Annotated in this window: 50 protein-coding genes and 2 riboswitches (1 of these 52 only partly in view); of the genes, 34 read left to right on the top strand and 16 right to left on the bottom strand. The window is 42.9% G+C overall.

Annotation, left to right across the window (positions count from 1 at the left end; translation table 11 throughout):
- Window positions 1-65: 65 nt before the first annotated feature.
- On the bottom strand, window positions 66-278 hold the full coding sequence (locus LRR81_RS18320) for an aspartyl-phosphate phosphatase Spo0E family protein (protein ID WP_231790846.1): 213 nt from the start codon (window positions 276-278) through the stop codon (window positions 66-68).
- A gap of 232 nt (window positions 279-510) precedes the next feature.
- On the opposite strand from LRR81_RS18320, the gene LRR81_RS18315 reads away from it, so the two are divergent.
- Window positions 511-2,202, top strand: a complete 1,692-nt coding sequence (locus LRR81_RS18315; RefSeq protein ID WP_231790845.1) for a methyl-accepting chemotaxis protein — start codon at window positions 511-513, stop codon at window positions 2,200-2,202.
- 28 nt (window positions 2,203-2,230) lie between these two features.
- Here the strand turns inward: LRR81_RS18315 and LRR81_RS18310 are convergent, their stop codons facing one another.
- Window positions 2,231-2,569, bottom strand: coding sequence for a MerR family transcriptional regulator (locus LRR81_RS18310; RefSeq protein WP_231790844.1), 339 nt, complete (start codon window positions 2,567-2,569; stop codon window positions 2,231-2,233).
- Between the two features lie 508 nt (window positions 2,570-3,077).
- Window positions 3,078-3,302, bottom strand: a complete 225-nt coding sequence (locus LRR81_RS18305) for a hypothetical protein (RefSeq protein WP_231790843.1) — start codon at window positions 3,300-3,302, stop codon at window positions 3,078-3,080.
- A gap of 200 nt (window positions 3,303-3,502) precedes the next feature.
- On the opposite strand from LRR81_RS18305, the gene LRR81_RS18300 reads away from it, so the two are divergent.
- The 5 genes from LRR81_RS18300 (at window position 3,503) to LRR81_RS18280 (ending at window position 9,866) form a co-directional block, all read left to right on the top strand.
- On the top strand, window positions 3,503-3,682 hold the full coding sequence (locus LRR81_RS18300) for a Fur-regulated basic protein FbpA (protein WP_231790842.1): 180 nt from the start codon (window positions 3,503-3,505) through the stop codon (window positions 3,680-3,682).
- A gap of 209 nt (window positions 3,683-3,891) precedes the next feature.
- Window positions 3,892-4,353, top strand: coding sequence for a MarR family winged helix-turn-helix transcriptional regulator (locus tag LRR81_RS18295; RefSeq protein WP_231790841.1), 462 nt, complete (start codon window positions 3,892-3,894; stop codon window positions 4,351-4,353).
- Window positions 4,354-4,583: 230 nt separating this feature from the next.
- Window positions 4,584-5,342 (top strand): LytR/AlgR family response regulator transcription factor, encoded by a 759-nt coding sequence (locus tag LRR81_RS18290; RefSeq protein ID WP_231790840.1) that lies wholly within the window; start codon window positions 4,584-4,586, stop codon window positions 5,340-5,342.
- 34 nt (window positions 5,343-5,376) lie between these two features.
- Window positions 5,377-7,995, top strand: coding sequence for an MHYT domain-containing protein (locus tag LRR81_RS18285; RefSeq protein ID WP_231790853.1), 2,619 nt, complete (start codon window positions 5,377-5,379; stop codon window positions 7,993-7,995).
- A gap of 164 nt (window positions 7,996-8,159) precedes the next feature.
- Entirely contained in the window at window positions 8,160-9,866 is a 1,707-nt protein-coding gene (locus tag LRR81_RS18280; RefSeq protein WP_231790839.1) for a GGDEF domain-containing phosphodiesterase, read from the top strand.
- 251 nt (window positions 9,867-10,117) lie between these two features.
- On the opposite strand, the gene LRR81_RS18275 is transcribed toward LRR81_RS18280, so the two are convergent.
- Both LRR81_RS18275 and LRR81_RS18270 read right to left on the bottom strand, forming a co-directional pair.
- A complete protein-coding gene (locus tag LRR81_RS18275; RefSeq protein WP_231790838.1) occupies window positions 10,118-10,906 on the bottom strand; it encodes an SDR family oxidoreductase in 789 nt (262 codons plus the stop codon).
- 126 nt (window positions 10,907-11,032) lie between these two features.
- Window positions 11,033-12,865, bottom strand: a complete 1,833-nt coding sequence (locus LRR81_RS18270) for a DNA ligase D (protein ID WP_231790837.1) — start codon at window positions 12,863-12,865, stop codon at window positions 11,033-11,035.
- A gap of 43 nt (window positions 12,866-12,908) precedes the next feature.
- Here LRR81_RS18270 and LRR81_RS18265 point away from each other — a divergent pair, with 43 nt between their 5' ends.
- Window positions 12,909-13,448, top strand: a complete 540-nt coding sequence (locus LRR81_RS18265; protein WP_231790836.1) for a D-glycero-alpha-D-manno-heptose-1,7-bisphosphate 7-phosphatase — start codon at window positions 12,909-12,911, stop codon at window positions 13,446-13,448.
- 4 nt (window positions 13,449-13,452) lie between these two features.
- Here LRR81_RS18265 and ku read toward each other — a convergent pair whose 3' ends face one another.
- Window positions 13,453-14,331 (bottom strand): non-homologous end joining protein Ku, encoded by an 879-nt coding sequence (gene ku / locus LRR81_RS18260; protein WP_231790835.1) that lies wholly within the window; start codon window positions 14,329-14,331, stop codon window positions 13,453-13,455.
- 154 nt (window positions 14,332-14,485) lie between these two features.
- Between ku and LRR81_RS18255 the strand changes: the two genes are divergently transcribed.
- Window positions 14,486-15,577 carry an SDR family oxidoreductase gene (locus tag LRR81_RS18255; protein WP_231790834.1) on the top strand — a complete coding sequence of 364 codons (1,092 nt, stop codon included), beginning with the start codon at window positions 14,486-14,488 and terminating at the stop codon, window positions 15,575-15,577.
- Window positions 15,564-17,144 (top strand): aldehyde dehydrogenase family protein, encoded by a 1,581-nt coding sequence (locus LRR81_RS18250; RefSeq protein ID WP_231790833.1) that lies wholly within the window; start codon window positions 15,564-15,566, stop codon window positions 17,142-17,144. The genes LRR81_RS18255 and LRR81_RS18250 overlap by 14 nt, the downstream gene beginning before the upstream one ends.
- Before the next feature lie 158 nt (window positions 17,145-17,302).
- On the opposite strand, the gene LRR81_RS18245 is transcribed toward LRR81_RS18250, so the two are convergent.
- Window positions 17,303-18,079 (bottom strand): undecaprenyl-diphosphate phosphatase, encoded by a 777-nt coding sequence (locus tag LRR81_RS18245; protein WP_408631623.1) that lies wholly within the window; start codon window positions 18,077-18,079, stop codon window positions 17,303-17,305.
- 330 nt (window positions 18,080-18,409) lie between these two features.
- Here LRR81_RS18245 and LRR81_RS18240 point away from each other — a divergent pair, with 330 nt between their 5' ends.
- The 3 genes from LRR81_RS18240 to LRR81_RS18230 all read left to right on the top strand — a co-directional run bounded on the left by LRR81_RS18240 (window position 18,410) and on the right by LRR81_RS18230 (window position 21,616).
- Window positions 18,410-19,183, top strand: a complete 774-nt coding sequence (locus LRR81_RS18240; protein WP_231790831.1) for a TerC family protein — start codon at window positions 18,410-18,412, stop codon at window positions 19,181-19,183.
- 499 nt (window positions 19,184-19,682) lie between these two features.
- Window positions 19,683-20,432, top strand: a complete 750-nt coding sequence (gene sigI / locus LRR81_RS18235) for an RNA polymerase sigma factor SigI (RefSeq protein ID WP_231790830.1) — start codon at window positions 19,683-19,685, stop codon at window positions 20,430-20,432.
- 2 nt (window positions 20,433-20,434) lie between these two features.
- A complete protein-coding gene (locus LRR81_RS18230) occupies window positions 20,435-21,616 on the top strand; it encodes an anti-sigma factor domain-containing protein (protein ID WP_231790829.1) in 1,182 nt (393 codons plus the stop codon).
- 84 nt (window positions 21,617-21,700) lie between these two features.
- On the opposite strand, the gene LRR81_RS18225 is transcribed toward LRR81_RS18230, so the two are convergent.
- The gene (locus tag LRR81_RS18225; RefSeq protein WP_231790828.1) at window positions 21,701-21,889 is read right to left on the bottom strand and encodes an alpha/beta-type small acid-soluble spore protein; all 189 of its coding nucleotides are present in this window, start codon (window positions 21,887-21,889) and stop codon (window positions 21,701-21,703) included.
- 180 nt (window positions 21,890-22,069) lie between these two features.
- Entirely contained in the window at window positions 22,070-22,741 is a 672-nt protein-coding gene (locus tag LRR81_RS18220) for a DUF1836 domain-containing protein (protein ID WP_231790827.1), read from the bottom strand.
- Between the two features lie 158 nt (window positions 22,742-22,899).
- On the opposite strand from LRR81_RS18220, the gene LRR81_RS18215 reads away from it, so the two are divergent.
- From LRR81_RS18215 to LRR81_RS18205, 3 genes are all read left to right on the top strand, one after another.
- A complete protein-coding gene (locus LRR81_RS18215) occupies window positions 22,900-23,040 on the top strand; it encodes a hypothetical protein (RefSeq protein WP_231790826.1) in 141 nt (46 codons plus the stop codon).
- A gap of 86 nt (window positions 23,041-23,126) precedes the next feature.
- Window positions 23,127-23,279, top strand: coding sequence for a hypothetical protein (locus tag LRR81_RS18210; RefSeq protein WP_231790825.1), 153 nt, complete (start codon window positions 23,127-23,129; stop codon window positions 23,277-23,279).
- 14 nt (window positions 23,280-23,293) lie between these two features.
- Complete coding sequence (locus LRR81_RS18205; RefSeq protein ID WP_408631622.1) at window positions 23,294-23,467, top strand: hypothetical protein; 174 nt, start codon at window positions 23,294-23,296, stop codon at window positions 23,465-23,467.
- Window positions 23,468-23,485: 18 nt separating this feature from the next.
- Here the strand turns inward: LRR81_RS18205 and LRR81_RS18200 are convergent, their stop codons facing one another.
- Window positions 23,486-25,252: a B12-binding domain-containing radical SAM protein gene (locus LRR81_RS18200; RefSeq protein WP_231790824.1), complete on the bottom strand. Its 1,767-nt coding sequence runs from the start codon at window positions 25,250-25,252 to the stop codon at window positions 23,486-23,488.
- 134 nt (window positions 25,253-25,386) lie between these two features.
- Window positions 25,387-26,388 carry an acyltransferase family protein gene (locus tag LRR81_RS18195; protein WP_231790823.1) on the bottom strand — a complete coding sequence of 334 codons (1,002 nt, stop codon included), beginning with the start codon at window positions 26,386-26,388 and terminating at the stop codon, window positions 25,387-25,389.
- A 412-nt stretch (window positions 26,389-26,800) separates the two neighbouring features.
- Here LRR81_RS18195 and LRR81_RS18190 point away from each other — a divergent pair, with 412 nt between their 5' ends.
- The 5 genes from LRR81_RS18190 (at window position 26,801) to LRR81_RS21310 (ending at window position 31,441) form a co-directional block, all read left to right on the top strand.
- A complete protein-coding gene (locus LRR81_RS18190; RefSeq protein WP_231790822.1) occupies window positions 26,801-29,011 on the top strand; it encodes a PAS domain S-box protein in 2,211 nt (736 codons plus the stop codon).
- Window positions 29,012-29,416: 405 nt separating this feature from the next.
- Window positions 29,417-30,025, top strand: coding sequence for a DedA family protein (locus LRR81_RS18185; RefSeq protein ID WP_231790821.1), 609 nt, complete (start codon window positions 29,417-29,419; stop codon window positions 30,023-30,025).
- Window positions 30,026-30,050: 25 nt separating this feature from the next.
- Window positions 30,051-30,839 carry a type II toxin-antitoxin system SpoIISA family toxin gene (locus tag LRR81_RS18180; RefSeq protein WP_231790820.1) on the top strand — a complete coding sequence of 263 codons (789 nt, stop codon included), beginning with the start codon at window positions 30,051-30,053 and terminating at the stop codon, window positions 30,837-30,839.
- 56 nt (window positions 30,840-30,895) lie between these two features.
- The gene (locus LRR81_RS18175; protein ID WP_231790819.1) at window positions 30,896-31,102 is read left to right on the top strand and encodes a hypothetical protein; all 207 of its coding nucleotides are present in this window, start codon (window positions 30,896-30,898) and stop codon (window positions 31,100-31,102) included.
- A 204-nt stretch (window positions 31,103-31,306) separates the two neighbouring features.
- Window positions 31,307-31,441: a hypothetical protein gene (locus tag LRR81_RS21310; protein ID WP_269448728.1), complete on the top strand. Its 135-nt coding sequence runs from the start codon at window positions 31,307-31,309 to the stop codon at window positions 31,439-31,441.
- 30 nt (window positions 31,442-31,471) lie between these two features.
- On the opposite strand, the gene mtnA is transcribed toward LRR81_RS21310, so the two are convergent.
- The 3 genes from mtnA to LRR81_RS18160 form a co-directional block, all read right to left on the bottom strand.
- Complete coding sequence (gene mtnA, locus LRR81_RS18170) at window positions 31,472-32,518, bottom strand: S-methyl-5-thioribose-1-phosphate isomerase (protein WP_231790818.1); 1,047 nt, start codon at window positions 32,516-32,518, stop codon at window positions 31,472-31,474.
- 23 nt (window positions 32,519-32,541) lie between these two features.
- On the bottom strand, window positions 32,542-33,741 hold the full coding sequence (gene mtnK, locus LRR81_RS18165; protein ID WP_231790817.1) for an S-methyl-5-thioribose kinase: 1,200 nt from the start codon (window positions 33,739-33,741) through the stop codon (window positions 32,542-32,544).
- An 89-nt stretch (window positions 33,742-33,830) separates the two neighbouring features.
- Window positions 33,831-33,997, bottom strand: a riboswitch (SAM riboswitch).
- 110 nt (window positions 33,998-34,107) lie between these two features.
- Entirely contained in the window at window positions 34,108-34,971 is an 864-nt protein-coding gene (locus tag LRR81_RS18160) for a carbon-nitrogen family hydrolase (RefSeq protein WP_331716357.1), read from the bottom strand.
- Window positions 34,972-35,006: 35 nt separating this feature from the next.
- Between LRR81_RS18160 and LRR81_RS18155 the strand changes: the two genes are divergently transcribed.
- From LRR81_RS18155 to cbpA, 6 genes are all read left to right on the top strand, one after another.
- Window positions 35,007-36,182: a pyridoxal phosphate-dependent aminotransferase gene (locus LRR81_RS18155; RefSeq protein ID WP_231790816.1), complete on the top strand. Its 1,176-nt coding sequence runs from the start codon at window positions 35,007-35,009 to the stop codon at window positions 36,180-36,182.
- 250 nt (window positions 36,183-36,432) lie between these two features.
- Window positions 36,433-36,536, top strand: a riboswitch (SAM riboswitch).
- 114 nt (window positions 36,537-36,650) lie between these two features.
- Window positions 36,651-37,889, top strand: coding sequence for a 2,3-diketo-5-methylthiopentyl-1-phosphate enolase (gene mtnW / locus LRR81_RS18150; protein ID WP_231790815.1), 1,239 nt, complete (start codon window positions 36,651-36,653; stop codon window positions 37,887-37,889).
- Complete coding sequence (locus tag LRR81_RS18145) at window positions 37,859-38,542, top strand: 2-hydroxy-3-keto-5-methylthiopentenyl-1-phosphate phosphatase (protein ID WP_231790814.1); 684 nt, start codon at window positions 37,859-37,861, stop codon at window positions 38,540-38,542. The genes mtnW and LRR81_RS18145 overlap by 31 nt, the downstream gene beginning before the upstream one ends.
- Window positions 38,539-39,171 (top strand): methylthioribulose 1-phosphate dehydratase, encoded by a 633-nt coding sequence (locus tag LRR81_RS18140; protein WP_231790813.1) that lies wholly within the window; start codon window positions 38,539-38,541, stop codon window positions 39,169-39,171. Before LRR81_RS18145 ends, LRR81_RS18140 begins: the two co-directional genes overlap by 4 nt.
- A gap of 39 nt (window positions 39,172-39,210) precedes the next feature.
- Window positions 39,211-39,747 (top strand): 1,2-dihydroxy-3-keto-5-methylthiopentene dioxygenase, encoded by a 537-nt coding sequence (locus LRR81_RS18135; RefSeq protein WP_231790812.1) that lies wholly within the window; start codon window positions 39,211-39,213, stop codon window positions 39,745-39,747.
- A gap of 760 nt (window positions 39,748-40,507) precedes the next feature.
- The gene (cbpA, locus tag LRR81_RS18130; RefSeq protein WP_231790811.1) at window positions 40,508-41,158 is read left to right on the top strand and encodes a cyclic di-AMP binding protein CbpA; all 651 of its coding nucleotides are present in this window, start codon (window positions 40,508-40,510) and stop codon (window positions 41,156-41,158) included.
- 22 nt (window positions 41,159-41,180) lie between these two features.
- Here the strand turns inward: cbpA and LRR81_RS18125 are convergent, their stop codons facing one another.
- Window positions 41,181-41,585, bottom strand: coding sequence for a YkvA family protein (locus LRR81_RS18125; protein ID WP_231790810.1), 405 nt, complete (start codon window positions 41,583-41,585; stop codon window positions 41,181-41,183).
- Window positions 41,586-42,007: 422 nt separating this feature from the next.
- Here LRR81_RS18125 and LRR81_RS18120 point away from each other — a divergent pair, with 422 nt between their 5' ends.
- The 8 genes from LRR81_RS18120 (at window position 42,008) to LRR81_RS18085 (ending at window position 49,128) form a co-directional block, all read left to right on the top strand.
- On the top strand, window positions 42,008-42,268 hold the full coding sequence (locus LRR81_RS18120) for an aspartyl-phosphate phosphatase Spo0E family protein (protein ID WP_231790809.1): 261 nt from the start codon (window positions 42,008-42,010) through the stop codon (window positions 42,266-42,268).
- A 174-nt stretch (window positions 42,269-42,442) separates the two neighbouring features.
- Window positions 42,443-43,390 carry an aldo/keto reductase family protein gene (locus LRR81_RS18115; RefSeq protein WP_231790808.1) on the top strand — a complete coding sequence of 316 codons (948 nt, stop codon included), beginning with the start codon at window positions 42,443-42,445 and terminating at the stop codon, window positions 43,388-43,390.
- Window positions 43,391-43,511: 121 nt separating this feature from the next.
- On the top strand, window positions 43,512-43,949 hold the full coding sequence (locus tag LRR81_RS18110; RefSeq protein WP_231790807.1) for a MarR family winged helix-turn-helix transcriptional regulator: 438 nt from the start codon (window positions 43,512-43,514) through the stop codon (window positions 43,947-43,949).
- A gap of 630 nt (window positions 43,950-44,579) precedes the next feature.
- A complete protein-coding gene (locus tag LRR81_RS18105) occupies window positions 44,580-46,157 on the top strand; it encodes a M4 family metallopeptidase (RefSeq protein WP_408631625.1) in 1,578 nt (525 codons plus the stop codon).
- Between the two features lie 120 nt (window positions 46,158-46,277).
- Window positions 46,278-46,718, top strand: a complete 441-nt coding sequence (locus LRR81_RS18100) for a ferritin-like domain-containing protein (protein ID WP_231790805.1) — start codon at window positions 46,278-46,280, stop codon at window positions 46,716-46,718.
- Between the two features lie 165 nt (window positions 46,719-46,883).
- The gene (locus LRR81_RS18095; RefSeq protein ID WP_231790804.1) at window positions 46,884-47,402 is read left to right on the top strand and encodes a DUF1648 domain-containing protein; all 519 of its coding nucleotides are present in this window, start codon (window positions 46,884-46,886) and stop codon (window positions 47,400-47,402) included.
- Window positions 47,403-47,425: 23 nt separating this feature from the next.
- Complete coding sequence (locus tag LRR81_RS18090) at window positions 47,426-47,977, top strand: YdcF family protein (protein WP_231790850.1); 552 nt, start codon at window positions 47,426-47,428, stop codon at window positions 47,975-47,977.
- A 119-nt stretch (window positions 47,978-48,096) separates the two neighbouring features.
- Window positions 48,097-49,128 (top strand): STAS domain-containing protein, encoded by a 1,032-nt coding sequence (locus LRR81_RS18085; RefSeq protein ID WP_231790803.1) that lies wholly within the window; start codon window positions 48,097-48,099, stop codon window positions 49,126-49,128.
- Window positions 49,129-49,183: 55 nt separating this feature from the next.
- On the opposite strand, the gene motB is transcribed toward LRR81_RS18085, so the two are convergent.
- Window positions 49,184-49,343, bottom strand: partial view of a flagellar motor protein MotB gene (gene motB, locus LRR81_RS18080; RefSeq protein WP_231790802.1) — the 3' portion only. 587 nt of this gene lie beyond the right edge of the window; 160 of the gene's 747 nt are visible here — the last part of the coding sequence; its start codon lies beyond the right edge, outside the window — the gene reads right to left on this strand; its stop codon occupies window positions 49,184-49,186.

Genomic DNA, 49,343 nt, shown 5'->3' with positions numbered 1-49,343 from the left:
AAAAGCTGTCCGCTTTGCGGACAGCTTTTTATATTGAAAAGTGCAGGGCTGCACATCCGTTCATTTTAATAGAGATCCGCTTCTTTGCTGAAGACGGAAGCATAATGGGAATGATTGCTTTCTGCGGTTCCGGCAGTTTGAAGATCCATTTTGATATTGAGCAGTCGATCGAGGTATTGGCTAACTTCAACAGTTTCCCTGGCGGTAAATCCATATTTATCTGCTACATCTACCATTCGGCTGCGGTATTTTTCAATAACTATTTCCAGCAAGTTCAATTAGAGCCCCTCCTCTGCCTAATGTCTAATGTCTAATTCTGTTAATTATTATATCGTATTCTAGCAGCGATTTGTTAATAACTTGAAGATAACTTTCAAAAATTCTTAGATAAAACACGACATAAGTTCAGCTCTTCCGACAATAAATAACAAAATTATGTGAATTTTTGTTCCCTTTCAAAAATTAAGGTAGTAAAATGGTAATAGAAAAAGAGTAAGAGGGGGCAGAAAAATGTTTCGAAAGTCATCCGGAATAAGGAGAAAATTGCTGATTTGCTTTACTATTCTCATAGGACTCAGTATTTTGATGGCCGGCATCAATTTTTCAAGCATAAAAATGATGCAGAAAGATACAAATGCGATTGTGGGCGATGAACTGCAGTCTCTCATCCTGGAGGAAAAGCTGTCATACAACCTTTCCAGTCAGGTCTCAGCTATTCAGGGATATTTCTTATACAATATGTCCTCCTATAAAGACCGGTATTTGCAGCTTGTGAAAGATGGCAAAGAGATGGAGAAAGAGCTGCTGAACATTTCAGCAAACCCAAAAGCGAAAAAAGTGATGGATCAAACAGCCCGGTGGCAGGAGCTGATTAATAAAAAGATCATCCCTTCATATGAGTCAGGGTACAAAGTGTCCGCATCTGAAATGCTTGCTGATGAAGGCGAAAAGCAATCCAATGCGCTGATTAAAAGCTATGAAAACATATCAAAAAGCAGAGAGCAGGAAATATCTAAAAAAGGGCAGAGCATTATAGCCGGAAGCACAGTCATCCTTTTGGCGAGCATGGTCTTGGCTATTCTCATTGTAGCAGCGGGAATCATTATGGCGATAAGGGTTTCAAGATCAATTACCGTTCCTGTGCTAAGTTTATTAAAAAGGCTGAAGCTGATAACAGAAGGCAATTTAGGCTTAGAGCCTCTTCCAGTCAAATCAAACGATGAGCTTGGAGTGCTGACTGTATCTGTGAACAGCATGAACGACAAACTGCATGCGCTTGTAACAAGCATAAATGAAGCAGCGGCTTCTATAGGGAAGCAAAGTGAACAGCTGCAAAATTCCGCTGATTATGTGAGAGAAGGCAGCGAACAAATTGCTTCTACAATGCAGGAACTGACTTCCGGTGCTGAAAGCCAGGCGCATTCTGCTGCAGACTTGACAGAAGGCATGAGCGAATTTATCACAACCGTTTCGGATGCGGCCAAAAGCAGCCAGCTTGTTGCATCCTCCACAGACAGCGTGCTAATTCAATCTACTGAAGGAAGCAGGCTGATGGATGAATCGATCGCTGATATGGACAGCATATACATACTGATGGCAGAGACCGTTGAAAAGGTAAAGGATCTGGACAAGCAATCAGGACAGATATCAAAGCTTGTTGAAGTGATTCAAAATGTGGCAGATCAGACAAACCTGCTGTCCCTCAATGCTGCTATTGAAGCAGCAAGAGCAGGAGAGCATGGGAAAGGCTTTTCTGTAGTTGCGGAAGAAGTGAGAAAACTTGCTGAACAGGTATCCCATTCTGTAGAGGATATCTCAAAGATTGTGGCAGGAGTAAGAAAAGAAACGAAAGGGGTTTCTGACAATCTGCAGGGCGGCTATGAACAGGTTGTTAAAGGAAAGGAATCCATTCATGCCACAGGCAAAACGTTCCGGTCCATTCAAAAAGCCTTGAACGCGGCAGCAGATCAGGTTTTGAGGATTAAAGAGGAACTGACTCTTGTATCAGAAAAAGGCACGAAAATGAATGTCAGCATTTCTGATATTGCCTCCGTTTCTGAGGAAGCAGCAGCTGGCATACAGCAAACTGCCGCTGCCTCAGAACAGGCGAACCATGCGACAGAAGAGGTCAGACAGAATGCTTTGCATTTATCAAGCCTATCTGCTGCTCTAAACCAATCGGTCAACCAATTTAAGCTTTAAAGTAAAAAACCTCCTTGATGGAGGCTTTTTACTTATGGGATTCAGGCTGCACCCTGAAGTGGGCATTCAGCTGGCCCTGAAGCATTTTTTTGCGAATGTCCTTGCTCATCGCTTCTTTGTTTTCTTTCTTCTTAAAATCTTTAAGAATTTCACTTGTTTGAACGCCTTCTTCCCGCATATCTGCAATTTCCATCAGCCGTTCTATGTCTGTAAATGAATATTTCCTTGTCCCCTTATCCGTTCTTTCCGGATAAATCAGCTGGCGCTCTTCATAATATCGGATCTGCCTGACGGAAAGTCCGGTTATTTCACTGACAGTTCCAATAGAAATGACTTTTTTATCCCGATAGGAATGATTCTCCTGCATACCGATCCCCCTTCGGCACTCACCTTTTCTAACAGTATAGCGCATGCCTTTAAGAAAATAAGAGATCATGTAAGAAAATCTAACGCAGAAAAGCGGAAGCCGCTCGTTCAGCCCCGACAAGCGCTGGAGGAAAATCCCGAAAAGTCCGCACTTTGACTTTTTGGGATTTTTCGAAGCGACTCGAGGGGCTAGCGGCTGGAGCTGGATCAAGAAAAGCGGAAGCCGCTCGTTCAGCCCCGACAAGCGCTGGAGGAAAATCCCGAAAAGTCCGGTCTTAGACTTTTTGGGATTTTTCGAAGCGACTCGAGGGGCTAGCGGCTGGAGCTGGATCAAGAAAAGCGGAAGCCGCTCGAACAGCCCCGACAAGCGCTGGAGCAAAAATCCAGAAAGTCCGGTTTTGACTTTGTGGATTTTTGTGAAGCGACTCAGATCGGGCTAGCGGCTGGAGCTGGACAAAGTAGAAAAGCGCAAGCCGCTCGATCAGCCCCGACAGCTGCTTGTACATTTCTTAATTTCTGATATTTTCCGAAAAGACGGAATGCCAGTTTCTGAGGTCTTCCTGATGAAACATAATCGTTACGTCCTCAAACCGCTGATTGCGCGGATGAAAGACTGAAAGCTCCAGGAGTTCATTGCTGTCCGACAGCATGTATAATTGGCCGTTTTCCGGCTCAGACAAATTTAAAAAGTAAAAATTATTTTCGCCATATCCAATGACTTGATGCGTATCCACTTGTTTTCCTGCTTTCCGATTTTTCTAAAGTGTGTCCGGGAAAGCAGAATTTTAAACAGAGCAGCAAAAGTGGGAGACATTACACCATTTGTCACACATTTTAATAACAGCTTAGGAAAACTTTACATTGCGTTAATCATCCGCTAACAATTATTGGGTATTGTAGTAGTAATGAAATAGAGATGGAGTGGTTATACGCAATGAGCAATATGCTAAAAAATGCTCTTGAAGAGCAAAGAACTTACTATTTCCAGAAACTTCTCGCCATTGGGGTATACAATAATGCAGTGCTGAATAAAATGACGGTTACGGAATTAAAAAACGAATATAATTACTTTTATCATAATATTTGGAACGAAAAGAAGAAAAAAACGAAATAACCGAAATAACCGCAAAAGACTGCTTCCTGAGCAGTCTTTTCTTTTAGCACCTTAGCAGCAGAAGGAGAAGTCAAACTTAGGAGCTTGTCCCTGTATTGGACGGTAATGAAAACTCATGCTTTTAAACTTGGCCTTTAGGTAGTAAAATAAGTATGTTAAATATTAGAATTTTAAGAAAGTTTTTAAGAAAGTTTAAGAGGGCGATGGATATGAGGTTTTCTTACACGGAAGAAGAAATGGAACGAGCAATGACCCTTTTCAAAGTTTTTGCGAAAGCGTTTAAAAGCATTTCTGAGCATTCGATTCGCGACAGTAAAGAGCATGGCTTTAACCCGACTGAATTCGCTGTACTGGAACTGCTGTATACAAAAGGAGCGCAAAAGCTTCAGCAAATCGGATCAAGACTTCTGCTGGTCAGCGGCAATGTCACATATGTCATTGATAAGCTTGAAAAGAACGAGTATATCGAGAGACAGCAGGATCCGAAAGACAAACGGTCTATTTATGCTCACTTAACAGAAAAAGGGCGAAGCTATTTGGATGAAATCTATCCCATTCACGCCATCCGGATGACAAGGGCTTTTTCCGGCCTGTCTGCTGAAGAACAGGAGCAGATGATGAATCTTCTGAAAAAAGCAGGCCTTCACAGTCAGCATCTTTTATTTCGCTGACCGTTCAAGCGTCTCAGTTTCTGAATCCCTGCAGCCGGGGATTTTTTTTTGCCATAACGCAGCCAGCTGAAAGAAATGGAAAGTGTTTAAAAAAGGTGAGAGTCTGAAAAAAGGCTGGTACAATAAGAGAGAGCAGCTCTGCCACATAGAAAAGATGTTTTTCATTTGCCTGCGGGCAAAGAATGAAGCACCTATAATCCAGCATGATTGCAGAAAGGGCGTTGGTTCCAATGAACGAAATAAGTATTGTAATAGTGGATGATAATAACGATTCCATAGAGATTCTGCAATATTTTATCAGCCAGCTCCAGGATTTTAAAATTCTTGCCGTCTGCTCAAACGGAGAAGAATTGATCGAGTCAGTAATGAGGGAGAAACCGGATCTTATTCTGGCAGATATCAACATGCCAAAGAAAAACGGCATACAGGCGATTGAAGAATGCAGGCAATTTCAGCCCCAGCTGAACTTTATTTTTATAACAGGCTATGATGATTATGCCGTGGATGCTTTTAACCTCAGCGCAGTGGATTACATAGTAAAGCCGGTTGAAAAAAGCAGGCTGTATTTGGCCCTTGAAAAGGCAAAGTCAGTGATAAGACGAAAAGGGTCCTATCCTGCTGAACAGATTTCAGCAGTTACTGAAGAAGCAAAAGAAAAACGGCTTCCCATTAAATTTAACGGCTCTTTATTCTATATCCCTCTAAAGGATATTATTTATATTGAGAAATCCATAAAGAAGTCTCTCATACATACGAGTGAAAGAACTTATGAGTCCTACGAAAATATCAGCGACCTGGTTAATATGCTTGATGAGTCCTTTTACCAGACGCATCGCTCCTATATAGTCAATTTGTCGAAAATCTCCCATATTACTCCGAGAAATGAGACATATCTTGCCTATTTTTTTAATTTTCATTCTCATGCGCATGTATCCAAGCTTAAAATCAATGAGCTGCAGGAAAAGATGGAAAAGTATATTGCAAATTAAGCTTGATTGATAAAGAAGGGTGAGGCACGTGTTAATGAAAGGTGATTATATCGAGGTTCTTGTCATTTTCTCTATTATTATTGCTATCTTCGGTTCTTATACAGCAATGGATTTAGCAGAAAAGGCCATAAAGGAATCCAAATACAAGCTGTTTTGGAGCTCTGCGGCAGGCCTTTCTCTCGGCATAGGCATTTGGACGATGCATTTCATCGGGATGATCGGCTATCAGGTCCCCTTTACCATCCAATTTGATCCGGGCAAAACTTTTTTGTCTTTAGTGATTGCAGTAGCGGCCTCTTTAATTGGCTTTGTTTTTATGACGGCAAAGAAAGTCAGCTTTTATTGGGATATGGTCTCAGGTATTATCGTCGGGGCTGGAATAAGCGGCATGCACTATTTAGGCATGTCTGCTATGAAGATGCCTGTTCATATGGCGTATAATATGCCCCTTGTGTTCTTGTCCATTTTGATTGCCATCGGCTGTGCTTTTTTGGCTGCTTATATGATGAGAAGACGGCGGAACAATGAGCAGCTGTCCATATTTTCTAAGCTGATCAGCTCTGTTATTCTCGGACTTGGCATATCCGGCATGCACTACACTGGGATGGCGGCCATGACGTATGAGGCGCATATGCATGAGATGAGCGGAGCAGGAAGCGGTTCTCAGGACCAGTACACGATTCTTGCTGTAGCGGTGGGAATGATGACACTGTTTATTTTTATGATCTTTCTCGGCGGCAATGCCAAGAGCAGGATGGCTGAGCATGACAAAATGCAGCGCAAGGAACGCCGCTATCAGTATTTGCTTGAGAACACGCCGAATCTCGTTGTTTTTGTTAATGAGGAAGGCAGTGTAATAAGGAAAAACCATGTCTGGAATAACCTTATCGGAGATAGTTTCCCCGCAGACAGCACCTTTCCAGAATTGTTCAATTTGGAAAGGTTCCCTGAAATTCCGCGGCTGTTAAAGCAGTCTTTGAACGGAGAAGCTGTCAGCTACGAAGCATCCATTACCGGTGAAGACGGCACAGAGCACTTTTTTATTTTTGATCATCTCCCGCACCTTGAACAGGATGATTTTTCAGGTGTTTACATTTTCGGCAAAGAAATTACTGAAAAGCGGCAGGCAGAGCTGGAAGTGGCAGCAGTGCAGGCCGATTTAAAAGAGACGCTCCGCCTTCAGCAGGGGCTCACCGTGAAATTTACGAAACAGGGCGGAGAATATATCATTTCCCTTTGTGAGGGCAGTCTTCTGGATCGCATCGGAGTATCGGGCGATATGATCGGCAAGCCTGTTTCTGCCGTGCTGCCGGAAGAAAAGATTGACAGCATAACTGCCTGCTATGATGAAGCATGGACAGGGCATTTTTTGCAATATGAAGGAAAAATCAAGGATGTTGCCTACTACATGTCTCTTCAGCCGGTATTTAAAAACGGCCAAGTCAGTGAAGTAATCGGTTCTGCGGTAAATATTTCAGATCTCTATGAAGCGCAGGAGAAGCTGAAGAAAAGTGAAAGTCTTTACCGCTCTGTTTTGTCTACTATGTCAGAAGGGCTTGCCGTCCATAATTCAAAAGGGGAAATATTAACCGTAAACGAAAAGTTTGCTGCTTTCTTCAAACGCAGTGCGGAAGAAATGATCGGGCAGAATTTTTTTCAGCTCGAGTGCCGGCTGTATGATGAAAAAGGTGAGCCGAGGTCTTATCATAAATTCCCCTCTTATACTACTGCAAGAACAGGTGAAGCCATTCATGGCTATGTGATGGCTGTGGAACATCCAAACCATCCTGTATTCTGGATTACGGTGAACGCAGAACCGCTGATCAAGGATGATGCCCTTGTCGGCTGTGTTGTTACCATCAACGATATGACAACTCAAAAACTTCAGGAAATTGAACTGATGAAATATAACGCTACAATGATTTCTGCTAAAGAAGAAGCAGAAAGAGCAAACAAGGAAAAGTCCCTGTTTCTTTCAAAAATCAGCCATGAGCTGAGAACGCCGCTGAACAGTATTATGGGTTTTTCCCATATGCTGCTCGACAGCAGTGAAGCACTCCCTGATAAAAACAAAGAATGGCTTGATAAAATTCATAAAGCAGGGCAGCATTTGCTCTACTTAATCAATGACATTACAGATCTTACAAAAATAGAAGCTGGAGAAATACCGCTGACAAAAGAGCATCTGCCCGTTTATTCGCTTCTGAATGAAACACTTACAATGATGAGGCCGATTGCAGAGGATGCCTCACTGTCTTTGTTTTCCTCGCTAAACTACGTAAAGGAAAAGTCTATTTATGTAGATAAGGCAAGATTTAATCAAATTGTTTTTAATCTCTTATCAAATGCCTTTAAATACAATAAGGAAAACGGGACAGTGATCGTTTTCTCCTATGCCGAAGAAAATTGGATTCATATCGATATTATGGATACAGGAATCGGGATGCCGCCTGATAGTCTGGATAAGATATTCGAGCCCTTTGTACGCTTGGATTCAAGCTTTCAGGAAGGCACAGGCATCGGCCTGTCTCTTGTAAAGCAATATACAGAGCTGATGGGAGGAAGATGCAGCGTATCAAGCAAGGAAGGCGAAGGCACAACCTTCAGAGTCTCCTTTCCCGCTGCTGCAGAGTGCAAGCAGAGAATTGTTTGAATATCAAAAAGATGAAACAGGCAGCTGTTTCATCTTTTTTTGCGTTTTTTTCTTAAAATGCCGCTCCTAATCAATGCAAGACGATTAAACACTTTCCCGTATATAGCCGATAAGTATAATAGGAATCTGCAGCCGCAAGAACGTGTTTTAAGGAGGTGCAAAGGTTGGGAGCATATGATGCAGACAAACGAGTGAGCCATCTCAACAATTGGGATAAAACATTTCAGCAATTATACAGCCGGTATCCCGACGCCATCCTGCTGCTTGATTCTGCAGGGAAAATCATACATAGCAACTCCGCAGCTGAGAGGCTTTTAAAAAAAGAACTGCTTGGCCAAAGCTGTGAGCAGCTCTTTCATTTGCAGGATCAGGAACTTGTTTTACAGTCTTTTGGTGATGCGGCAAAAAACGGTGCACAGCAATCAATCGAGGTTGGAATTCCAATAAATGATGGTGGATTCCGGCATTGCCGGGTCATGTTTTTGAAAGGTGATCAAGAAAAGTCTTCTGCCTGCCACTTTTTAGCTATCCGTGATGTAACAGAGTTCAAAAAAGCACAGGATCAAATTAAGCATATAGCTTACTACGATGAACTGACAGGCCTGCCAAACTACCGGGCGGTTCATCAAAAACTGAATGAATTGACCGAAGAGCCTAATGAAGAACCTGCGGCAGTGATAAAGGTGAACATTGACCGTTTTAAATATTTCAATGAAGTATATGGAAAAACAATCGGGGACAGGCTTTTGGAGGAAATTTCAAAAGAACTGCTAAAACTGGTTCCTTCTCAATACTTTATCGGACGCTTTCATAATGATGAATTTGTGGTGATTGTGCACAGTGTAAAAGACAGAGAGTCCTTCTACAGTGTTGCTGATGAGATGGCTAAGCAGTTTAAGCGGAAGTACAGCATCCAGGGCCAGTATTACCAGGCAAATATCAGCATTGGAGCGGCATTTTACCCAGAGCATGGAAAAGATCCGGACTCTTTGCTGAAAAACAGCGAAATTGCCTTAAAAGCCGGCAAGGAAGACAATGGCCTGAAGGAGTATAGTGAAGAGAAGAGCTATACCTTTCAAAGGCGCTATTATGTGCAGAAGGAATTGTATCTGGCGATGCAAAAAGGCGAGCTGGAGCTTTACTACCAGCCGCAGATTGATACTTGCTGCAGAGCAATCATAGGGGTTGAGGTGCTTCTGAGGTGGCAGCATTCTGAGCTTGGTTTTATCTCACCGGCTGAATTTATTCCAATCGCTGAAGAAACTGGTCTTATTATTGAAATTGGAAAATGGAGCATGGAAGGGGCTTGTGCTCAGCTGAAAAAATGGCATGAAGCCATCAATAATAATTTGAGAATGAGCATCAACCTGTCAGTCAAGCAGTTCTATCAGCCTGATCTTGTTGACATGGTGACAAATATTCTTGAGCGCTATAATATCCCGCCTGAATGCTTTGAATTGGAATTTACCGAAAGCCTGTCCATGCACAATAGTGAAAACTTTATCCGGACGGTAGAACATTTAAAGGACATCAACATTCACCTTAGCGTTGATGACTTTGGCACAGGGTACAGCTCCCTTAGTTATTTAACACAGCTGCCGCTTGATAAAATTAAGATTGACCGCAGCTTTGTAAAAAAAATGATGAACTCCAAACAAGATGAAATTGTGATTAAAACCATTATCGCGCTTGCTCAGAATCTGGGCATGCAGATTATTGCAGAGGGCGTTGAAGAAAAAAAGCAGGCTGAATTTCTGGAAAAGCATGGCTGCTATCAAATGCAGGGATACCTTTTCAGCAAGCCGGTCCCAGCGGGTGAAATGGAACAGCTGTTTATGGAAAACCAGGAAGGAATACGCCCTTTTAAATGAAAAATGGAAAGCCGCTCCTGAAAAGGAGCGGCTTTCTGCATGTATTTAAATCGATTTGTTTTCTATAGTTGTTATGTGTCCAGCTATAAGTAATTGCCGGGGCTGAACGAGCGGCTTGCGCTTTTCGTTGTCCAGCTCCAGCGCCTAGCCACTCGAGTCACTTCACAAAAATCCAAAAAGTCAAACCCGGACTTTCTGGATTTTTGCTCCAGCGCTTGTCGGGGCTGAACGAGCGGCTTCCGCTTTTCTTGTTACCTCAAAAGGGATTCTGCTCCATCTACATAAATTTCAGTGCCTGTTACATGGCTTGATTCATCTGATGCCAAAAAGTAAACAAGGTTTGCCACTTGTTCAGGTGTGCCTGGTCCATCCTCAAGCGGAAGGTCTCCGCCTTCAGGATATTCCACTTTAATCTCCACTTCATCAAGGCTTTCATCCCGCTCTGTGTTGCTTTCAATGTTCGTTTCAATAAATCCTGGGCAGATGGCATTCACGCGAATTTTAAACTGTGCCAGTTCAAGCGCCGCCATTTTCATAAAGGCTGTTTGTCCAGCCTTAGAAGTGGCGTAGGCAGACATGCCGATGTTAGAAAACGTTCTGTTGCCATTAATGGAGCTTGTGATAATGATGCTGCCCCCGTTTTTCTTTAGGAAAGGAATGCTGTGTTTGACGGCAAGGAAGGTTCCTTTTAAATTAGTTGTAATTGTTTTATCCCAATCATCAGGGTCAAGCTCTTCGATCGCTGAAAAGACCCCGTTAATACCAGCGTTGCTGAAAACAACATCAATTTTGCCCCATTTGCTGCCGACTTCCTTGATGTTCTTTTCAACCGCCTGTTCATCAGCCATGTCTACCTTTGTGACCATAGCTTTTCCGCCGGCCTGCTCAATCTCAGCCTTTGTTTTAGAGGCATTCTCTTCATCAAGGTCAAAAATCCACACTTTCATTCCCTCTTTGGCAAATAGAAGAGCTGAGGCTTTGCCGATGCCTGATCCGCCTCCTGTTACAATGGCGACCTTTCCTTTGCTGCTGGCTGTCATATCCTATTCCTCCCGAATTCTTTTTTACAGTATCTGATACCCAAATAGGAGAGGAAAGTATCAATTTTAAATAAAAAAGTTGATACTGGACGGCAAATGCCTTTTTCAGCTTCTGCAGAAGACCATTTAAACTTCCTCCTGAATGCTATCCAGGATCTTGCGGAAAAGGCTGTCCTGCTTCACATCAAAATAATCTGCGAAAGGGCACGTGCCACCTGACAGGCGCTGTCTCATCTGGTTAATCGTGATCTGTTCAGGATAAGCTTCCGATTCGATTTCATCCCACCAAAGCGGGGCTGCTGCAGGAGCATTTTCTCTTCCTCTCAAAGAATAAGGGCAAATGATGGTTTTGCCTTCTCCATGCTGAATGTAATCAACATAAAGCTTTTTGCCCCGGTTTTTCTTCAAGCGCTCAATAGTAAAAGATTCAGGATATTTTTGAATTAAATATGCTGCCACAAAAGAGGTGAAAACTCTTGTTTCTTCATAAGTGAATTCCCCTTCTGTCAAAGGCAGATAGATTTGAATGCCCTTCCCGCCTGAAAGCTTAGGAAAGGCTCTCAGCCCGAAGCTTTCCGTAATCCTATGTATTTCACGGGCTGCTTTAATAGCGAGCGGAAACTCATTCCTTGAGGGAGGATCAAGATCAAATACAACTTCAGCTGGGCTATTGGTATAGATGGTCTGAAAAGGGATGTGAAATTCGATCGCCGTTTGATTGCCGAGCCAGACAAGTGTTGAAAGATCATTGCAGACAATATAGTTAATTCCGTCCGCTTCATGGGATGTGACAAAATCAGGAGCATAGTCAGGAACATTTTTTTGGTAAAAAAGTTCCCCCATAATACCGTGCGGATAGCGGATTACTGTTAAAGCGCGGCTGCGGAGAAAAGGAAGCAGAAATGGCGCCGCTTCAATCAAGTAGGAAATATACTGAGATTTAGTGACAAGCGGGGATTCCCATAAAGGCTTTAGAGGGTGTGTAATCACCGCTTCCTTATGAAGGGGGGCAAGAGCCAGCTGAAATGCTTCCCACGTCCCCTCCAGTTCTTCAGGCTGAAAGCAAAAGCGGACAAAAGAAGGCTCTCTTAGCTGTCCGCTAAAAAATGAGAGAAACTGAAGCTCAGCTAAAACCCCTTCTTTAGCTTGATAAAAGGAACCGGTTTTCTGTATAGTATTTTCTTTAATGACCGCTATAAGTGTTTCTTTTTCCTCTGAACTGAAGCCGTGGGAGAAAACGCCGACAGGAAAAAGGTGGCCTTCTTTTCGGACGGCTGCCTGAAAGTAGCTGTTTTTTTCATCATAGCCTTTAATATAAAAGATGGCATGCTTATAGTTTTTATATTTCAGCCAGCGTTTTGTTCTGCTGCCTTCTTCCCATTTGCTTGTGAGATGCTTGGCAACAATTCCTTCGCCGTCAGCAAGCCGGATACTTTCAAAAAGGGTGTCTGCATCAGGAGTATTTGAAACATACTGGATAAGCAAGGGAGAAGAAGGATCTGGAGCAAGCGGCCACCCGAGCTTCTGAAACAGCTGGCTGAGGGCGTGCTTTCGCTCCTGATATTCCGCTGCAAGCTTCCGTTCCCCTTTCAGCATAAGCAAGTCAAATGCGCAAAAATGACAGGGAGCTTTCTCAGAGGCAATGGTTATCGAGGCTTTTGTTTTCAACCTGCCGCGGGACTGCATCTTTTCAAAATCAGATTTGTAAGGAGAGGAAAGGCTGCAAAGCTCTCCGTCAAGCTGGAGCGGGAGAAATGGGGCAAGCTTCGCTTTTTGGCTAACAAGCCACTGTTTTATTTCCGGGAAAGAGGCAAACAAGTCTTTGCCGTTTCTGCTTGTCAGCAGCATCTCGTCTTCTGAAAGAGTTAAAATGGCTCTGAAGCCGTCAAACTTTGTTTCATATATCCACTGCTCTCCTTTTGGAAGAGTGCTTGTCAGAACTGGCAGCATCGGTTTCATGTTGGAACCTCTCATTTACTGAAATAAAAAAGGAGGACAATTCATGTCAGAAGAATCATCCAAAGCGGTATTTCTTGACCGTGACGGGGTCATTAATGAAGTCATGTCAGCGCGGGTCAGGCATGTGAATTCCCCAGAGAATTTTTACTTTCTGCCTGGAGCTAAAGAAGGCATCAAAATGCTTCATGAGGCCGGATTTTTAATCTTTGTTGTAACAAACCAGGGAGGTGTCGGCCTCGGATATTTGAAAAAGAAAGTTCTTGACTCCATCCATCGGAAAATGGAAAAAGAAATTGAAAAAGCAGGCGGGAAATTAACAGAGATAAAAGCCTGCTGCCATTCTCCGCATGCAGGCTGCAGCTGCAGAAAACCGGAGCCGCAGCTCATTCATGAGCTGCTGGATAAGTACAGGCTGGATCCAAAGAAATGCTTTATGGCCGGAGACAGAGAAACAGATATTGAAGCAGGTCAAAAAGCAGGCACACGGACAATTCTTATCGGCAGCGGAGAGACGAAGGCTGAAAGAAACTTTCCCTCCCTGCTAAAGGCAGCCGAATGGATTTTGCAGGAAACATCCCTTTAAAAGGCTAAGCTTTTTTCCGTGATGTTTTGCGCTTCTTTCCTTCCTCTTTTTCGCCTGCTGTTTTTTTGTCTGCCTTTGGTTCGGTCTTTTGCTTTTCTTCTTCTTTCGTTTTTGCCGAACGGTTAATGCTTGCCTGCAGGGCGCCCATAAGGTCTACGACATTTTCCCTGTTTGCAATTTCTTCAGGTGTTTTGCCTTCATTTTTCGTTATTTTTTGCTGAATGAGGGCTTTAACATCTTCTCTGTAATCATCTTGATATCTTGACGGATCAAACTTTGCGGTGAGCTGGTCGATCAGCATGATCGCCGTATCCAGCTCCTTTTTCTGCACTTCGGTGTTTTCGGGAACGCTCGGAACTTCTTTGGCACTCCTCACTTCATCAGGGTAATGAATGGTTTCCATAACGAGACAGTTTTCATAAACTCTCACGATGGCCATTTGCTGCTTTGATCTGATCGTAATTTCAGCAATGCCGATTTTTCCGGATGTTTTTAATGCTTCCCTCAGGAGGGCATAAGCTTTGGCCCCATTTTCTCCAGGCTCCAAAAAATAAGCTCTGTTAAAATAGATCGGATCGATTTCTTCAAGGCTCACAAAATCGACGATTTCAACGGCCTTATCCTCATGTTCCTTTTTAAGATCCTTTAATTCTTCATCGCTCAAGATAACAAATTTTCCTTTTACATATTCATAGCCCTTTACGATATCCTCCTGTTTGACTTCTTCATCACAGTTTGGACATTTTTTTTCATACTGAATAGGAGTATGGCATTTTCCATGAAGGTTTCTCAGCTTAATATCTTTATCCTCCGTTGCAGCGTATAGCTTGATCGGAATATTGACCAGACCGAAGCTTAACGATCCTTTCCACATTGTATGCATCATTCCACCAACTTTCGTGATTCGAGAATAGAGGAAGTTTGAAACTTTTGACGAACTTCCTTATTTAAACAAGATTTTTCTACTAAATAGTCTGTGCCAGTTGAAAAGATTCATTATTGGAAAGATCAGGAGATAGCTCTGAGGAGGCTTTAAAATGGCTGGGGAAAAAACGTATTTTATTACAGGTTTTCCAGGCTTTATCGCAGGTGAGCTGATTAAAGAAGCGGTAAAGCGCGATTTATTCCAGCATGTTTACGTGCTGGTGCTGCCTGAGATGGCTGAGCAGGCGGAAATACAGCTGGCAGAAATCGCTCCCGGAAAAGGAACCGTTATAAAAGGGGACATAACAAAAGAGCAGTTGGGCATTGAGCCTGAAACAAGGCGTATTTTGGAGCAGACTGTCACCCATGTTTATCACCTTGCAGCCATTTACGACCTTGGAGTGGAGAGAGAGGCAGCCTTTCTGGTTAACGTAAAAGGCACAATCTGCGTCAACCGCTTCGTAAAGAGCCTGCAGTCTCTCGAATTATATACGTATTTCAGCACGGCCTATGTTTCAGGTAAACGGGAAGGAAAAATTTTTGAATCAGAGCTTGAGCCGGCAGAGTTTAAAAACTTCTACGAAGAAACAAAATGGCTGGCGGAAAAGGAAGTCAGAAGCCTCCAAAAAGAAGTGCCGGCTATCATCATCAGGCCCGGTATTGTGGTAGGGCATTCAAAAACAGGCAGAACAGTTAAATTTGACGGTCCTTACTATATGCTGCAGCTTTTTCAAAAGCTTCGCTATAATCCGTTTATACCGGCTCTCGGGAAAGGGGATGTGCCGTTTCACCTCATTCCGGTTGATTATTTAATTCAAGCTGTTCTATATTTGAGTCAGAGCGGCCGTTTTTCAGGCAAAACATTTCATATCACAGATCCTGACCCGCTTCCGATCGGAAAGGTGTATGAGCTCTTTCTTGAAAAAAGCATTAACATGAAGCCGATTGGAAGAGTATCGCCAAAGCTCATGAAAAAGTGCTTTTCCTCAGATGCGCTGTGCCGGTATTTTCAAGTTAGAAAAGAGGCATTTGATTACTTTATTTATAATGCTGATTACGACTGCACGAATACAGCAGAAGCCTTGAAGGGGACAGCCATTTCCTGTCCGTCCATCGTTTCCTATTCAGATGCGATGATTCAATTTTTTAAAGAAAACCAAAATCAGCCCATCCAGAAAGGTGTGAAAGCTTATGCCGGAAGTTAAAACAAGGCCATCAGCAAAAAAGGCCGCACCATCGAAATTAAAAGCCATCAATCCAGCTACAGGCAAACTGATCAGGGAGATACAGGCATTTTCTGCCGATCAAACAGCAGAAACCTTTGAAAACGCCAGAAAGGCACAAAGCGAATGGGATTCTTTATCAATCAGTGAAAGACTGGTTTATTTCAAAAAGCTGCGCCATCTGATGAGCACAAAGCTTCAGCAGATTGTCCAAATTGTGGCAAGTGATACAGGCAAGCCGAAAACGGAGGTGCTGACTGCGGAAGTTATGCCTGTGCTAGATGCTATCGCCCATTTTGAGAAACATGCAGAAAAAGTTCTTTCAAGAAAGGCTGCCGGAACTCCCATGCTCTTTTGGGGAAAAAAAAGCTATATTGAATATATGGCAAGGGGAGCAGTACTGATCATTTCTCCGTGGAACTATCCGCTTCAGCTTGCGATGATTCCGATGCTCAGTGCACTGGCAGGCGGCAATGCGGTTATCTTAAAGCCTTCTGAAATAACGCCGCTGACAGGCCTTTTAATTGAAATTCTGTTCAAAGAAGCGGGTTTTCCAAACAACGTTGTACAGGCTGCCCACGGAGGAAAAGACGTTGGCGAAGTTTTAACAAAAGGCAAGCCGGATTACATATTCTTTACCGGCTCTGTTAAAACGGGAAAAGCGATACAGGCTCAGGCAGCGAAGGACTTAATCCCCGCAACGCTCGAGCTTGGCGGCAAAGATCCGATGATCGTCTTCAAAGACGCCAATATTGACAGGGCAGTAAACGGAGCAGTTTGGGGAGCTTTCACGAACAGCGGCCAGGTCTGCATGAGTGTTGAGCGCCTCTACGTGGAAAGGCCGGTTTACCATGCCTTTATTGCCAAGCTGCGAGATGCGGTTCAGGCATTAAAACAAGGACACGGAGATCATGATGATATAGGCTCCATGACCTCACCGGCTCAAGTTGACATCGTGAAAGAGCAGATGGAGGATGCGCTGCAAAAAGGCGCTAAAATGGTAACAGGCGAAGCGCCAGAATACTGGAATACAGAAGAGGGCTTATATATCAAGCCGATCATTTTAGCTGACGTTTCAGCGGAAATGAAAATCTTATCGGAAGAAACATTCGGGCCTGTATTGCCGGTAATCCCATTTGATTCAGAGGAAGAGGCCGTCAGAGAGGCAAACAGCACCGATTACGGGCTGAATGCAAGCGTTTGGACAAAGGATATGGATAAAGCTGAAAGAGTCGTCTCGCGCCTTGTAACAGGAAATGCAGCCATCAACGATGTGATGGTGAATGTTGTGAATCCTGAACTTCCTTTTGGAGGGGTTAAAAACAGCGGCATCGGGAGCTATCACGGTGAAGGCGGCTTGCGGATTTTCTGCCACGAAAAAGCTGTTATGGCAGACTCAGGCAAAAAAAATTACGAAATTCAATGGTATCCGTATAAAGGGAAAATGCCATTGTTTGTGAAGCTGTTTCAAAACATCTACGGCTCAAAACAAAACGTGGCTGATATGGCGAAACTTTACACAGACATTCTGAAAAAATCGAAATCCTAAATACGAATGGCGCCCTCTTTTGCAGAAGGCGCCATTTTTTAGGCTATGTTAAAGGAGAATGTTGATTTTAGAGCATCTGTTAATTAGAGTAGAAGGCTTGCGGCTCCAGCACTGCACGCGGAAAGCGGACGCCTGAAACGGAAATCAACAGTCAAATTTTAAAAAATCTTTAATCCCTGCATCACAAGAATAAAGGTGCCAAGCAAAATAACATAGCCTGCAAACCACTTTAAAGAGTGCTTTTTAACAAAACCAATCATCCACTTCACAGCAATATAGCCGAATAAAGCAGAAGAGAGAGTGGCTAAAAACATTGGGACAAGCCCTAAATGCGCCCCGCTTGCAGCAAGATCCTTCATTTGAAAAAGGATGGCTCCAAAAACAGCTGGAATGGAAAGGAGAAAAGAAAAATATGCGGCCGTTTCCTTATCAATGTTCCGAAACAGTGCCCCTGCTATCGTTAATCCTGATCTTGAGACAGCAGGAAAAATCGCCAATGCCTGAAATCCTCCGATCCAAATGCTATCGAAATAAGATAATTCCTCCAATTTTTTATGGCCGCGTTTCGCATTGCCGGCAAGCCAGAGGAAAAGGCCTGTTAACAGGAATTCCCATCCGATCGTCAGACCAGTGACAGAAAGACTTTCAAAAAAATTGCTGAAACAAAGGCCTGCAATCACAGCTGGAATGGTTCCTGCTGCAAGCAGCCTGGAAAGCCTGCCGAAAGGGTCTTTCAAAAGCTTGAGAAGAATATCCTTGTAATAGACGATAAGGGCGATGAACGTTCCGATATGAAGCATTGTATCAAGAAAGATTCCGGCATCCTGCAGGCCGAACAGCTTTCTTCCGATATAAAGATGGCCTGTACTGGAAATGGGGAGAAATTCAGTCAGCCCCTGAATAATCCCAAGCACAATGGCGGCAATAGAATCCAAACCCTTGTCCTCCTTGGAGTCAGCTAGTATATTCATATGAAGGAAGAAGGGTTAAGTAGAACAAGAGTTTAAGATGAAAAACAAGTTGACAGGATAGGCGATAAAAGATATATTTGGGTTAACAAATAAAATGATTCTCTCTTTCAAAGGGGAGTAGCGTTCGGGTTTCCACCTGAAAATAAAGTCGTCATTACGTGGGCCTTTGATGCCGCCGGCTTTATTGACATGTTTCTTTCAACATGTTCAGCAAGACCTTTGCCTGTTTGGCGAAGGTCTTTTTCCATTTTCTTTAGCCTAATCAGGAGCAGAGAGACAGATTAGGAGGAGAAAATGGATTTTTCAATTTTTATGGAGTATGGATGGGTGCTGCTTGTCTTAATTGTTTTAGAAGGGATTCTAGCAGCAGATAATGCCCTTGTTATGGCGGTTATGGTCAAACATTTGCCGGATGATCAGCGCAAAAAAGCTTTGTTTTATGGACTGGCAGGAGCCTTTGTATTTAGATTTGGTGCGCTTTTCGCCATTTCCCTTCTTGTCAACGTATGGCAGCTTCAAGCCGTTGGTGCACTCTATCTCTTATTTATCGCTGTTAATCATATCCTGAAGCGGTATATTTTCAAAAAGGAAGAGGAAGAAGCAGAAGCCTCTAAAAAAGGTTCTGGTTTTTGGATGACTGTGCTGAAAGTAGAAATAGCCGATATTGCCTTCGCGGTAGACAGTATACTTGCAGCCGTAGCCCTTGCTGTAACACTTCCAAAAACACCGCTGCCTTCAATTGGAGGCCTTGACGGCGGTCAATTTGCCGTCATCTTTGCGGGCGGACTGATTGGTGTTGTCATTATGAGATTTGCAGCAAGCGCGTTTGTTGCTTTGCTGAAGAAAAGGCCAGCTCTTGAGACAACTGCTTTTGTCATTGTTGGCTGGGTCGGTGTGAAGCTTGCCCTTTATACACTGGCACACCCTGACGTGGACTGGATTTCCCATCATTTTGTCGAATCAAGCACCTGGAAAATTACATTCTGGGCAGTTCTCGCCGGCATTGCAGTTGGCGGATGGTTCCTTTCTAAAGAAAAAAACCCTGAAAAATCTTCATACGAAGCTTAATAAGCAAAAAAGCACACCGGCTCCCGGTGTGCTTTTTTAAATAGTGGGTACTAGTACTTTTGTAGGCTGCATCTCTTTTGTGTAATTTAGCCTATTCAAATAATAAGTAAAAAGATTTTTGAATACAACCCCTTAATTTTCAGGGTAATGGCGTATCTTCTTAATGATAGTGATAAAGGATGAGAAAGGGGCAAAAAATAAGGATTAGGTCTAAAGGTTTAATATATGCTTGAAAGTGTTTTCAAATGCGGAAAAAAGGGTGTGAAATATCGACTTTGGAATAAAACGGCTTCTGCCGGAACTATAAAAGGCACCTTTTGAACTGTAATGAAAATAATATATTTGGGAATAACCAATATATATTATCCATCTTTCCTCTACAGCGGCGGTATTTCCGCGTCTGTTCAGCTTTATGGTCAAATGGTTTCACATTTTCTTCCTTTGCGCTCCCCATCTAAATTAGCTATGATAAACGAAGTATGAAATGGGAGAAACAGAGGTGAAACTTGTGGCAGGCCTTTTGTTTAGGTTCGGTAAAAAGAAAGGCTCTTTGGAAGAGACAGTTTTAAAAATACAGCAAGGCGATCAGGCTTTGCAAAATCAGCTGATCAATCAATATAAGCCCTTCGTTGCAAAAACAGTTTCATCCGTCTGTAAACGATATATAGATGAAACAGATGATGAATTCAGCATTGGCTTAATAGCATTTAATGATGCGATAGAAAAATACTCTCCGGAAAAAGGGAATTCACTTCTGGCTTTTGCAGAATTGATTATAAAACGGAAAGTGATTGATTACATACGAAAAGAAGCCAGAAATGCACAAACAGTCAACATGGATATGCAGGAGCACGAAGAGGGAGAAGCTTCTCAAAGCAAGATAGAAGCTGATCTGTCCATAGATGAATTTCAGAGACAAATAGAGCAAGAACAGCGGCAAGAAGAAATCCTCCATTTTAAAAGGGTATTGGAGGAATTCCATCTCAGTCTTCCCGATCTTGTCAAAAATTCTCCAAAACATGCAGATGCCAGGCAAAATGCGCTACAGGTTGCTCAAACACTTGTTGCACATGATGATTTGCGGAAGATTCTGTTTCAGAAAAAGCAGCTTCCTGTCAAACAGCTCGAAAAGCTTGTTTCAGTGAGCCGTAAAACCGTCGAACGGAACCGGAAATACATTATTGCCATGGTGATCATTTTAACAGGGGACTATCTCTACTTAAAAGATTACATAAAAGGGGTGCTATAAGCATGAAAAAAGGGGTCGTTATTCATCAGAAGGATGGATGCGTTACTTTGCTTACACCGGATGGTCAATTTATGACGGCGAAAAGCCTAAGAAAAAACTGCAGCGTTGGTGAGGAAATAACTTTCCTTCCTTCTGAAGCGGATAGAAAAGACCGTGCAGGCATATTTTTTGGCGAACGTAAAATTCACTTTGTCAGATATGGGGCAATTTCAGCTATTGCGCTCATTGTTTTAGTTTTTGCCTGTCTGCCATTCATGAACAATGAAAAGGTTTATGCCTATATGACAGTTGACATTAATCCAAGCTTTGAGCTTGCTATGAACAGCAAAATGCAGGTGATCAAGATAGAGCCCATCAATGCAGATGGATCAAAGCTGATAAAAGAAATGCCGGATATCAAGCATGAAACCTTGAAAAACGCAGTAAATACCATTGTGTTTAAAAGCAAGGAAATGGGCTACATTAAACAGGGCAAGCATCTTTTGATTGCTACTGTTCTGAACAGTGAAGATGAGGAATATGGAAAAAGCCTGCTTAAGAGAGTCAACTCCTTAAAAGGGGCCTACAAAAAAGAAGATCTGCCAGTCAAAATTGTTCAAACTGATCTAAAAACAAGGGAAAAGGCAAAAGAAGAGGGTATATCCACAGGAAAATACCTCGAACTTCACCTGCAGCCGCCAAGCGGGAAATCAAAAGGCGCCGCATCGGATGGTTCTGCAAAAAAAACAGCATCTCCCCCTAAAAAAATAGAGCAGGTTTCTGTAAAAGCTCCTGCCCCAGTAGAAACATCGCGCCCCGCTGACAGAAAAGAATTTCATGCTGCTATCGCAAGCACGAAAAGCAAGCTGCAGCAGACAAAGCGGAGACTGCAGAAGGAACACATCCAAAAGCCTTCCGACTCTGCAAAACAAAAGCATGACTTTAAAGAAAAAAAGGGACATCCAGAGCCAAATAAAAGAAAAGAAAATCCAGCTTTCCCACATCAGAAGAAAGTGCCTGGGCAAAAAAACGGTCATGATGACTCGTTTCGGGGGAAAGAAAACCTTGCCAAACACCGCAGCGAGCATAAGCAGAACGCCGCTCATAAAAATGAGAATACAAAAAAGCATGTGCTGCATTATGAAAGAAAAAACGAAGAAAAGCAGAAGAAAAAGTCTGAAAAAACACATTTTAAACAAAAATAAAAGAATTCAGCACTCATACTTAATGAATTATAGAAAAAAACAATCGCCGTGCAGAAGCAGCGGCGATTTTTCCATGTTATTCAGTTATTGGGGTTTAGATTGTGATTGTGCCTGGGCAATGAGGCGCTTCGTCATTTCTCCACCGACAGATCCGTTTGAACGTGCAGTCGTATCAGAACCTAAAGTAACGCCAAACTCCTGAGCCACTTCATATTTGAATGTTGCAAGCGCCTGCTCAGCACCTGGAACGAGCAATTTATTTCTTCTGGCCATTTTTTTCATCTCCTCTTCAATAAGATCAGCAGAGTATTCATCTGCTGTAACTTATTTTTTGATGTCCTGTCTGATTTATGCGCTCATTCTTTGTTTCTTTTTACCAGCAAGATCAAGAATAGGGAGATGGCGGGCTGGCGCATTAAGTGGAATAAATTATGACAGACAGCAGCCACAGGCTCACTCTCCGCATTCCATCCTTCTAAGATGCCGTTCCAATATAGCAGCTGACTGCTGATGAAGCCTTGATGCTGAAACAGCAAGCAGCACCAAAATCAGCACATCTTCTATATGTTCCCAAATGAAGTCTGCAAGGGTGAAAGCTGTTTTAGCCTGCTCAATGGCGAGGCGGAATTCTTTTTCATCAAAGCTTTGAATAGGAGCTCCGCTAATTTTGTCCAGTACATATCCGCAAAGGGCGTAAAATAGCGCCGGGCCGATCACATCATCACTTCGGTCTGAGATCGTGTTGAATAAGTATGTGAGCAGGGAGCGAATGGCAGAAAAGTCATAAAGTGATTTTAAATCCCATACTAAAAGGAGAATGGCTGCCTGATCCACGGAATATTTCTTTCCGTGTTCAGGCGGGCCGATCAGTTCTTTAATATCGCGTTTGATCCAGTTTTGGATTGAGGCGGAAGAGAGTGTACCGCAATCGCAAAGGTTGGCAAGCTCGACAATTTCGTTTGAGGAAAATCCATATGGCTGCTGTCCATCCACTATACGGACTAAAATATCAGGCAATTCATCGAGTTCTGCCTGTTGAATTAATTCTTTTAGGTACTTTTTGCCTTCACCTTTCATGGAAAGGAACAGCTCGCCGATTTCTTTTCGTGAAAAGGCATTTTGCATGATGCGTCACCTCTTAGGTTACCTCTTGTTTTTAGTTCTTTAGCTGCAGCTCTTGTCAGAGCTGGTCAAGCGTCTTGCACTTTTTTCATTATATCATTTTTCATTTTTCATGAAGCCGTTTTGCCGGGGCATAATACTGAAAAAGGGAGGTGTTTGGGATGGAGGAGCGTGAGCTGTTTCCGGTAGCGAATTTGAGTCAGGATGATCTCAGCAGATTAGTGCAGGCAGAGGAATCACTCCGGGAGAAAACAGGCGAGGAGATTGTTTTGATTGCTTATAAGCACGAGCAGTCAAAATAACATCAACTTCCTGTTATAGATTCAGCCAGCTGTTAAAAAATATACATGCGGGTATGCCCGCTATTAAGACAGCAGGGGGATTTCGAATGAAACGCAAAGCCTCAAAAAACCAGGCAATTAAAAACAATTTCACCCCAAAGGAAAGTCTTCCTGATGCAGAATTTGCAGCAGGATTTAACAAGGAAGATCTTCATCGGGCGGCAAACAGAAATTCAAAGCACGGCAAACAGGGCCGCTGAACGGAGGAATAATTGTGACGAAAAAGACGGAAAAAAGCCGCACCATGCAAAATCATAAAAAACCTGCAGACATTGGCTTGCTGAAAGAGGAATTTGGAAGCGAGAATGGTGACGTTAATGCAGCAAAAACGATTGAATTGCTGCAGTCCTTAAAGCAGAAAAAGGAAGATAAACAAAAGAAAAAGTGAGGGAAATCCCTCACTTTTTTACATAGCTTTTTCTGTACTGGTTTTAGAACTGATGAAGAATGGCGCTGCTTTTGTCTGTACTGGATCGTAATGAACAAGCAGGTAAGATTTTTCCATCAGGATCTGCCCTGTTTTGAAAAAGGTTTCAAGGTCAAATGGCATGCTTTCAAGGACCGTATGCTTGTATAAATCTTTTTCGGTCAGTCCGATTCTGGCAAAATCTGTGCCAGCCATTTCCGGGTGCTCCAAAAGGCTTTTATAGATTGCATCTTTTTCTTCTTTCTGGAGGGACTCGTTCCAAAGCGGTTTTCTTGGTTTGAATTTGTGGTGGATTAAGTAGTCATAGCGCATCAATCCTTCAGAAAGCTGTACCCTTTCAGGGAAGTACGCTTCAACAAACTGCCTGAGCCGCTTGAACAGGTCTTCAAGCTGATGTCCGATTCTGCTCCAGCCCTGCTTGTCCCAATATGTGCCGAATTCCTGGAAGAAATCAAAAGGGGAATCAAAGACATGATTGACAAGATAGCTGACAGTTGAATCCATTCGATGGTCATTCCAGTACTTTTCGAGTACATCCTCCACCTGCTTGATGCGGATGATTTCATCAAAGGAGAGAACATTATTTTTCAGGATTTCATATGGCGAGTGATCCATATAAACGTAATCATGCTGTGCTGCATTCAGCCTGAGGCCAGTACCTCTCAGCATTTTCAAAAATCCAAGCTGAAGCTCTTCAGGACCTAGGGCGAAAACGTCATTAAAGGTCTTTTTAAAGGAGTCATAATCCTCTTCAGGAAGACCGGCAATTAAATCAAGATGCTGATCAATTTTCCCGCCTTCTTTTACCATTGTAACCGTTCTGGTCAGCTTGCTGAAGTTTTGCTTTCTTTTAACAAGCTCATTTGTTTCATCATTTGTTGATTGAACGCCGATTTCAAAGCGGAAGAGCCCTTTAGGGGCATGATCATTCAAAAATTGGATGACCTCAGGGCGCATAATGTCAGCCGTGATTTCAAACTGAAATACTGTGCCGGGCAAATGCTCATCAATTAAGAACTGAAACATTTCAAGCGCATAGCTTCGGCTGATGTTAAATGTTCTGTCAACAAATTTAATTGTTTTGGCGCCGTTTTTCATTAGATAGCGGATATCATCCTTGATTTTCTCTCTGTCAAAATAACGGACTCCCACTTCTATAGAAGAAAGGCAGAACTGGCAGCTGAAAGGGCATCCGCGGCTTGTCTCAACATAGGTCACTCTTTTTGCAAGCCCTTCTAGATCTTCCTGAAAGCGAAACGGTGTTGGCAGTTCTTTCAGATCAATCTTGCCGGAACCAGGTTTGACCTTCACCTTGCCGTCCTCTCTATAAACAATGCCGCTGATGGCTGCTTTGGATTCTTTTCTTTCAAGAGAATTCAGCAGCAGCTTGAAAGTTTGTTCTCCCTCTCCAATAACGATAAAATCTGCCTCTGGAATACGGTCCATCCAATAAAGGGCATCATAGGTCACCTCAGGACCGCCTAAAACAATAACTAGAGAAGGATTAATTTTTTTCAGCATTTTAATGACTTTAATCGTTTCTTCTATATTCCATATATAGCAGCTGAACCCGATCACATCGGGCTTTTTCGCATACAAGTCTGTCACAATATTCATAGAAGGATCTTTAATTGTATATTCGGCAAGCTCTACATCATACTCAGGGGCCGCATAGGCCTTTAAGTACCTGATGGATAAGCTGGTGTGAATGTATTTAGCATTCAGTGTACTTGCAATAACTTTCATTTCAACACCACTTTTTCTGATTTATTGCTGATTAAGTTAAAAAAAAACGAAAAACAGCTAACTAAAAAGACCTATCCATTCTATCATATTTTCGCCAAAAAAAAGAGAGGGGAACCCCTCTCTGCATACTGCCTCTATAGAAAACCCAAAACTCTCCGAAGCTGTGATGCTCTCAGCTCAATGAGCGGCTGCGCCAGGATCCTGACAGCATTGGTTGACAGGATGCATGTAAAGAACGACGCCAGAACAATACATAGGAACAATTGAGCAGTATGGCTTTTGAGCCAGTCACTAAAATGGCTGTAGCGGATGCCGTTAATGATAAAACCATGAAGAAGATAGACATAAAGCGTTCTTCCTCCCCATTTTGTGAAAATGGTCTCTCCCGATGGAACAAGTGCAAGGAAGCTGAGCATGCAAAGAAGGGTTAAGCCGTACAAACATAATCTGATTGCAATGCCTTCCCATCCTGCCGCGCCGAAGTCCCCGTATGGCTTAGAGCCGTGCAGCCATTCAAAATCAAACGAGATTAAATGAAATGCTGCCCACGTTCCGAAAAGCACGATGATGGAAAGCATCCTCCTGACAGGTGATGCCAAAAGTGCAAAATGCTCTCTTTTCATGAAATAGCCAAGCAAAAATACAGGAAAGTATACAAGCGTGCGGGACAAACTCAAATAATTGGAAAGAAAATCTGCGCATCCTGAAGCTGCCCCTATTGCTGCGGCAACTGGAATGGCTATTTTCCAGCCTGATTTGGAAAACAAAAACAGCATAGCATTCCAATAAAAAAGACTCAGCAGAAACCATAGCGACCAATTTGGATCAAGCAGGTTCCAGTCCATGGTGCCGTCTGGTTTAATGAGATAAAAATAAACAGAGTACATGATCTGGAAGATCGCATAAGGCAGCAGCAATTTCTTGGCCATTTTCAACAAATAGCCTTTTTTATGAAAACCTTTGGAAAAATAACCGGAGATTAAAATAAATGCCGGCATGTGAAAGGTGTAAATCAGTTTGTAAACCTGCATCAGTTCGGGGCTGTCCTCAATAAAAGAGCGGACAAGATGACCGAAAACGACAAGCAGGATTAATAGAAATTTTGCATTATCAAAATAAGCATCTCTTTCTTTCACGAAAATACCCCGCTTTCAGGAAAAAATCAAGGGAATTCTATCCGTCATTATAACGCATCAATGAAAGAGAGAAAGGCCTCCTCCCTTAATTGTTAAGTGGTCTTAATTTTTTTGTAACAATCAGGCAAGCTCTAAAAATAGGCTATGTTAAAAGAGAATGTTGATCTTTAAGCGCCTGTACGTTCCAGGCGGGAGACTCCTGGCTCAGTCCGCTCCGCGGAAAGCGGACGCCTGAAACGGAAACCAGCAGCCAAATTTAATAGAACCTAAAAATAAAATAAAAATATGTCGAAATGGGAAGAAACATTTTGACTCCGGGCTCCGTGTAATTCAGGAGATTTTGGAGGAGTATAGGGTCCCTTGTAGAAATAAATGGTATTCGCTGGATAGAGCGGAAGGGGGGAATGCACATATGAGCCGAATCTTGGAAGTAACTGAGGAAAAGCTGACAGAGGAAGTTGAAAGGCTGAAAGAAGAAAATCGGCTGCTGGCAAGGGATAATCACCTGCTTGCCGGAAAACTGGCATGCTGCAGCAAAATTCTTGATGAATCAATGGAAGCCCTTTTTGTACTGGATGAATCTCTTGAAATAATTGGAGTCAATCAAGCAGCCTGCAAGGTGCTGGAATATTCTGCTGAGGAATTGGAACACCGCAGCTTTATGGAATTTGTTGTTTTTCAGGATGACTGCAAAATGCTTATTGAACAAATGGCTGACAGCATACCCTGCACGAAAGAAACAGTGCTGAAGCTTAGTTCGGGCAAGTTAAAATTCGCAGAGTTTTCCTTTGAGAAGCATTTTACAGGGAAAAGCCGTCTGCTGATGATAAAAGATGTTTCCTCTAAAAAGCTTTTAGAGAGAGAAAAGTCAATGAATGAAAAGCTGTTTAAAGATTTATTTCAGCGCGCAGCTGACGGCATTGTCATATTTGATGGAAACGGAAGATTTGTTGATGCCAATTCTTCTTTCTGCAACCTTTTGGAAATCCAAAGAAAAGATTTGCAGGAGTATGCCTTAGACGATTTTATAGCAGAAAAGAATTGGAACATGAAAAGCTTATTTGACATGCTTCTGAAAAACGGGAAAGCAAAGGGAGAACTGGAAATTCAGCTGAAGCACGGGCAAAAGCGGATATTGGAGCATACAACGGCGGCCAATATGGTCAATGGTTATTTTATGGCAATCCTGCGGGACATTACGGAAAAAAGGACGATGGAGAGAAAGCTTTTTAAAAGTGAAGAAAGATTCAGGGAGATTTTTGAAAATGCCATTGATGCCATTATTATTTGGGAACCTTCAGGCAGGATCCAAAAAGCAAACCATGCGGCATCAAGGACATTTGAGCTGCCGATGGACGAGCTGTTAACCTGCAATGTGATGGATTTTATTGACAGTGAAGATCCGCGATTTTTTCCGGCTAAAAAAGAATATATGAAAAACGGCGCCATTAGAGAAGAACTTTTATTTATCATGGGAAACAATCAGCAAAAGGAGCTGGAATTCACCTCGAAAATGAACGTGATGGAAGGCCATCATCTCACCATTTTAAGAAATGTGAGCGACCGCAAGCGGATGGAAAAGGAACTTAGAGAAAGCGAACAGAAATTCAGAAAGGTGTTCAACGGGGGTCTTGACGGGATTATTCTGTTTGACAGCCAGTGCCGGATTCTTGAAGCCAACCCGATGGCCATTTCCATTCTCCAGATGGAGGACAGCAGGGAAACCGTCAGCTTATTTGACCTGTTAAGCCCTGACCAGTCTTTAGAGTCCAAACAGCGTAGAAAAACTGCTGCAGGCAAGGATGAATTTTCAAGAGAAACGGTATTAAAACTGAAAGACGAAACAGAAAAAATTCTCGAATACTCCGTGAAAAGGAATATTAATGAAAACATGCATCTGGCTGTTTTCAAAGATGTAACAGAAAGAAAGGCACTTGAAGAAAGATTAAGAAAATCTGACACACTCAGTGTTGTCGGTGAACTTGCTGCAGGCATTGCACATGAAATCAGGAATCCGATGACAGCGCTGAAGGGATTTATTCAGCTTCTGGAGGCAAGTGTGCAAGAGGATTTTTCTATGTATTTTAACGTTATTACTTCAGAGCTTTCGAGAATCGAGACCATTATTACTGAATTTCTTGTCCTGGCCAAGCCGCAAGCCGTGCATTATGAACAAAACAGCGTGCTGAAAATTATGCAGCATACTCTTGACCTGTTAGGTGCACAGTCTATATTAAATAACGTTCAGATGCATCTTCATGCTGATAAAGATCTTCCCTCTATTTATTGTGAACCAAACCAGCTGAAGCAGGTGTTCATTAATATAGTAAAAAATGCGATTGAAGTCATGCCTAATGGAGGAAACGTCACCATTACGCTGTCCAGAAAAAGCCGGAATCAGCTTTTAATCATGATAGCAGATGAAGGGACGGGCATCCCAAAAGATAAAATTAAACGCCTTGGAGAACCTTTTTATACGACAAAAGAGCGGGGCACGGGCCTTGGGCTGATGGTCAGCTTTAAAATTATTGAGGAGCACAAAGGTAAAGTGGATGTGAAAAGCAAAGCAGGCAAGGGCACGGTCTTTTATATCACGCTCCCGATCGTGCAGACAGCTGACTAATTACTATTTACCCCTTAGGAAGTCAAATTTTATCCCGCTTGTCACCTTTTGAGCATACAGCCATATAATTTTACTATAAGAAAAAGATTTCACCTTAGGAAACTTATTGGAGGGATAACAATGAAGAGTAACAGCAGTCAAAAAATTTACAGCTACGCGTGCCTTTTTGAAAAATTGCATATTTTAACGGAAGAACAGAAGCAGGCTTTAAAGGAAAAACTGATGAATCAGAGATGAGGAATATTTCCGTTCTGTTCATTGCTTCTCCTATTCGCTCATATAACTTAAATGAAACAGTTTGTCCTTTCTAGCGTAAATAGAGTGTAAGCAGATCATTCTTTTGGGTATGGTAGAAAGGATATGCGGGCGAATAATAGGGGCAGTATGCTGGAGGGAAGAAAAACAATGAATGAATTTATTACACACTTTATGGAGCAATACGGATACGCGGGCATTTTCCTGATCATCGCACTTGAAAATATATTTCCGCCGATTCCATCTGAAGTTATTCTTCCGTTTGGCGGCTTTATGACAACGAACTCCAACCTTTCTCTTATAGGGGTCATCATCGCTTCCACAGCAGGCTCTATTGCCGGGGCAGTCATTCTTTATTGGATTGGCCGCGTTCTCAGCGTGGAAAGGCTCGAAAAAATAGTGGACAAGTACGGCCATATTCTGAGGATAAAAAAGAAAGACATCCACCGCGCAGACAAATGGTTTGATAAATACGGGCCCTGGACTGTTCTTTTTTGCAGGATGATTCCGCTTGTCCGAAGCCTGATCTCGATCCCAGCCGGTATGTCCGGCATGAACTTAAAGGTTTTTCTATTGTTCTCGACCATCGGAACATTGATTTGGAATACGCTGCTGATTTCCCTTGGAGCCGCACTTGGAGACTCATGGAGCACAATTGTTAATGCAATTGGCGTTTACTCAAAAGTTGTGTATGTTATTCTTGCTTTTATCCTCGTCGCTGTTTTCATCTGGTATACTAAACGGAAGAAAAGCCATTAAGCTATAGGGGACGGGGGATTACGGTTTGGTTTATTCCGTTTTTTTCGGACTGCTTATTTTGTATTTGCTTTTTACTGTCGTTTTTTACTGGATCTCAAGCATACGGTTTGCGGCTGCTGCAGGCAGGCTGAGAAAAACTCTCTATGCCTTGTTTCTATTAAGTGTTTGTGCTGGTTTTCTTTCAGGTGAATTGGATGTCCAAAACTGGGAGCAGCTCGCAGTACTGGCTGTCTTTGTTGTATTTATCGACTTGTCGATTTACCAGACACCGAACATCCTGAAAATTTGGAATGCCGAATTTCAGCAGGATGACACCATTAGAAAAACGATAGAAAAGAATGAAGAAACCCTTGGCTATATTGGAAAAAAGTCCATTTGCTATTCTCAGATTCTGCAAGAGTCAGAAGGGTATTTTTCAGCTAAAACGCCTGCTTCAGATCAAGACAGCTATGCAGCAGAGCTCACTGTATATCTGGAGCAATATTTGAATGCGTTCGGCTTTAAAGCAGCCTTTTTCTTCTTTGATGATGCTTCATCAGAGGAAAGCTTGCGGGAGAATATAAGCGGAGCTTTCAGCATGCTTGAAATGAGGCATAATTTATCAATTGAAGCAGGAATAAGAAATGCGATGATACAGGAAATGATGGACGGCCAAAGCCTGCCTGTGAAAGATGAAGAACTGTTCGTTATTGCCTTTTATGGTGCATATAACATGCTGATTTCCGTTAAGAGTGACGATGTTCCGGTCAACGGTATAGATGCTCTCAACATTTTAAACATGGTTTTTGTATTCGAATGGTATATGTGTTTATAGAAGAAAAATATGGTATATTATACTTATAGCACTCTCTTAAAAAAGGAGGAGGCATAATGGCAGACAGCAGCAGATCTTCGTTTGGAAGAAACCGCAGATTTCCGCTAAAAGCCCGTCCTGCTGCACAAGGAAAGCAGCGGCCAGGTGTAATGCTGAAGGAAGCAAAACCAATTAAGCCGTCCTTATCCGTTCCAGAATCGGAGTTTTTTAAAAATATAAGCAAAATGAACAAAAAGGCGCTGGAGATTGTCAGCGGCCACTAAAAAGCAGCCAGCTATGGCTGTTTTTTTTATTTTGAACACCTGTTAATTGGTGCGTCAGACGGGAGACTCCAGCACTGCCCGCGGAAAGCGGATGCCTGCAGCGGAATCAAGAGCCAAATTTATAAAGCTTAATTTAGGCAGGCATGATTCGAAAGCTCTCTGGATAAACTGAAAACAAACACATCTTAGAAGCGGGGATGGCGGATGGCCTCATTGCGAAGAAAAGCAGAAAACCCCAAGAAACAGCTGACCGTTAAAACAATGGGCTTTGCCGTTTCAAAAGAAAATAAGAAGCTGCTAGAGCAGCTTCCCCCTAAAAAGGACCTGCCAAATGGATAAATTCCGAGGCAAGTCCTTGCTTTATTTAATTCAAGCTAATTCTGCAATCGCTTCTGTTAAATCTCCCGAAAGGATGCCTTTTTCCGTAATAATCCCTGTAATCAGCTCGTTCGGGGTAACGTCGAATGCAGGATTGTATACTTTTACCCCTTCTGGAGCAATCCGAACGCCTCCAAAAGTTGTAATTTCTTCCGGATCTCTTTCTTCAATTGGGATAAGGGAGCCGTCAGAAATTGAAAAATCAAAAGTAGAAAGAGGGGCAGCAATATAAAACGGTATGCTGAAGGCTTTCGCCAGCAAAGCGAGGTTGTAGGTGCCTATTTTATTGGCCGCATCACCGTTTCTGGCAATCCTGTCGGCCCCTGCAATGATCGCTGTTATTCCCTTTGATTTGATCGTATGGGCAGCCATATTATCGGTAATCAGCGTTACATCTGCCCCGGCCTGCATCAGCTCCCATGCCGTAAGCCTTGCACCCTGCAGGACAGGGCGTGTTTCACAGGCATAGACCTCAAGGCTGATATTTTTTTCCTTAGCCAGATAAAAGGGAGCAAGTGCTGTACCGTATTTCGCAGCCGCAATAGAGCCTGCATTGCAGATGGTCATGATTTTGTCGCCGTTTTTAAAAAGTGACAGCCCATATTCTCCAATTGTTCTGCATACTTCTTCATCCTCGAGCTGAATACAGATCGCTTCATGCAGCAAATCCGTTTTTGCTTCATTGGCCGTTTGGGCGCTGCCTGCTTTTTCCACAAGCCTGTTAAGCGCCCATGAGAGATTGACAGCAGTAGGTCTCGCGCCAGCCAGGTAATCAGCGTCTCTTTTCAATGATTTTAAAAATTCATCGATCGGGCTGTTTTCATAAGAAAAAGCAGCAAGCACGAGACCGTAGGCCGCAGCGATGCCGATGGCAGGAGCGCCGCGGACCTTCAGGGTTTTAATCGCGTCGTAAACCTCTTTCATGCTCGTTATCTTCAAGTATTCTGTTATATGCGGAAGCTTTTGCTGATCCAGAAGGGAAAGGCTGTTTTCCTCCCATATGACGGAACGCGGAATAGCTGTTTGAACTGTAGCCAAGAATGGCCCTCCTTTATTTCCCTTTAGCAGGAAGATGATTCATCTAAAACGGTTAAGATCTGCTGAAATTGAGCGGGATTTTTTATCTCTTTTCGCTGGGTGATCAGGATTTTCCCAAGCTGCAGGGCGATTTTTTTGCGCTGTATTTTTAAGTCATGAGGCAGTTCGTCAAGGTCTGCAACATGGGCAAGGCCGATGGTTCTCCGGATGACCTCGCAGCCAGCAAAGCCTGCTGCATCTTCAAATAGATCTTCCAGAACATGCTCAAGATACCCGTCAATCTGCGAATATTTTTCAAAGCTGTCTATTTTCCATGCTTTTGAAAATTCTTCCGCAAAAACTTCCCATGTTCTTTCAATGCATTCAAAATTATATTTTCTTTTTTCAGGATCTTTTCCAAGCGCATTCAGCAGAAGGTTGGCAATAAACTGACCAGGATCAAACCCCAGCGGACCGAAAAAAGCAAACTCAGGATCAATCACCTTCGTTTCTGTTTGTGATACGAAAATGCTGCCTGTGTGAAGGTCACCGTGGACAAGCGCATCAGCCTCTGTGAGAAACTTCTTTTTCAGCTTGGCTGCTTCAAGCTTTACAAACGTGTCTTCCCACAGGGATTTTACATCTTCCAGAAGCTCTTCTTCGAAATCATTTGTATCATGGTCAAAGAACGGATCTGTGAAGACTAGATCCTCTGTAATATGGCAGAGATCAGGGTTTGTAAACTGCTGGACCAGCAGTTTTTTCTTTTGCGGATCAAGGGCAAAATCAGAGGTGTAAAACAGAGTTTTAGCCATAAATTTCCCGATATGATCAGCTAAAAGGGGATATTCATTTCCTTCGATCAGTCCTCTTCTTGCGATGGTTAAATAGGAAAGGTCTTCCATAATGGTGACGGCGTAAGTCTGGTCTGCAAAATAAACAGCCGGCACCAATTCATTGACATATTCAGCCTGCTTTAATAAGGCGGTGCTTTCAATTCTGGCTCTGTCCAATGAAAGAGGCCAGCTTTCTCCAATAACTTTTGCAAAAGGAAGAGCCTGTTTAATAATAATCCCTTTGCCGTTATCACGATCAGTTATGTGAAAAACAAGGTTTAAATTGCCATCACCGATGTCTTTGCAAACAAGTGATGCGCTGTCCCCGAAAAGCCTCAGTCTCTGGGCAAGGGAAATCGCGGTTCTTTCCGTCAGCGGTTCGTACACAGATGATTTGACAAGTGCCATGCGGCAGCCCTCCGTTCAGTCATTTATCGGGGCGCAAAATAAAAAGCCCCTTTCATTGAGAAAGAGGCTTGAAGAGTCGGACTCCATGCCTCTTATCTCTCCAATAAGCTTAAAAAAACCCATTCGGATGGAAGTAGCACCGTGCCCTGCGGAGAATATCTCCGGCGCCTTTAGAGCGCCCCATTTCACAATGGGATTACGGTCGGTTGCTGTTGGTGTCATCGGGCCAATTCCCTCTGCCAACTCTCGATAAGAGATCAAACATATGCAATTAGTAAAGCACGCGTTCTGTTCCGTGCAATAAAAACTCGCTTGAGGAGAATGTTACTAGCTGCCAAATACGTTGTCAACCTTTTCTGAAAAAAATTATTTTTCGTAGTATTCAGGCAGTCTGTCCTCAAAAACAGGGATTCTATTTCTGGCCTCGCTGACTTTAGAAAGATCCAGCTCCGCCTGAACGATGCCTTCTTTGCTGTCTCCTTCAGCAAGCACTTTCCCCCAAGGATCGATAATCATGGAATGGCCGGCAAAAGCGTTTTTCGGATCGTTTCCAGATCTGTTGCACGCAACAACAAAGCACTGATTTTCAATTGCCCTTGCGAGAAGAAGCGTTCTCCAGTGATCAAGCCTCGGCTCAGGCCATTCCGCTGCAACAAAAAGAACTTCTGCCCCATTAAGCGCGTGGTATCTCACCCATTCGGGAAAACGGATGTCATAGCAGATGAGACCGGCGGACTTCAGGCCGTCTATTTCAAAGAGCCCGTTTTCATTTCCCCCAGTGAGATAATGATGCTCATCCATAAGGCGGAACAGGTGGAGCTTGGAATATTCGTGCACTGTTTCTCCGGCCGCATTCACAGCATAAAGAGTGTTTGTAATGCCGTCTTGGCTCTTTTTAGCGATGGATCCTGCTATAATGTTTACTCCATATTGTTGCGAAAGCCTGCTGATAAACGCCTGTGCTTGAATTCCTTCCTGATCAGCAGTTTCATCCAAACGTGCCAGGTCATACCCGGTCGTCCATAATTCGGGAAGCAGAAGAAAATCAGGCTTTTCCCCCTTTTCACAGGCCTCAGCAATCTTTTCCTCCGCATGGCTGAAATTATATTCGGGATCTCCAAATTTTATATCCATCTGAATGCAAGCTGCAATGGGATTCATCAAGGTAAGAATTCCTCCAATAACATTTTTTTCTTTACAGCGCCTTAATAACACTATAAGATTTGTGATTAGAATTTCAAGAATTTTTTGAGAAGGTGCTTAATATGAAATCTTTTCAGCAGTCAGAGCTGCTTTCCCGTTTGCCTGCCCAGTTTTTCGCAGGGCTTGTAAAAAAGGTGGGAAGAAAAATAGCTGAAGGCCATGACGTCATTAATTTAGGTCAGGGAAACCCTGACAAGCCCACGCCAAAGCATATAGTTGATGTACTGAAAGAGGCGGCAGAAAATCCAAGCAACCATAAATATTCTCCGTTCAGGGGCAAGGATGAACTGAAAGAAGCGGCAGCCATGTTCTATGAAAGGGAATACGGCGTTAAACTGGATCCTGAAAAGGAAATTGCGATCTTGTTTGGAGGAAAAGCGGGTCTGGTCGAAATCCCCCAATGCTTGATGAACCCAGGGGATACGGCACTTGTTCCCGATCCAGGCTACCCTGATTACTGGTCAGGTGTTGAAATGGCCGGCGGAAGCATGGAATTTATGCCGCTCCTTGAGGAAAACGGTTATTTGCCTGATTATGCTCAAATAGATCAGGAAGCTTTGAAAAAAGCGAAATTAATGTTTTTAAACTATCCAAACAACCCGACAGGAGCCGTTGCATCATTGGATTTTTTCAATAAAACGGTAGAGCTTGCCGGGAAAAACGGCATGTGCGTCATCCACGATTTTGCATACGGAGCAATCGGTTATGAAGGGAAGAAACCGGTAAGTTTTCTTCAGGCAGAAGGAGCAAAGGAATGCGGCATTGAAATCTACACCCTCTCCAAAACATTCAATATGGCTGGATGGAGAGTGGGATTTGCTGCGGGAAATCCATCTGTCATTGAAGCGATTAATTTGTTTCAGGATCATCTTTATGTCAGCCTTTTTGGAGCCGTTCAAACCGCTGCTGCTGCTGCTCTTACAGGGCAACAGGATTGCGTAAAAGAGCTTTTGCAAATGTATGAAGGCAGAAGGCAGGCATTTATCAATTCCTTTTCAGCGATCGGCTGGAAGTTTCAAGCGCCGCCTGGTTCCTTTTTTGCCTGGCTCCCGGTCCCTGAAGGCTTTACCTCAGAAGATTTTTCTGACTATCTACTTGAACACGCCCATGTAGCTGTGGCAGCAGGAAACGGATTTGGCCGGTACGGGGAAGGATACGTCCGGATTGGGCTTCTCACGGAAGAAAAGCGGATTCAGGAAGCAGCCGGAAGAATCGCTAAGCTAAAGCTGTTCAAATAATCCGTCTATCAAAATATTAAGAAAATAGGATTGACAGAAAACGAGTTTCTTGTCATAATCCAATTGAGAAAAGCGGAAGCCGCTCGTTCAGCCCCGACAAGCGCTGGAGGAAAATCCCGAAAAGTCCGGGTTTGACTTTTTGGGATTTTTCGAAGCGACTCGAGGGGCTAGCGGCTGGAGCTAGACAATGAAGAAAAGCGCAAGCGCCTGTTAAGCAAAAGGCAAAGCCAGACTAAAATTTCATAAAGAATTCTTATCAAGAGCAGGTGGAGGGACTGGCCCTATGAAGCCCGGCAACCGACTTACACAGTAAGCACGGTGCTAATTCTTGCAGCAGACGCTGGGAGATAGGAAGAGGAACGGATTGAATTCATCCCCATCTTCCAGCGTGAAGATGGGGATTTTTGCGTTTTGGAAGTTTCAGAAAAAAGCGGTTTTAAAATAGCAGTAAAAGGCAGGTTTTATAAAATGAGTGAATGGTTTGCCACTTATTTAGTGCATGACGAGAAAAAGGATTTTCATAAAAAAGCAGAAGGAATAGCACTTGGACTTACCATTGGCTCCTGGACGGATTTGCCGCAGCTTGAGAAAGAACAGCTGCAAAAGCATAAGGGAAGAGTAGTGGAAGTAACCCCCCTTGAAGACTTGCATGAAAAGTCCGGCTTGGAGCAGAAGATAGGAAGGGCGATCATTAAAATTGCCTACCCATCGCTGAATTTCAGCCAGGATCTTCCAGCGATACTCACAACAGTGTTTGGCAAGCTGTCGCTCGACGGAAAAATTAAGCTTCTGGATCTCGATTTTCCACCTGAATCTATCGGGAATTTCAAAGGAGCCAAATTTGGAATTGATGGAATCCGAAAGCAGCTTGGTGTTTATGACAGGCCGCTGTTAATGAGCATTTTTAAAGGCATTATCGGAAGGGACATTGGGTATCTGGAACAGCAGCTTCGGGATCAGCTTCTCGGCGGCGTTGATTTAGTAAAAGATGATGAAATTCTGTTTGATAACCCCGAGACCCCTTTTGAACAAAGAATATTAACAGGGAAAAAGGTCATTAGGCAAGTGTATGAAGAGACGGGGATACAAAAGCTGTATGCCGTCAATCTGACAGGCAGAACAGCGGATCTTCGGGACAAAGCAAGAAAAGCAGCAGACCTTGGTGCTTCAGCTCTTTTGCTGAATGTTTTTGCCTATGGGCTTGATGTTCTTCAATCACTTGCTGAAGATGAAAGTGTTCAAATACCGATTATGGCTCATCCGGCTGTGAGCGGTGCTATGACATCATCCTCTTATTATGGATTTTCTCATTCTCTGCTGCTTGGAAAGCTTGTCCGCTATGCAGGGGCTGATTTTTCTCTATTTCCTTCTCCGTACGGAAGTGTGGCATTGGAACGGCACTCAGCGCTGTCCATTGCAGAAGAGTGCACGATTCAGCGCCCTGTTGCACGGATTTTCCCTGTGCCTTCAGCGGGTATTCATCCTGGACTTGTCCCTCAGCTGATGCATGATTTCGGCAATGATTCCATCATCAATGCGGGGGGAGGAGTTCATGGCCATCCGAACGGGGCTGCAGGCGGTGCTGATGCATTCAGAGCAGCAATCGATGGAGTGCTGGAAGGAAAGCTTTTTGAAAAAGCTGGCGAAAACCGAAATCTTCGGATTGCCATTGATTTATGGGGAGCACGGGAGGTAACGGCAGATTGAGAAACCTTCTTTTTTGCGACTTTGACGGCACCATTACAGAAAATGACAACATCATAGAAATCATGAAGCATTATAGCCCCAAAGGCTGGGAAGCGATAAAAAATGCTGTGCTCAGCAGGGAAATTTCAGTAAAAGAAGGAGTAGGGAAAATGTTTGCCCTGCTTTCTTCAGATGAAAAAGACAGCATCATTCATTTTGTTCAGAAGACAGCCAGCATTCGGAATGGCTTCAAGGAATTTGTTGAGTATGCGGAGACTGCAGGCTATGAGCTGTATATTGTCAGCGGGGGAATAGATTTCTTTGTCCTCCCGATGCTTGATGGGCTGATAGAAGATGTTCCGGTTTACTGCAACTCGGCAAGCTTTGAAAATCATTCTATTGAAATTTTATGGCCTCATTCTTGCGACAGTTCCTGTATAAACGATTGCGGATGCTGCAAGCCTTCCATCATTCGAAAGCTGAAGGAAGAAGGTGACACGGTAACCGTCATCGGTGATTCTGTAACTGACCTTGAAGCAGCCAAGCAGGCTGACTTTGTCATCGCGCGAGACTATCTTCTGGATGAATGCCAAAAGCTTTCGCTCAGACATGAGGCATTTGCCGATTTTCATGATGTCATCCAAATACTTGAAAAAAGGAGGGTTCTGGCATGACACTGAGGGAAAAGCGTCAGCAGGAGCTGGCAGATGTGAAAAGAGAGCTTGCTGAAAGAGACTGGTTTCCAGGTACAAGCGGGAATCTTGCGATAAAAGTGGATGACAGCCCGTTAACTTTCCTGGTTACTGCGAGCGGCAAAGACAAGCGGAAGGAAACAGCGGAAGACTTTTTGCTCGTTGACGCAAAGGGAAGACCGGCAGACAATGCAGGACTGAAACCTTCTGCTGAAACTCTTTTGCACGTGGAAATTTACAAGAGGACAAATGCGGGCTGCAGCCTGCATGTTCACACTGTAGACAATAATGTGATTTCAGAGCTGTACGGAGAGGAAGGGAAAGTTGTCTTCAAAGGACAGGAAATCATTAAAGCACTTGGTAAATGGGACGAAAATGCGGAGGTTTGCATCCCGATCATTGAAAACCATGGCGATATTCCGCTTCTAGCTCAAGCTTTTTCCGAGTACGTGCAGGAGGATCAGGGAGCCGTTTTGATACGCAATCACGGCATCACCGTTTGGGGCAAAACGGCATTTGATGCGAAAAAATTTTTGGAAGCACACGAATTTTTATTTTCCTATCACTTGAAGCTGCTCGCGCTTAAAGGGCAGACTCTTATGCTTAAATGAAGACAGAAAGACATTATGGATAAAACAGGAGGAAAGAAAATGGCGGAAATTCTATACAAAGATAATAATGAAAGAATCAGCAGCCAAGAAGAAACAGCAGCATTTCTGGAAAGCCAGGGAGTCATTTATGAAAGATGGGATTCATCTAAGCTGCCTGACAGGCTGAAAGAAAAATACTCGCTGAGTGAGGAAGAAAAAGAAGAAATTCTTTCCGTCTTCAAAGACGAAATCGCTGACATTTCCTCACGGAGAGGCTATAAAGCGCAGGATGTAATCTCCCTCTCTGAAAGCACCCCGAACATAGAACAGCTGCTCAGCAATTTTCAGCAGGAGCACCACCATACAGATGATGAAGTCAGATTTATTGTCAGCGGCCATGGTGTGTTTGTTATTCAGGGAAAAGACGGACGATTCTTTGATGTTGAGCTGGAGCCGGGAGATCTGATCTCAGTTCCGGAAAATATTCGTCATTACTTCACCCTTATGGAAGACCGGAAAGTGGTGGCAGTCAGAATCTTTGTCACAACAGAAGGCTGGGTGCCGATTTATGAAAAGGATAGCGCAGCAGCAAAATAAGCATTAAAGAAAGCAGGCCGGCTAGATCGGGCTGCTTTTTCTATTATTTTTGGGCTCAATTTGGTTAGCTCCCTGGGAGCTGGTTAGCACAAAACCTGAGCCTGATCACTGAAACCGGCCGTTCGGGAAAATAAGGGATGCATTCGGGAATATAATGGCCGGTTTCGGGAAATTATCCCCTCCACTCGGGAATAAAGGGGCATGACTCGGGAATATAGCTTTGTGTTGAGCTTGAAAAACAGATTTTCCCTTGGCAAAAAGGAATTTTACGGCTCGATATAGGACGCTGCCTGCAGCGGTTTAGCACAGAACCTGTGCCTGATCATTGAAACCGGCCGTTCGGGAAAATAAGGGCTGCATTCGGGAATATAATGGCCGGTTTCGGGAAATTATCCCCTCTACTCGGGAATAAAGGGGCATGGCTTGGGAATATAGCTTTGTGGTGAGTTTGAAAAAGAGAATTTCCCTTGGCAAAAAGGAATTTTGCGGCTCGATATGGGACGCTGCCTGAAGCGGTTTAGCACAGAACCTGTGCCTGATCATTGAAGCCGGCCGTTCGGGAAAATAAGGGCTGCATTCGGGAATATACTGGCGGGTTTCGGGGATTAACCTCTGCCACACTTGAAAAAATGGGCAAGATTCGGTAATAGGGGGTGCAGACTGAAAAAAATAAAATACTGAAAAATAAAAATTTTCTTTACTCTCAATTATCAGCTATGGTAAATTCTTTACAATCCCATATGAGAAAAGGAGGGTTTTTATGAAAATTCGCTATAACTATGTTAAGAAAGAAGCAGTGAAATATTGTGATATTGGAAGCACAGTAAAGGATGCTTACGAAATGCTGAAGGAAACAGGATACCGAAGCATCCCTGTTTTAAGCGAAAACGGCACCAAGTTTGAGGGACTGATCTATAAGGTGAACGTCCTTGAGTATTATTTTGAGGAGGAAGGAAAAGAGGAAGAATCAATTTCTGCGCTGATAAAAGATAAAGATGCATGCATTAATGAAAATGATTCATTCATCAAAACCTTCTTAACGATCAGAAGGCTTCCTTTTCTTGGAGTGCTGAATGAAAGCGGAGAATTTACCGGCATTCTTACCCATGCTAATATTATGGATGTTCTTGAAGATTCTTTTGGGCTGAAGACAGGCGGATACTTGCTGACTGTGGCAACGAAAGAACATAAAGGAGCCATAAAGGAACTAGTCTCAACAGTTAAAGATGTGAATATTGAAGGAATGCTGACCCTTGATAATGGTGATTATTTGCGAAGAATCGTCGTAAATCTTTCCCATGACCTGTCAGAAAAGAAGCTCCAAAAAATTATCAGCAAGCTGGAAGAAAAGGATTTCCGGGTTACATATGTCGATGATGTGACAAAGAAAGAAACAGCTGCCGCAAAATAAAAAAATAGCACCCGGCGGGGTGCTATTTTTCTGTTTCAGGATCTGTCCCATTCTGCTGCTCTTTCCATTGGCGGAAGTCAGTTAATTCCTTGCCGATTTGTTTGATGACAAAGGCAATGATTGCCGCATCATCTATTAATCCAAAGCCGAAAATGAAATCTGGAATAAAATCAACCGGTGTAACAAAATACAAAATAGCAGCGATGATTAGCAGAATAGATTTTGTTGGAAAATGGGGATACTCACCGTTTTTCCAGGCTTTTAGCGCTTCAGCCAGCAAATTCAGCTGAGACCAGGCAGATTTTAGCGAACCCCGGTTTTTTAAAGCCTTTGCTGCAGATTTCTTTAAAAGGCCGTCTGTTTTCTTTTTATCCTGCAAATAAGACTTTGCCATAGGTACATACTTATTTAAAAAAGAAGAAATCATCTCATTCACTCCTAAAAAATATACACACATTTCTTATTTATCCTATAAAAAAGTGTTTAAACTTGTAAAACATTGGGAATAGAAAATATAGGAGAAAAAGTCAGATGCTGCACTTTACTCTCCTGCTCACTAGCATGTACCTGCTGCAACATTTTTAAAAGCAAATTCCTGCAAATACTGTGTTTATTTATAAATCAGCTATTCATGAAACAGTTCCCGTTTAAAGCAGCGCTGTACCCTGTAAGTGTTTATGGCAGAGGCTGATCTCGCATTGCGATCAACAGTCAAGTGTAACAGAGCCATTACGAAAGAGATTTTAAGTCATCTGCCGAACTGCACCGCCCGGAAAGCGAGGGGAGAGTGCTGTACATGGCAGATCCTGCAATAAATCTTTATCTTTAAAAACGGGAGGAAAAAAACAAATGGCTGCCCCAACAGTAAAAGATGAATTAATGAAAAAGATTGCCGAAAAAAGAAAGCAAATGATTTTAGCTGCAGAATCTAATGGTTTTACAAGCGGTGATGCTGTGGAATACAGCCAGCAGCTTGATGTGCTGCTGAATAAATACCAGCAGATTGAACTGGAAGAAGAGAACCGGACAAATGGCCCCTTTAGAGAGTTCGTTATGAAAATGAGAAGATGGAGTTTCCAGGAAGCTGCCGTCTATCAAACTCAAGAATAACCTGCAATTCCCCCATTAAGAATTCCTCAATAATTCTTCAGCAAGGCCTCTTTTTTTCACTTTCCTGCAAAAATTGTCAGTTGCCGCCGAACGTTTTCCAAGACTTGTCCTTTACGCTTACTGATATTTCTGATAAGTTTAAATCAAATGAATATGGCTTCAGGGGGGATACTCATGAATTACAGAAGTCTTGGGAATTCAGGCTTAAAGGTTTCAGAAATCAGCTTGGGCAGCTGGCTGACTTTTGGAAATACAATCAGTGAAAGAGAAGCGGCTGCTATTATACATAAAGCATTTGATTTAGGAATTAACTTTTTCGATTGTGCCAATGTTTATGCGGGCGGGGAAGCTGAAGCTGTTATGGGAAGAGCCTTAAAAGCCTTTCCGAGAGAGTCCTATGTCATTACAACAAAAGCATTTTGGCCTGTCGGCGAAGGGGCGAACGACAAAGGGCTCTCCAGAAAACATATCATGGAACAGGTCCACACCAGCCTGAAACGGATGAATCTTGATTACGTGGATGTCTTTTATTGCCATCGATATGATCCCGATACCCCTTTGGAAGAAACGCTTCGTGCCATTGATGATTTGATCAGGCAAGGAAAAATCCTTTATGCCGGTGTCAGTGAATGGACAGCTGCTCAGCTGCAGGAAGCTGTCAGTATTGCCGACCGCTATCTATTGAACCGAATTGTGGTCAATCAGCCACAATATAATATGTTTCACAGAGATGTAGAAGAAGAGATTATTCCGGCAAGCGAAAAAAATGGCATCAGCCAGGTAGCCTGGTCTCCTCTTGCACAGGGAGTGCTGACAGGGAAGTATCAGGACGGCAAGATTCCAAAGGGCAGCAGAGGAGCTAATGAAGAACTTAATTCATGGGTTAAGAAAATTATGGACGATATTGTCACGCGAAAAGTAGAAATGCTTGATAAAACTGCGAGAGAGCTGGATATTACTCTTGCTCAGCTGGCTTTGGCCTGGATCTTGCGGCAGCCAAACGTGGCCAGTACGCTTGTCGGGGCTTCCCATCCTGAGCAAATAGAGGAAAATGCTAAAGCTTCTGATGTTATCCTTCCATTTGAAATACTGGAACGCATAGAAGAAATTCTAGCTGTTTAATAGACTCCCTTTGGGGAGTTTTTTTATGAAGTACAGAAGGGTACATGCGCTTGACTTTTTGCTGAAAATCAACTATCATTACTTTTAATTCAAGATATTTATTTTCAAAGGATTGATTAAGTTGAACCATTCTGAACACTCACTAAAAGCTTTTGTCGTGCTGTCTAGAGCTTATCGGGCGATCAATGATCAGGCAAATAAACACATCACATCTTATAAACTGAACCCGACTGAATTTGCTGTTTTGGAGCTTCTTTTCCATAAAGGAGATCAGCCTCTTCAGCAAATTGGAGGCAAAATTCTGCTGGCAAGCGGCAGCATCACCTATGTAGTTGATAAATTAGAGCAGAAAGGCTATTTGGCCAGAAAAGCCTGTGCAAAAGACCGCAGGGTAACCTATGCTCATATTACGGAAAAAGGGAAAGAGCTCATGGAGGAGATTTTTCCATCTCATCAGGAAAAAATTGATGAAATGTTCAATGTCCTTTCTGAAGAAGAGAAAACGCAGCTTATTGATTTATTGAAAAAAACAGGATACAGGGCAAAAGAGCTTTCCTGATAGAAACAGTCCTTCGCGGGCTGTTTTTTTTATATTCGCAAGCAGCTGTCAGGCTGGGACTTATCAGCCAGCTTCTTCTGCTTAACAGAGTGAAATTTCTTAGTAAATTTCTCAATTTTTTAAGGAAGAAAAACTGAAGAACCTCTTAAAACTCGAAAAGATAAGCCTGCAGGAGCAAACCTTGTCTTGAGTATTTTCAAGGATGCAGCAGTCCCGGATATAATGGACTATTTCCAATAGGACTGGTATGCCTCTGAAGAATAAAATATTATTATAGTGTAAAATCATTATCATTTTGTACTCATATAAGAAAATGAGCGAATTTTTATACATGAATACGGATAATCACCAGATATATTTCCACAAATTTCATTATTTAGCATGAGATATACTGTACAGCAGCAGGCGAACGTGTATTTGGGTCTATCTTCTTATCCTTATTTAATAGGATTAGTGCCGAATCTATCATTTTTAAAATTTCGAATTTTTTTAATGTTAAAAATAGTTAGAAGATGCTATTATTCTCTTTGTAATTAACATTTCGCTTTGCGAGAGGAGAAGGTAAAATTGGATAAAAAGTTTACCGCAATAGTTCTGGGTACAGCATTAACATTAACTGGTACAATCCCAATGACTCAAGCTTCCGCAGCCTCCCTTCCTAAAGAAAAACAGCTTCTTCAAAAAATGGAATTGGTACAGCAAAAATGGGACAAAGAAAAAAGCAGTCCTTCCTTTCTTTCCGGAAAACTTTCCGCAAACAAAGTTCAAACAGAGTCAGCAGTAAAATCATTCTTGAAAGAAAACGAAGCAGTTTACAAGGTAAACCCAAATGCTGATTTGACACTTTTAAGCAAAGAAAAAGACAGCCTCGGCTTTACTCATTATAAATACATTCAGTCAGTCGACGGTGTACCAGTTGATGGCGCGGATTTTATTGTGCATGTGGATCAAAAAGGGAATGTTTCCGCTACTAACGGGACTCTTCATCCAGAAGCCTCTTCTCAAATGAAAGGAAGCACAAAAGCAAAGCTCTCCTCTCAAAAAGCCGTTGACCTGGCATGGAAATCTATCAAATTAACAAAAAAGGATACAGATGCTGCATCACCTGCGATGCCGGCACCGTTTAAAAAGCCTGAGAATACATCTGTAAAGCAGGACCTCGTGATCTTTGACAAGGAAGGCAGCTACCATCTGGCTTATAAAGTGCAGCTGCAGTTCATCAAGCCATATGGCGCCAACTGGCAGATTTACGTTGATGCAAAGGACGGAAGCATCCTGGATTCCTATAATGCAGTATCAGATGCTGCGACAACTGGAAGCGGAACAGGAGTGCTTGGCGACAGAAAAACATTAAATACCTACTCTTCAAACGGAACGTACTATTTATATGACACAACAAAGCCAATGAACGGTGTGATTGAAACGTTCACTGCTTCAAATGGGTCAAGCCTTCCTGGCAGCTATTCTGTTGACAGTGACAACAACTTCAGCAGCACAACACAGCGAGCTGATGTAGATGCGCACTATTATGCGGGGAAGGTTTATGATTATTATTACAATAAATTTGGCCGCAACAGCTACGACAATGCGGGTGCAACCATCCGTTCTACAGTTCATTACAGCAGAAATTACAACAATGCCTACTGGAATGGAGCACAGATGGTTTATGGCGACGGTGACGGCGTCACATTTACTTCCCTTTCCGGTGCGCTTGATGTCGTTGCACATGAATTAACTCATGCTGTAACAGAAAGAACTGCAGGGCTTAATTACCAGTACCAATCTGGTGCATTAAATGAATCAATCTCTGATACATTCGGCTTCTTCAACGATACAGGCGACTATTTAATGGGTGAAGATGTTTATACGCCGGGAAGATCCGGAGACGGCCTCCGAAGCCTTTCAAATCCTGAAGCATATGGACAGCCAAGCACGATGAGCGGCTATGTGAACACAAGCTCTGATAATGGCGGAGTTCATACAAACAGCGGTATTCCAAACAAAGCTGCATACTTAACGGTAACCAAAATCGGAGTATCAGCAGCAGAAAAGATCTACTACAGAGCGCTGACAAATTATATGACGCCTACAACCAACTTCTCAAATGCCCGGGCAGCTCTTCTCCAGGCAGCAGCTGACTTGTACGGCAGCGGAAGCAGCACTTATAACTCTGTAAAGAGCGCTTGGGATACAGTTGGTGTCTATTAAAAAAGAAGCAGGAAAAGCCCTTCCATAGCGGAAGGGCTTTTCTTTTAGCCGCCGCATGTTTTACTTAAATGAGAAAGTGGGTAATGTAATCATATAACACATAGAAAAAGGATGATGAAAATGAATGAAGATATTCGTTTACAGGCATTGCTTGAAGGATTGAATGAAGACTTGGCAAATGAGTATGCTGCAGCCATCTTGTATACATACAATGCAGCAGTTGTTACAGGGCTGCCGCGCCAAATATTGAAGCCATTCTTTGAAAGCGAAATTGCTGACGAACAAGGACATGCGCTGTATCTCGCAGATAAAATCAGAACACTTGGAGGCATACCGACAACTACTCCTGCGCCGGTTCCTCAGCTTACTAATGTGCGAGAAATGCTGTCAGCAGCAAGAGATGCAGAGGCAGATACAATCAGACGCTATACAAAGCGGATACAACAGGCAGAAGAACTAGGGCTGATCGAATTGAAGCTGAAGCTGGAAGATTTGATTGCAGATGAAACAAATCATAAAGAAGAACTGGAGCATTTGCTGGAAGATCCTCGCCTTGTTTAATGGGAAGTATAGTATTAAAAAATGATCCCCGTAACAGCGGGGATCATTTTTTCGTGCGATTGCCTGCCATTTTTATGCTAATTTTACCGGATAATGAGTGAGTTCCTTATTGTCAGTCAGCCTGAGCAGGGGTAAAATTAGAGGGGTGACAAAGGGAGGGTTGGGATGAAGCGGCCTGTTATAAAAGTACCGTATACATTCCTGGATTATTTGCTTTCATGGGGATCATTGCTAACACTGATCTGTGTGTGCATTTTTCTGCTTGAGAGTTTTGGATCTCTCCCAGAGACTGTGCCTGTCCACTTTGGAGCAGATGGAAAGCCTGACAGCTGGGGGAATGCTGCTCAGCTGTGGATTCTGCCGGGGATCGGGGCGGTTCTATGGATATGTTTAACGATTGTTGAGGGATTTCCTCATATTTATAATTTTCCAATTGAGATAACAGAGCACAATGCATTTGAACAATACAAAAATGCAGTAAGGCTGCTGACATTCATTAAAGCGGAAATCACAATTTTTTTCTCTTATTTAATTTGGCAAACAGTGGAAATAAGCCAGGGTGCAGCAGACTCGCTTGGTTTATGGAGCGTTCTCGGATTCCTGGCAGTCGTCTTTAGTACAATCGGAATTTATATTTGGCGTTCGTACATCTTGGAACGCGTGAAAGAGGAAAAAGAGTGCTAGATTTGAAAAAATGGTTTATCGGAATGATGATTATTGTCGTTCTCCTTATCATTTGGTTTCTTTATGCAGAGATGAAGATGATTCAATTCAGCAGAATGAAGCCGACAGAAGAGGCAGACTATCTGATTTTGCTTGGTGCAAAGGTAAATGGGAGCAAGCCTTCGCTTGCCCTTCAATACAGAATTGATAAAGCGGCGGCCTACCTTGGTGAAAATAAGCGGACAATCGCTGTTTGTTCAGGGGGAAAGGGCGATGGGGAAAATATATCCGAAGCAGCGGCAATGAAACAGGGGCTTATGAACCTCGGGATATCGGAGAGCAGAATTATTATTGAGGATAAATCAAGAAATACAGAAGAAAACATGAAATTTTCTTCAAGGCTCCTTTCTAAAGATATGAAAAAAGGGGTCGTTGCAACAAATGATTATCACTTATTCAGAAGCATGAAACTGGCTGCAGACAATGGATTGACTGTCAGCGGACTTCCGGCTAAAACCCCTGGGATTATTCTCATTCAGGCCCATCTTCGCGAATGTCTGTCTATCGCGAAATACTATATAATGAAGGCAGGATAAAAGGCTGGGCTGATGTCCCGCAGGCTGAAGGAAGCCATGCAGATGGCGCAATTAATAAACAGAATCATGATGCATTAGAGATAATGAAACGTTTTCTAAGGAGAAGGAGATAGAAGAAGATGAGCATAAATCAATCAGCAGAAGCCAAAGAAGCAGTCGTAGGGGGACTGCGCTTTAATTGGAACCTTGACGAAGGCCGGTTTCAGTATGAAGAAGGAGATGCAGTTCTCTTTTGGATCGACTCTGCGATGAAAAGCTTCTTTGATACATTAGAGGAGATTTCTGGCAACAAAGCAGCTGCAGTTGTTCTTGAAACAGCAGGATTCAGACAGGGAATTGTTGTAGGCGAATACTTCAAAAGCATGAACCTGACCATTGACCAGGTGGCAGAAGTCCTGCCGAACACCTATGCCTCAGCTGGATGGGGAAGGACGAGCATTAATAGAATTTGTGCAAATGAATATAAGGCTGTTGTTCAGATAAAGGACAGCTGGGAATATAAAATCAACAAGGCACAAGGGAAAACAACGCATGGAACGTTCACTCCAGGACACTTTGCGGGTATTTTTACTGGCTTGTTCGGTACCAATGTCTGGTATAGAGTAGTTAAAAGCCAAATCTTGGGCGATAAGTACTGTGAATTTGAATATTTCCCTTCTGAAAAAAGTGTTCAGCAGAATATTCACGATCTTGCCAGAAGTGAAGAATCTGAGAGAATTAGAGAACTAGAGAATGTTGTCGAAGATAGAACAAGAGAATTGAATGATTTAATCAAAGAGATTTCCTCCCCGATCATCCCTGTTCTTGAGGGAATTGTGGTGGTTCCGCTGGTCGGCCGCTATGATGAAGAACGGTCAGAGGCTCTTGTGCATAAAACTTTGGTGAATTTGCCGGCATATAAAGCCAATTATCTTGTATTGGACCTGACAGGGCTGAATAAAAATATCAGCGAGAATACCGTTGAGTTTATTGATAAACTGGCGGCAGCTGCCTCATTAATCGGCACTAAAACGATTTTGGTCGGGATATCAGCGGAATTTGCCCTCCATATTTCAAAATCAGATTTTAAGCTGTCATCTTATAATTGTTTCAGCACACTTCAGCACGGCATTTATTTTGCATTGTCTGAACAAGGAAGAAGACTTGTGTAATGCAGCTTTCTGCCTGATATAAGAAAAAACCCTTTTCATTGAAAAGGGTTTTTTCTTATTTTATCTTCGTTTTGGCTTCAATAGGCAGGATTAGGATTTCAACCCTGCGGTTCTTCTGTCTTCCGGCTTTTGAATTGTTGGAGGCAACGGGTTTATATTCGCCAAACCCCTTGGCGCTGAATGCTTTCGGATCCAGCTGCTTATTCTCAAGCAGC

The organism is Metabacillus kandeliae (assembly GCF_021166585.1).
Classification (GTDB): domain Bacteria; phylum Bacillota; class Bacilli; order Bacillales; family Bacillaceae; genus Metabacillus_B; species Metabacillus_B kandeliae.
The sequence above is the reverse complement of the archived record's forward strand: the minus strand, read 5'-3'. Positions and strand labels throughout refer to the sequence as shown.

Excerpts from the sequence above, each read along its gene's own strand:
- LRR81_RS18315 (WP_231790845.1), top strand. The coding sequence starts at position 511 with ATGTTTCGAAAGTCATCCGGAATAAGGAGAAAATTGCTGATTTGCTTT.
- LRR81_RS18310 (WP_231790844.1), bottom strand. The coding sequence starts at position 2,569 with ATGCAGGAGAATCATTCCTATCGGGATAAAAAAGTCATTTCTATTGGA.
- LRR81_RS18300 (WP_231790842.1), top strand. The coding sequence starts at position 3,503 with ATGAGCAATATGCTAAAAAATGCTCTTGAAGAGCAAAGAACTTACTAT.
- LRR81_RS18295 (WP_231790841.1), top strand. The coding sequence starts at position 3,892 with ATGAGGTTTTCTTACACGGAAGAAGAAATGGAACGAGCAATGACCCTT.
- LRR81_RS18290 (WP_231790840.1), top strand. The coding sequence starts at position 4,584 with ATGAACGAAATAAGTATTGTAATAGTGGATGATAATAACGATTCCATA.
- LRR81_RS18285 (WP_231790853.1), top strand. The coding sequence starts at position 5,377 with ATGAAAGGTGATTATATCGAGGTTCTTGTCATTTTCTCTATTATTATT.
- LRR81_RS18275 (WP_231790838.1), bottom strand. The coding sequence starts at position 10,906 with ATGACAGCCAGCAGCAAAGGAAAGGTCGCCATTGTAACAGGAGGCGGA.
- LRR81_RS18270 (WP_231790837.1), bottom strand. The coding sequence starts at position 12,865 with ATGAAACCGATGCTGCCAGTTCTGACAAGCACTCTTCCAAAAGGAGAG.
- LRR81_RS18265 (WP_231790836.1), top strand. The coding sequence starts at position 12,909 with ATGTCAGAAGAATCATCCAAAGCGGTATTTCTTGACCGTGACGGGGTC.
- ku (WP_231790835.1), bottom strand. The coding sequence starts at position 14,331 with ATGCATACAATGTGGAAAGGATCGTTAAGCTTCGGTCTGGTCAATATT.
- LRR81_RS18255 (WP_231790834.1), top strand. The coding sequence starts at position 14,486 with ATGGCTGGGGAAAAAACGTATTTTATTACAGGTTTTCCAGGCTTTATC.
- LRR81_RS18250 (WP_231790833.1), top strand. The coding sequence starts at position 15,564 with ATGCCGGAAGTTAAAACAAGGCCATCAGCAAAAAAGGCCGCACCATCG.
- LRR81_RS18240 (WP_231790831.1), top strand. The coding sequence starts at position 18,410 with ATGGATTTTTCAATTTTTATGGAGTATGGATGGGTGCTGCTTGTCTTA.
- LRR81_RS18230 (WP_231790829.1), top strand. The coding sequence starts at position 20,435 with ATGAAAAAAGGGGTCGTTATTCATCAGAAGGATGGATGCGTTACTTTG.
- LRR81_RS18225 (WP_231790828.1), bottom strand. The coding sequence starts at position 21,889 with ATGGCCAGAAGAAATAAATTGCTCGTTCCAGGTGCTGAGCAGGCGCTT.
- LRR81_RS18220 (WP_231790827.1), bottom strand. The coding sequence starts at position 22,741 with ATGCAAAATGCCTTTTCACGAAAAGAAATCGGCGAGCTGTTCCTTTCC.
- LRR81_RS18215 (WP_231790826.1), top strand. The coding sequence starts at position 22,900 with ATGGAGGAGCGTGAGCTGTTTCCGGTAGCGAATTTGAGTCAGGATGAT.
- LRR81_RS18210 (WP_231790825.1), top strand. The coding sequence starts at position 23,127 with ATGAAACGCAAAGCCTCAAAAAACCAGGCAATTAAAAACAATTTCACC.
- LRR81_RS18200 (WP_231790824.1), bottom strand. The coding sequence starts at position 25,252 with ATGAAAGTTATTGCAAGTACACTGAATGCTAAATACATTCACACCAGC.
- LRR81_RS18190 (WP_231790822.1), top strand. The coding sequence starts at position 26,801 with ATGAGCCGAATCTTGGAAGTAACTGAGGAAAAGCTGACAGAGGAAGTT.
- LRR81_RS18185 (WP_231790821.1), top strand. The coding sequence starts at position 29,417 with ATGAATGAATTTATTACACACTTTATGGAGCAATACGGATACGCGGGC.
- LRR81_RS18175 (WP_231790819.1), top strand. The coding sequence starts at position 30,896 with ATGGCAGACAGCAGCAGATCTTCGTTTGGAAGAAACCGCAGATTTCCG.
- LRR81_RS21310 (WP_269448728.1), top strand. The coding sequence starts at position 31,307 with ATGGCCTCATTGCGAAGAAAAGCAGAAAACCCCAAGAAACAGCTGACC.
- mtnK (WP_231790817.1), bottom strand. The coding sequence starts at position 33,741 with ATGGCACTTGTCAAATCATCTGTGTACGAACCGCTGACGGAAAGAACC.
- LRR81_RS18155 (WP_231790816.1), top strand. The coding sequence starts at position 35,007 with ATGAAATCTTTTCAGCAGTCAGAGCTGCTTTCCCGTTTGCCTGCCCAG.
- mtnW (WP_231790815.1), top strand. The coding sequence starts at position 36,651 with ATGAGTGAATGGTTTGCCACTTATTTAGTGCATGACGAGAAAAAGGAT.
- LRR81_RS18145 (WP_231790814.1), top strand. The coding sequence starts at position 37,859 with ATGGGGAGCACGGGAGGTAACGGCAGATTGAGAAACCTTCTTTTTTGC.
- LRR81_RS18140 (WP_231790813.1), top strand. The coding sequence starts at position 38,539 with ATGACACTGAGGGAAAAGCGTCAGCAGGAGCTGGCAGATGTGAAAAGA.
- LRR81_RS18135 (WP_231790812.1), top strand. The coding sequence starts at position 39,211 with ATGGCGGAAATTCTATACAAAGATAATAATGAAAGAATCAGCAGCCAA.
- cbpA (WP_231790811.1), top strand. The coding sequence starts at position 40,508 with ATGAAAATTCGCTATAACTATGTTAAGAAAGAAGCAGTGAAATATTGT.
- LRR81_RS18125 (WP_231790810.1), bottom strand. The coding sequence starts at position 41,585 with ATGATTTCTTCTTTTTTAAATAAGTATGTACCTATGGCAAAGTCTTAT.
- LRR81_RS18120 (WP_231790809.1), top strand. The coding sequence starts at position 42,008 with ATGGCTGCCCCAACAGTAAAAGATGAATTAATGAAAAAGATTGCCGAA.
- LRR81_RS18115 (WP_231790808.1), top strand. The coding sequence starts at position 42,443 with ATGAATTACAGAAGTCTTGGGAATTCAGGCTTAAAGGTTTCAGAAATC.
- LRR81_RS18105 (WP_408631625.1), top strand. The coding sequence starts at position 44,580 with ATGACTCAAGCTTCCGCAGCCTCCCTTCCTAAAGAAAAACAGCTTCTT.
- LRR81_RS18100 (WP_231790805.1), top strand. The coding sequence starts at position 46,278 with ATGAATGAAGATATTCGTTTACAGGCATTGCTTGAAGGATTGAATGAA.
- LRR81_RS18095 (WP_231790804.1), top strand. The coding sequence starts at position 46,884 with ATGAAGCGGCCTGTTATAAAAGTACCGTATACATTCCTGGATTATTTG.
- LRR81_RS18090 (WP_231790850.1), top strand. The coding sequence starts at position 47,426 with ATGATGATTATTGTCGTTCTCCTTATCATTTGGTTTCTTTATGCAGAG.
- LRR81_RS18085 (WP_231790803.1), top strand. The coding sequence starts at position 48,097 with ATGAGCATAAATCAATCAGCAGAAGCCAAAGAAGCAGTCGTAGGGGGA.